The following is a 49,016-nucleotide window of genomic DNA, read 5'->3' as shown; positions in this document are numbered from 1 at the left end:
CCCCCCCCCGCTCCCCCCCCCGTCCGCATGTCCGGGCCCGGGCGGATGCCCTCTGTGGGGAACTCCGGCGGGTGGTGAGCGGTGAGCCTGTTCCGCGGGAGTGTTCGAACTGCCGTCAACCGGTGGGCGGTGGGGGTGCGGTTGATCGCCGAATGACCAACTCGCCGGGCAGAGAGGTGTCCTGGGGGCGCCGACCGTCGAGAAGGTCGAGGAGCGCGCTCATTCCGGCCGCACCGAGTCGGTGCGCGGGCAGGCGCACGGTGGTGAGTTCGGGCTCGATGACGGTGGCGATCAGCAGGTCGTCGAAGCCGGTCACGGAAATGTCCTCGGGGATGCGCAGGCCGCGGGCGCGGACGGCTTTGTAGGCGCCGGCGGCGAGGACGTCGTCGTCGCATACGAGTGCGGTGGGCGGGTGCGCGGCGTCGAGGAGCGCGTGGGCGGCTCGGGCCGCGTCGTGGACGGTGAACGCGGTTCGGGCGGTTGTGGTTCGGGTGCCGGGCATGCCGTGGAGTGCGGCGCGGTAGGCGTTTTCGCGGGCGGTGAAGGTCCACGTGTCGATGTCGGGGACGAGGCGGCCGAAGCGCCGGTGGCCGAGGCCGAGGAGGTGGGTGGTGAGGTCGTGCATGCCGGCGGCGACGTCGGCGTTGACGGTGGGGGGGCCGGCGCCTGGTTCGCTGTCGAGCATGACGAGGGGGAGGTCGGGGTTGGGGCTTGTGGTGGCGAGGAGTTCGGCGAGGGACTCGTAGGCCATGGAGGAGGCCAGCACGGCGTCGAGGGCGGTGTGTGCGGCGGCGAAGGGGCTGGCGAAGGGGGCGCGTTCGGTTCCGGCTTCGACGGGTGAGGGGAACACGACGACCGCGAAGTCCCGCAGTGCGGCTGCCTCGGAGGCTCCGGTGTGGACGGCGCCGAAGAACGGGTTGGTGAGGGCGGGGACCACGAGGAGGACCGTGCGTGTGGTCCCGAGGCGCAGGTGGCGGGCGGCCTGGTTGGGGCGGTAGCCCAGGGCGGCGCTGGCTTCGTTGACGGCGCGTACCGTGCGCTCGGAGACGCGGCCGGGCCATTTGCCGGCGTGTACCAGGGACACCGTCGATTGCGAGACACCGGCGAGTTTCGCGACGTCTTTGCTGGTGGGCCGGGTGGCGGTGCGTTCGTGTTTTGCGGCGGCGGGGTCCGCCGGCGGGCCGGTGGGGGGCACGGTGACGGCGTTCCCTTCGTGCGGGCCGCGGCGGGTGCCGCGGCCGGTCGGGTTCCTGCGGCCACTGTAGGCGCGTGGTCGCGGGCGTGAGTGTGCCGGATTCGGGTTGCCCCGGGCACGGACGAGGGGCCAGACTGGCGTCAGTCATACGTATGACTTCGCTGTTGACTGCAAGCACCGATTGACGCGTGTCGCGCGCGAGCACGCGCCCAGGGGAGAAGGCGGCTGTCGGCCCATGCGCATATACGCGGACCTCTTCAGGGCCCGGTACGCGGCCCGACTGCTCGGCGGCACCCTCCTCGGGCGCCTGCCTAACGGCATGGGGGCGTTGGCGATCCTGTTGCTCGCGCGGGCCGACGGAGCGGGCTACACGCTTGCCGGCGCGCTGTCCGCGCTGTCAGGTCTGGCGAGCGCGCTCGGGCAGCCCGTGCTGGGCCGCCTGATGGACCGGGGCGGACAGACGCGCGTGCTGCTCGGCGGGGCGCTGGTCTCGGCGGCCGGGTACACCGTGTTCGCCGTCGTGGGCGTATACCCCGTCGTGCTGGCGTTCGCGGCGGTGTTGGTCGCAGGATTCGCGACGCCACCGCTGGAGTCGGGCCTGCGGGCGCTGTGGCCGTCGGTGCTGCGGCCGGACCAGGTGCACGCGGCGTACGCCTTGGACGCGGCGGCGCAGGAGATCCTCTTCACCGCGGGCCCGCTGCTGGTGGTCGTCGTCGCGGCGGTGTCGTCGGAGGCGGTCGCGGTCGTGGTGACGGGACTGCTGGGCATCGCGGGGACGCTGGTCGTGGCGTCGAGTCGGCCGTCGCGCGCGTGGCGGGGCGAGGACCACGTGCGGCACTGGGCGGGGCCGTTGCGGTCGTCGGGGCTGCGGGTGCTGTTGTTGTCGCTGACGCTGACCGGGACGGCGCTCGGGGTCCTGAGCGTCGCATCGGTCGCCTATGCGGACGCCCGAGGGTCGGACGTGTGGGCGGGCGTGATCATGGCGGTGATGTCGGCGGGTGCCTTTGCAGGAGGGGTGGCCCACGGCGCGCGTCCTTGGGTGCGCCCGGCGCGGGACCGGCTGCCATGGCTCATGGGCTGTCTGACGGTGTGTTACCTGCCGTTGGTGTGGGCTCCCGGGCCCGCCGTGATGGTGGTGCTCGCGGCGGTGTCGGGTCTCTTCCTGGCGCCGGTCATCGCGTGCACGTTCGCGCTGGTCGACGAGCTCGCGCCGGCGGGCACGGTCACCGAGGCCTTCGCCTGGGTGGTCGCGGCGTTCGGGACCGGTGCGGCGGCCGGCACCGCGGTGGCCGGCCTGGTCGGCGAAGCGGGCGGTGTGCGTTGGGCGTTCGCCGTCGCGGGAGCGGGCGCGGCGCTCGGGACGCTGCTGTTGGTCGCCGGACGCCGCACGCTCGCGCCGAAGAAGATCGACATCGAGGGAACGAGCACGCTCGAGTTGTCCCGGAACGGCACGTCAGCGGCGTAATGTTGGTTCATGGACCGCCGAATCTTCGGGCTTGAGAACGAATACGGGGTCACCTGCACGTTCCGTGGGCAGCGCAGGCTGTCACCGGACGAGGTGGCGCGGTATTTGTTTCGCAGAGTCGTCTCGTGGGGCCGAAGCAGCAACGTCTTCCTACGCAATGGGGCCAGGCTGTATCTGGATGTGGGCAGCCACCCCGAATACGCAACGCCGGAGTGCGACTCCGTGCCCGAACTGGTCGTGCACGACAAAGCGGGTGAGCGCATCCTCGAAGGCCTGCTCGTGGACGCCGAGCGGCGCCTGCACGAGGAGGGCATCGCCGGTGACGTCTACTTGTTCAAGAACAACACCGACTCCGCGGGGAACTCGTACGGCTGCCACGAGAATTACCTGGTGGCCCGGCACGGCGAGTTCTCCCGTCTGGCCGACATCCTCATCCCGTTCCTGGTGACCCGTCAGATGCTGTGCGGCGCGGGCAAAGTCCTGCAGACGCCGCGCGGTGCGGTGTTCTGCGTGAGCCAACGCGCGGAACACATCTGGGAGGGCGTCAGCTCCGCGACGACGCGTTCGCGGCCGATAATCAACACCCGCGACGAACCGCACGCCGATGCCGAGCGCTACCGGCGACTGCACGTGATCGTCGGTGACTCCAACATGGCGGAGCCGACCACGCTGCTCAAGGTCGGGGCGACCGACCTGGTGCTGCGGATGATCGAGGCCGGCATGGTCATGCGGGACCTGACCCTGGAGAACCCGATCCGGGCGATCCGCGAGGTCAGCCACGACATGACCGGGCAGCGCAAGGTGCGTCTGGCCAACGGCCGGGAGGCCTCGGCGCTGGAGATCCAGCTCGAGTACCTGACCAAGGCCATGGACTTCGCGGACCGCCGGGGCATCCGTACCGGCACAGTGCAGCAGGTGCTGGACCTGTGGGAGCGGACGCTGACGGCGGTGCAGACCGGGAACCTCGACCTGGTCGGCCGGGAGATCGACTGGGTGATCAAGTACCAGTTGATCGAGCGGTACCGGGAGAAGCACAATCTGCCCATGGCCTCGCCGCGCGTGGCGCAGATCGATCTCGCGTACCACGACATCCACCGCCGGCGCGGGCTGTACTACCTGATGGAACGACGCGGCCAGATCGACCGCGTGGGCCAGGACGTGCGCATCTTCGAGGCCAAGTCGGTGCCTCCGCAGACCACGCGCGCCCGGCTGCGCGGCGAGTTCATCAAGAAGGCACAGGAGCAGCGCCGCGATTTCACGGTCGACTGGGTGCATCTGAAGCTCAACGACCAGGCGCAGCGGACGGTGTTGTGCAAGGACCCGTTCCGAGCGGTGGACGACCGTGTGGAGAAGCTCATCGCGAGCATGTAGGCCGCTTCTCGGTGGGGACCGGTGTCGTCCGGTCCCCGCCGTCGCGCGGGCCGGCTGCGGCGTTCGTCTTCACACGATTCCGACTCGGGATGCCCGTAGAGTGTCCGGGTCTTGTCGGCTCGTGTCAGAGGATTCCCGTGCGCCGTCTCGCTGCGCTGCTGATTGTTCCCGCCCTCACCCTCGGCGCCGCGGCGTGCGGCGACGACGAGGGCGGGGGAAGCGATCCGTCCCCCACGGCGTCGTCGAGCGCGCCACCTCGTTCCGCGGGGTTGAGCACGACGAGCGCCGCGACGGCCAACCCCGCCTTCGGGCAGGCGCCCGACCTCAAGATCCCGGACGGCCCGCCGCCGACCGGCCTGGGCGCCCAGGTGCTGACCGAGGGGACAGGCGCCGTGGTCAGCGCCCAGGATCTGGTCAACGCCAACTACGAGGGCGTGTCGTGGAGCACCAAAAAGGTGTTCGACAGCTCGTTCGAACGCGGTGAGCCTGCCGAGTTCTACCTCGAAAGCGTCATCAAGGGCTGGACGCAGGGGCTGGCCGGCAAGAAGGTCGGCAGCCGCGTGCTGCTGACGATCCCGGGCGACCTGGGTTACGGCGCGGCCGGCAAGGACCCGGACATCAAGTCCAACGAGACGCTGGTGTTCGTCGTCGACATCATCGGGACGCGGCCGGGCTACGCCACCGGCACGCCGGTGGCCCCCAACCCCGACCTGCCGACGGTGACCACCGACGGCAACAAGGTCGTCGGCCTGACGTTCCCCGCCGGCAAGGCCGCGCCGACGGCGCTTGTGTCGCAGCCGCTCATCGAGGGTGCCGGGGCGCCGGTCGGCGGTACCGACCAGGTCGAGGTCCAGCTCCTTCAGTGGCTGTGGGGTTCGCCGACGATGCTCGGCTCCACGTGGGGCGGCAGCGGACCGACCGCGCTGCCGCTCGGGCAGGCGGACGCGACCCCGGTCATGCAGTCGATCACCGAGGCGCTGACCGGCAAGAAGGTCGGCAGCCGCGTGATGGTCGTGATGCCGCCGGACCGCGGTTTCGGCGCGGCGGGCGACCCTTCGCAGAACATCCCGGCGAACTCGACGTTCGTGGTGGTCGTGGACATCGTCAAATCCGGCCCTGCGACGACATCTTGACGGCTCGTCCGGCGGGGCGTGCGACGACCGTCGGTGCGTGAGCTGAAAGAGTGTCCGTCGACAGTGGTCACGTATCAAGGAGCGGTTCCGCGATGAGCAGCAACGAGAAGCCCGAGATCGACTACCCCGGCGGTGAGCCGCCGACGGCGCTGGAGGTCACGGACATCTGGGAGGGCCAGGGCGAGGTGGCCCAGGCCGGCCACACCGTCCAGGCGGACTACGTCGGCGTCGCCTTCTCCACCGGCGAGGAGTTCGACGCGAGCTGGAACCGCGGTCAGCCGCTGGAGTTTCCGCTCGGTGCCGGGCGCGTCATCGCGGGCTGGGACCAGGGCATCCAGGGGATGAAGGTCGGCGGCCGGCGGAAGCTGGTCATCCCGCCGCACCTGGCGTACGGCGACGCGAGCCCGTCGCCCAAGATCAAGCCGGGCGAGACGCTGATCTTCGTCGTGGACCTGCGCGGAGTGCGCTGATCCGAACCCGGAGTCAAGGGTGGGGCGGTGTCCTTGCGGGGGCGCCGTCCCACCGGCGTTGTTGCGGGGGATCGCCGCCGGGCACCGCTGGTCACCTGCGCATGCTGCCGGTCACAGCCGGTCACAGCCGGTCGTCGGCCGGGAGACCGGCTGGGAGACCGGCCGGGAGAAGCGATGCCGCGTGGCGCCCCGCGGCGGCCGAGGCGAGGAAGTGCGCGTGGTCCGCGTCGAGGCCGCGGCCCATCGTGGACAGCTTCACCGGGACGGCGCGCAGCGCCTCGTCGAGGCCGTCGGTCGGGACGGTGACGACGTTGTGGCGGGTGCGCAGCGCAACGGCGTCGGAGGCGAGCCGGCTCGCGAGGGGTTCGCCGACGGCCGGCACGACGACGTCGGCCGGGGCCAGCGCGACGCGTCCATAGGCGGTGAGGCTGTGGTGCGAGATGCCCCGGTGGCGTTCGCGCGGGTCGGCGTCGGAGATTCGCAGGGCCGCCACGGGCCGGCCGCCGAGCGCCGCGACGGCGTTGACCGCCTCGCCCGCCGCGACGCCGGAGAAACCCCAGCGGGTGTCCGTGCCCAGGTTGCCCGGTCCCTGGGTGACCACCGCGATGTCGGCGTGCAGGACGTGCCGGGCCGCGAGCAGCCCGGTGTGCACGGTCACGGCCTCCAGGTCGCCGCCCATGGCCTGGCCGGTGGTGACGGTGCCGGTCAGCCAGTGGGCGTCGCGCAGCGCTGCGACCGTCATCGAGAACCAGGCGGGCAGCGCGCCGCCGTCGGTCATGACGTACGCGATCCGGGCGCCGGGGCGCGCGGCACGTACACCGGCGCACACCGCGGGCAGCGCCGAGTGGAGGTCGGCGACGACGACGGGCATCGCGTCCAGGTCGTCCGCGTCGCGCAGGAGGCCGTGGTGGGGGGACTCCTGCTCGTCGGCGCCCAGGACGACGGCCTGCAGCGGCGTGTAGCGGCCTTTGACCAGGTGGCCGGGGCCGGGGGGAGGGTCCTTGGGCAGGCGCTCGGGCAGGGCTACGACGAAGGCGTAGCCGCCGGTTCCCAGCCCCATGGACTGCGCGGTGGTGTTGAGGAGGACGACGTCGCCGACTTCCGGCCGCCCGACCAACTCGGGGTAAGCGAGCGCCCGGACGGGCTCCGCCGCGCCTTCTTGACGCACCGTCAATTCCACGGCGCCGCGCCACTCGCGCCGGATGCCGAGGACCTCACCGCGCCGCCACGTGATCACGGTCGGCGAGGCTAGTGGACAACCGAGTGCGGAGGCGAGTCCCACGACCGGATCATGAACAGCGGTCGGGCCCGGGTCCGTCGGGGCCCGACTCGGCGGCGGGCCGGTCAGCGGGCGTGTCGCCGGCCTTGTCACCGGGCGGACGCGGAGCGCGCGGACGCGGTACGGTCGGGGCGGAACGCGCGGCGGCTTCCCCCGGATGGGCCCGGGAGGCGTGCCCTGCCGCGCGACACGGGACAGTGAGCCAAGGGGCGGAACGGATGGCGATCCCCAAGCAGGAGCGGTTGGTGAGTCTGGTCATGTGCCTGCTCGCCGCGCGCCGGTACGTCACGAAGGAGGAGCTGCGGTCGTCGATCGAGTCGTACCGCCTGTGCACCTCCGACGAGGCCTTCGACCGGATGTTCGAGCGGGACAAGGACGACGTACGCGAGCTCGGGTTCACCATCGAGACCGGTGCGAACGACCCGCTCGTCGAGTCCGCCGACGGCTACCGGATCCGCCCCGAGCACAACGCGCTCCCGCCCGTCGACCTCGACCCCGAGGAAGCCGCGGCGCTGGCGCTCGCCGCGGGCGCGTGGCAGCAGTCGTCGCTGTCGGGGGCCGCGACGGGCGCCCTGTACAAGCTCAAGGCCGCCGGCGTCGAGATCGACACCGCACCGCTCACCTCCGTCGAACCCCGCGTCGCCGCACGCGAGCCCGCGTTCGGGCCGCTGTTGGAGGCGCTGCGCACTCGCCGTCCCGTGCAGTTCACCTACCGCGGGTCGGGCGCTTCCGAGGCACGCCAGCGCGTGGTCGAGCCGTGGGGCATGAGTTGCTGGCGGGGCCGCTGGTATCTGGTGGGCTGGGCGCGCGACCGCGGCGAGCAGCGCGTGTTCCGCCTGGAGCGGGTGCTCGACAAGCCGAAGCCGCGCATTCTGCGCGAAGAGCTGCGCGCCCCGGTCCCGGCGAGCGTCGACATCCGCGCGCAGGTGGCCCGGTTCGCGGGGGAGGGCGGGGAAGGCACCGCCCGCATCCGGCTGCGCTCCGGGGCCGGATTCCCGTTGCGGGCGCGGGCGTCCGCGGTCAAGCAGGTCGACGAGGCCTGGGACGAGCTGGAGTTGCCGTACGGGCACGGGCTGCACAGCTGGCTCGCGGAGTTCGGCACGGATGTGGTCGTGCTGGACCCGCCGGAGCTGCGGTCCGCGGTGGTACGCCAGTTGCGTGCCGCGGCAGGACTTCCGGTCGACACTGACGCGGACCCGAGCGAGACCCTGAGCGACGCGAGTGAGGTGCGCGCATGAGCAACGCCCTGGACGACACGCGTCGCCTGCTGTCGCTGGTCGCGTACCTGCGTGAGCGCCCCGGCGCGCGGCTGGAGGACGTCGCGCGCGCGTTCGGTCACGAAATCGACGCCATCGAGGCCGATTTGGGCACGCTGCACATGTGCGGCACCAGCTTCATGGCCGACGACCTCCTCGAACCCCATGTGGACGCCGATGGTCGGGTGTGGCTCGACAACGCCGACGCCCCGGTGCGTCCGGTGCGGTTGGCCCCGCACGAGGCGCTGACTCTCCTGGTCGCCCTGCGCGCGCTCGCGGGGCTGTCCGGGCTGCGCGACCGCGACCGCGAGGCGCTCGGCCGGGTCACCGCGAAGCTTGAGGACGCCGCGGGCGACGCCGCGCAGGCCGCCGCCCACGTCCGCGTCGAATTCGAGGCGGAGGACTCCTCGTTCGCGACGATGGACCGGGCGATCGCCGAGCAGCGAGCGCTGCGGCTGAGCTACTACGTGCCCCGGCGCGACGAGGTGACCGAGCGCATCGTGGACCCGGTGCGGCTGCTGCTGGTCGAGGGCCGCTCCTACCTGCTGGCCTGGTGCCGCACCGCCGAGGACCGCCGGCTGTTCCGGCTGGACCGGGTGGTGGCCGCGGAACTGCTCGACGACAAGTCTGCGGCGCCGACCGTCGCGCCCTTCGATCCCGCCGACGGCCTGGTGCAGCCGACTCCCGAGGACATCGAGGTGGTCCTCGAACTCGGCCCGGGTGGCCGGTGGGTGCGCGAGTACTACCCGTACGACGCTCTGGAGGAACTCCCCGACGGCGGGCTGCGGTTGACGTTGCGCACGCCGGATCCGTCGGTGGTGCGCAGGCTCGCGCTGCGGCTCGGTGAGCACGGCCGCGTCGTCGCGCCCGCCGAACTCGCCGACGACATCCGCCGGACCGCCGCAGCCGCGCTCGCGGCGTACGCGACCGCCTGACGCGCCGCGCACTTGCGCCACCCCCGCCCCGGCAGGGTCGACAAATCCGATGAGGCACGCCCCGAGGGGCGTTCAGGAGGAGTGAGGAGCGGCCTATGGCGATGTTCACGGCACGCTGCCCGGTGTGCGGACGGGTCGAGTTGACCGCCGAGCAGTTGCGGCTCGTGGTGCGCCCCGGCAAGTCGTTCTACGTTTTCCGTTGTCCCAATTGTCATGATTCGGTGCGCCGTCCGGCGGGCGAGAAGATCGTCGAGTTGCTGTCGGACGGCGGCGTCGCGTCGATGCAGGTGGCGAGCTGACGTGCGGCCAGGGGCGGCACAGTAGGGTCGGGCCATGTTCCTGTGGGTACTTCTCGCCCTCGCACTCCTCCTCTTCGTCGGCGGTGTCGCCGTTCTCGGGCGCCTGGCCTTCCGGTTGGCGGGTGACGTACGTCACCTCGGGCGTGCGGTCGGCGACGCGGCCGACCGCATCGGTCGTGCCGCGGCGGACCTCGATGACGCCCGTTCTCGCCGGTTCTGACCGGTTCGTTCTTGTGGCGCCCAGGTGTTCCGGTTGAACGTTCGGCGACGAATGGGTTCTCAAAGCGCCCGGCTTTCGCCACGATTGCGTTGCACCGGCTTAACACGGATCGGCGTACGATCGGACCCATCAACCCCCCGGTTATGAGGTAACGACTATGTTCGGCAGGCTAGGACCCACTGAGATCATCCTGATCCTGGTCATCGTTGTGCTCCTGTTCGGTGCCAAGAAGCTGCCGGACACCGCTCGGGCGCTCGGGCGCTCGATGCGGATCCTCAAGAGCGAGGCCAAGGCGATGAAGACCGACGACGCCGCCTCCGCCGGCACGGCGAAGTCCGAGGCGGGCAAGTCGGAGACCACCGAGGCGCCGCGCACGATCCAGGCCGCGCCCGGTGAGGTGTCGCAGGCGCGCCCGGTGGGCGAGCCCGACGCCAACCGCCGCTGACCTGCATCTGACGACCAGCCCCCCGGAGTCGGCCCGCCAAGGTGAGCGAACGCAAAGGGCTCTGGCGCAAGCCTGCCCGCCCACCCAAGAACGACGAGGGGCGTATGCCCCTCATGGACCACCTGCGCGAACTGCGCAACAGGCTGGTCAAATCGCTGCTGGCGATTTTGCTGATCACCGTGGTGGCGGCGTTCTACTACAAGGACGTCGCGGAGTTCCTGGTTGCCCCGGTCTGTGACCTGGACAACGTCAGCGGCGTCGGCAACAACCGCGAATGCGGCGAGGGTGTGCTCGTCCAGCAGGGCGTGCTCAACCCGTTCTCGATCATGCTGAAGGTGTCGCTCACCACCGGCCTGGTCCTGGCCGCGCCGATCTGGCTCTACCAGTTGTGGGGCTTCCTGGCGCCCGGCCTGCACAAACACGAGAAGCGGTACGCGATTTCGTTCGTCGCGCTGGGTACGCCGCTGTTCGCCGCCGGAGCCTGGTTCTCGTACACGATCCTGCCGCACGCCCTCGACGCGCTGCTCGGCTTCACGATCAGCGACGCGAACAACCAGATCCAGCTCGACGAATACCTCGACTTCGTCCTGCGCATGGTCATCGTCTTCGGCCTCGCGTGCGAACTGCCGTTGATCCTGATCCTCATGAACGTCGCCGGTTTGGTGACGGCGCGTCAGCTCGTGAGCTGGTGGCGCTGGGTGGTCATGGGCATCTTCGTCTTCGGCGCGGTGGCGACGCCGACCACCGACCCCCTGACGATGTGCCTGCTCGCGATGCCCATCACGGTCCTGTACCTGTTCGCGGTGCTGTTCTCGTGGATCAACGACAAGCGCCGCGGACGCAGCCGCAGAGCCGCCCTCGGCGGTGACGTGGACGACGACGAGGCCTCGTCCCTCGACCTCGGGCCGTCCCCGATCGAGCAGCCGGCCGCCACCGCTCCGTCGCCGCGCGACGGCAACGCGCACGAGTCCGCCATACACGCCGACGACATCACCTGAGCCGGGGCAGGCTTCGGGAACCGTCGTCGCGCATGCGCCAGTGGACTGCGGACAGGGCTTCCGCAGTCCCCGCGCACCGGGAAAACGTGATCACATCCGGCGACGCCGCCCGGTAACCTGCACGGTGAGATGCACCTCGACCCTTGCCGCGGCAGCCGCCGCGATCCCCGAGCCCCAAGCAGCGCGCGACCGAAGAGCGGGTGGTCCGAATGACGACACCGGACCGCGATCCCGACTCTGCGGAGCTGTCGCCCGCCGAGCGGTTCGCCGCCGCCCGCGCCCGCCGGATCGAGGCGAGCACGAGCCTGTACGCCTTCCGCGACCAGTACGAGTTCGGCCTCGACCCGTTCCAGGAAGAGGCCTGCCGCGCGCTGGAGGCCGGACGCGGCGTGCTCGTCGCGGCGCCGACCGGCTCCGGCAAGACCGTGGTCGGGGAGTTCGCCGTACACCTCGCCCTCGACCAGGGCCGCAAATGCTTCTACACCACGCCGATCAAGGCGCTGTCCAACCAGAAGTACACCGACCTGGTCAAACGCTACGGCCCGGACAAGGTCGGGCTGCTGACCGGCGACAACTCGGTCAACGGGGACGCACCGATCGTCGTGATGACGACCGAGGTGCTGCGCAACATGCTCTACGCGTCGTCGTACACCCTCGAAGGCCTCGGCTACGTCGTCATGGACGAGGTCCACTACCTCTCGGACCGCTTCCGCGGCGCGGTCTGGGAGGAAGTGATCATCCACCTCCCGCCGTCGGTCACGCTCGTGTCACTCTCCGCGACCGTCTCCAATGCCGAGGAGTTCGGCGACTGGCTCGGCACCGTCCGCGGGGACACCGAGGTCGTCGTCTCCGAGCACCGGCCGGTCCCGCTGTGGCAGCACGTCATGGCCGGGAACCGCGTGTACGACCTGTTCACCGACGAGAACCACCACGAGGTCAACCCCGACCTGGTCCGCCTGGCCCGGGAGACCAACGAGCGCAGCGGGCGAGCGTACGACCGCTACCGCAAGTCACGCGGGCGCGACGAAAACACGCGTGCCCGGCGGGTGTGGACCCCCAGCCGCGTCGACGTCATCGAGAAACTCGACTCGCAGGGCCTGCTGCCCGCGATCACGTTCATCTTCAGCCGCGCCGGATGCGCGGCAGCCGTACAGCAGTGCCTGCACGCCGGGCTGCGCCTGAACACCAACGCCGAGCGCGCCCAGGTCAGATCGCTCGTGGAGACCCGTACCGGGCACATCCCGGACGAAGACCTGCGCGTACTCGGCTACTTCGAGTGGCTGGAGGCCTTGCAGCGCGGCATCGCGGCCCACCACGCGGGCATGCTGCCGACCTTCAAGGAGGTCGTCGAGGAGCTGTTCGTGCGCGGCCTGGTCAAAGCCGTGTTCGCGACGGAGACACTGGCGCTCGGCATCAACATGCCGGCCCGCTCGGTCGTGCTGGAGAAGCTCGTCAAGTGGAACGGCGAGACCCACGCCGACCTCACCGCGGGGGAGTACACCCAGCTCACCGGTCGCGCCGGGCGGCGCGGCATCGACGTCGAGGGCCATGCGGTCGTGCTGTGGCACCAGGGCTTCGACCCCAAGCATCTGGCCGGGCTGGCGGGCACGCGGACCTACCCGCTGCGGTCGTCGTTCAAGCCGTCGTACAACATGGCCGTCAACCTCGTCGGCCAGGTCGGCCGGCACCGCTCACGCGAGCTGCTGGAGACGTCGTTCGCGCAGTTCCAGGCCGACCGCTCGGTGGTCGGCATCGCCCGGCAGGTGCACCGCAACGAGGAGGGCCTGGAGGGCTACCGCGAGGCGATGACGTGCCACCTGGGCGACTTCGAGGAGTACGGCGCGCTGCGCCGGGCCCTGAAGGACCGGGAGACGCGGATGGCCCGCGAGGGAGCCGCCCAGCGCAGGGCGGCCGCGGCGGCCTCGCTGGAGAAACTCAAGCCCGGCGACATCATCGTCGTGCCCACCGGGAAGTACGCCGGGCTCGCCGTCGTCCTCGACCCCGGACTCGACGAAGGCCACGACGGGCCGCGCCCGTTCGTGCTGACCGCCGACCGGCAGGCCCGGCGCCTCGCCTCGATCGATTTCCCGACTCCGGTGGGGGCGGTCGAGCGGATGCGGATCCCGCGCTCGTTCAACGCCCGCAGCGCGCAGTCGCGGCGCGACCTCGCGTCCGCGTTGCGTACGAAGGCCGGGCACATCGAGCCGTCCCGGCCCCGGCGCGGTCGATCGCCGGCCGCCGACGACCCCGAGATCGCGCGGCTGCGCGCTCAGATCCGGCAGCACCCGTGCCACGGTTGCGACGACCGTGAGGACCATGCACGGTGGGCCGAGCGCTATTACCGGCTGCAACGCGACACCGAGCAGCTTGAGCGGCGTATGAAGGGCCGTACGCACACCATCGCGCGGACCTTCGACCGGGTCTGCGCGATGCTGACCGATCTCGGATACCTCGCCGGCGACACGGTGACCGATGACGGACGCAGGCTCGCCCGTATTTATGCCGAACTCGACCTGCTGACCGCCGAGTGCCTCCGCGAAGGACTGTGGGAACACCTCACCCCCGCCGAACTCGCGGCTTGCGCCTCGGCGTTGGTCTTCGAGGCCCGCATGCCCGACGACGCCCTCGCCCCGAAACTGCCGGGCGGAGCGGCGAAGTCGGCGCTCGCCGACATGGTGCGGCTGTGGGGGCACCTTGAGGCCTTGGAGGAGCGCCACCATCTGGACTTCCTGCGCGAGCCCGACCTGGGCTTCGCCTGGACGGCCTACAGTTGGGCGTCGGGGCAGCGGCTGGACGCCGTGCTCGGGGAATCGGACATGCCGGCAGGCGACTTCGTCCGGTGGATGAAGCAACTCGTGGACGTGCTGGGGCAGATCGCGGACGCCGCGCCCGAGGGCGGGCAGGTGCGCACGACGGCCCGCAAGGCGGTTGACGCGGTGCGGCGCGGTGTGGTCGCCTACTCGTCGTTGGCGTGACAGGCGCTTTCCGGCCCATGCGCTTCGGCGTGTACCGGAGCTGACGGGGTCTCAAGGCCCTGGCCTGTCGCACCGTTTCGCTGGGGCCTTGGCGGTCCGCGCCGGGGAATCGACGACGCGGCCAGGGGCCTGTCCGGTGGATCCGGCCCGAGCCGGCGTGGTGCGGCTTGCCCGCTCGCGGTGTTGCGGGCGAAGGAGGGCCGCCAGGTCGGTGGGCGAGTGCGCCGAGTACGAGCCCCGGGCCCGCCCTTTTCGTGACCCACGCACCAACCGCGCGGGCGCCCGCGAGACGGGTTTCTTCAAATCCCCGCCGGATCAGGCCGCGTCGCACCGGGCCTGGACGGCCCCCTTCGTGCCGCGCGTCGCAAGGCACAGACCACGCAGTTCGGCCTGGGTTCGGCTCGGGAGAGCCGCCGGGCCCGGCGTGCGGCCCCGACGGGGATTCGAAGCTACCCCTAGCCCCGGCAGATCGTCACTCTCGGAACAGGGCGGTCGCCCGGTTTCCGGCAGTCGGGAATCGGGTCGGACGCCCGGGCGGGGTTTCCTGCGCGGCTCGGCAGCGTGATCTTGATCCGGTCGCAGCGCGGCATGCCGGAGTTGCCCGCCTGCCCGCCCGAACACTCCACGCGGGCCCTGCCGTTGTCGACGACGATGCGCGTCGGCTCGACGATCACCGTGGTCCGCGGCGTCGGTTTGGGCGCTCGCGGAGTCGGCGAAGCGGTAGGGGCGGGCGATCGCGGGCGGGATGGTTGCGGGGTCGCCGCCGGAGCGGGCGGTGACGGCTGTGGTCTCGTCGGCGGCGGCTTCGGTGGCGCCGCGGGTGCCGGCGGCGGAGGTGCGGGCGGCACCGGGGCCGCCGGGGGTTCGGCGGGCGGCGCGGCGGGAGGGGGCGGTGGCTCCGGCACCGGGGCGGGAGCCGCCGGGGGCGCGGCCGCGGCGGGCGGGGCCGGAGCCGCGGCCGGGCCCCCGTCGTCCCCGGACTGCTGGGCGACGAACGCCCAGGCAAGGGCCGCGAGCGCGGTGACCACCACGCCCGCGACCAGCGCCGCCTTGGCCGTCGTCCCGCCCCTGCCCGCCGCGTCGCCCGCTCCGGCTCCCGGGGCCGCCGTGCCGCCTGAACCCGCGCCCGTGCCGGCGGCGCCCGCAGCGCCGCCGGTGAGCACCCCGGCCACGGTAGTCGCCGCGCTCGCCGCACCGATGTACGTCAGGGCCACCGCACCGAGCAGGCCCTCGGCGACCACACGCATGTGCGTGCTGACACCGGCGAGTTCCAGGCACGCGGCCCGACACCGATCGCACGTCTCAAGATGGGTCCGCACGTTTTCCTCGGCGCGGTCGCCCAGCCGCTGCCGGACATATGCGCCGTAGTGCTTGGCGTACGGGCGGCATTCGTCCGCGAGCCCGTTCTCGACGTACACCTTCAGGTAGGCGTCGCGGAGCCCGTCGCGCGCGCGTTCCTTGAGCTTGGACAGCGCGTTCGGGCTGACGCCCAGCCGCGGCGCGACGCGTTCGCGGGGCTCGCGCTCGACCTCGGTGTACCAGAGCACCGCCTGCCAGCGCTCCGGGAGCTCCTTGAACGCCTGGGCGGCCATCCTCCGGTCGGCCGCGGCCACCGCGGGGTCCTCCGGCTCGCCGCCGGGGCCCGGTTCGTAGGCCGCGACATCCTCGGTGAGCAGGACCCGGCGGTCGTTGCGGGTCCAGTCCCCGGCCAGATGCCTCGCGGTGGTGAGGAGATACGGGCGGCAGGCCTCGCGCGGACCGTGGCCGGATCGCAGCGCCCGCAGGGTGCGGGTGAAGGTCTCGGCGACGAGGTCTTCGGCGTTCTCGGGCGTTCGGGTGCACAGGCGGGCGAGGCGGCGCACCGCGTCGACGTGGCGCGCGTACAGGACTTCGTAGGCGGCCTCGTCGCCGTCGCGCACCCGGTCGGCCAGATAGGCGTCGGACGGCCCGTCGCCGTGCCCGGCGGCCGGCTGGTGCTCGGGCACCGGACCGGCGTCCGTGTGCGGCCGGAGGGGGGCCGGCCCGGCACTGGGCGCTGGGGCGTCGGGCGCCCCGGCACCGGGCGCCTGGGTTCCGGGCGGCTGGTCCGCGCGCGGGTCGTCGGCGGCCGGCTCGGCGGCCTGCTCGGTTGCGGCCGACTCGGTTGCGGGCGGATCGTCCGCGCGGGGAGCGGGGAAGGGGCTGCGGCGGTGGTACGCGGTGCGCTGCCCGGGCAGGACGGCGCCCTGCGCCGGCTCGTCGGTTCGTTCCTGCCCGGGGATCCAGGCCGCGTCCTCGTTCCCTGCCGAGCCGCGTGGGGGTTCGGCGGGCTGGTCCGGCGGCTGCCCGTCCGGACCGGAGGCCGACGGGTCGTCCTCGGGTGGCACCCATGACTCCCTTGAGCGGTGGTCGTCGCCTCTGTGCTCAGCATGGTGGCGAGAGCCGCGGCGTCTGTCCAGTTCGCCAACAGGCGTACGCCGTCAAGGTGGTGCGCTCCGGCGTGGGAAGCGCCTGCGAGGCGCGTGGTTCCCCGCCGTGTGCTTGTTTGGGTGGAGGACCGGCAGCGGTGACTCAGCGTCGTGAACTGCCGCCCGAAGCGCGGTCCGGAGCCGGAGCGCATGCCGCGGGGCGCGTGGTCGGGACGGTGAGCGGACAGGGTGCGGGGCGCGTGGAGCGCCGGAGGGCGGATCGTGGAGCACGTGGGACCGGGCCGGGGGTTGACGCCGTACACGCTCAGCTCCCCTGGCGGGAGGCCGACTGCGGAGCGGGGTGTACCTGCGGGCACGGCAGGGCGGGGGAGCCGCCGGGCGTTCCCGGTCGTCCGCTGCGCGCGGGGGCGGTGCGGGTGTGGAGCCGGAGAGGACGGCCCGGTCGTTTCGGGGCGGTGGGGTCACACTCGGTATGCATGCCTGGGGAGACCAGGGTGTGCCGTGGAAGTGACGCGACAATCTGCGCCTTGGAATGTGACCTGCGTCACACGCCTGATACGCGCCGGGCGCACGTCCGGGTGACCCGTTCGGGTCGAGGCTTTGCCGTCCCGAGATCTGTCAGTCGTTGCCCGCGAGCACTGCGGACAGGCGCTGCACCGACCCGCCCAGGCCCCAACGCTCGGTCAGCGCGGCCAGTCGGCCGGGCTCCCGGGGCGCGCGGGGGAGTGCGCCGGACAGACCGTCCGGAACAGCCACATTGCGGACCACGTTCACGACACCCGGCGCCACGTCGAGGTAATCGGCGGCGGCGAGGATATTGCGCCGCCGCGACGGTGTCAGCGACGACGTGGGATCCTCGGCGGCGCGGCGCACCCCGGCCAGGTCCCCGAACTCGCCGATGAGCTGTGCGGCGGTCTTCTCGCCGATGCCCTTCACACCCGGCAGGCCGTCGCTCGTGTCGCCGCGCAGCGTGGCGAAGTCCGCGTACGAGGCGGCCGGCACGCCGTACCGCGCCAGCACCGCGGCCTCGTCGATCGTGTCGACCACGCCGACGCCCTTGACCGGGTAAAGCACGCGCACGCCGCGCTCGTCGTCGACCAGTTGGAACAGGTCACGGTCGCCGGTGACGATGTCGACAGGTGTGGTCGCCGCCGTCGTCAGCGTGCCGATCACGTCGTCAGCCTCGAAACCGGGGGAGCCCACCCGGGCGATCCCGAACGCCTCCAACACCTCCGCGATCACCGGAACCTGCGGTGCCAGTGTGTCCGGAACCTCCTCCTCGTCCGGGGTGTCGCCCGAGACGAACTCCGCGACGCGGTGGGCTTTGTAGGACGGGATCGCGTCCACCCGGAACTGCGGACGCCAGTCGTCGTCCCAGCACGCCACCAGCGAGTCGGGCCGATGGTCGGCCACCAGCCGTGCGATGAAGTCGAGGAGGCCGCGCACCGCGTTGACCGGGGTGCCGTCGGGCGCCTTCACCGACTCGGGCACGCCGAAATACGCACGGAAGTAGAGGGACGCGGTGTCGAGCAGCATCAGTTGTCCAGGCACGCGCCCTATCGTGCCCTACGGGACTGTCATCGCCGTGTGCTCAGGCGCCCTCTCCCACTGCGGACCCGAACATCTCTCGGCGTCGTGATGCGGAGGCCGAACAACGGCCAGTGGTCGGTGATCATGCCTGATTCTCACGGGGCCGACGATCGCGGGCGAGGCGTTTTGGCTGCCGCCGGGCGAGACGGCACGACGACGGAACCAGGCGAGGCTGCGGCCCGAACCGGGGTGCGGCGGTACGGGCTCCGACGCTCAGGTCGAGAACTCGTCCAGGACTTCCTGCAATGTGTCGCGGACGCCGAGGATGTCGATGAGGCCCGTCATGCGCAACGTGGCACGCACGTGCCGGTCGGGAGCGGCCAGGCGCAGGCCGCCGCCGCATGCGTGCATCGCCTTGAATGCGTCGATGAGGACGCCCAGCCCCACCGAGTCGCAGAAGGTGAGCGCCGTCGCGTCGACCACCACGCGGCGGCACCCGCCGTCGACCAGGTCGATCAGCGTGCGGTGGAGCAACGGGGCGTTGTGCAAATCGAGTTCGCCGTGAAGGTGCACGACCGCGCACCCGCGCCAGATCGTCACCCCCGTGACGGGGTGTTCCTGACCGAGCATGCCAAGCCGCGCGACCATGGCCTCGACCTTTCCTTGGTCGGGACGGGATTGGGAACCTCACGGCGCCGAGTGCATTCTGAGGCATCGCGGGACCCTGAGGACACCCTTTGTCGCGCGCATCTTGGCCGGGAGCGGGCGATCAGGGGTAGCTCGCTGGATTTTGCGGCTTTTCTTCCTCGATTGGTCGATGAATTTCCCGGCATAAACGCCTCCCTGACGGGTGATCAGGCAAACAATGTCACGCGCTGCACACCGTCCGCCACGCGGCGAGGCCGATCGCGCCTCGATGCGATTGCCGCCCGGTGTGCGGCAACTTGCGCGCCCCGAGCACCCCGCACGCCCCGGCGCGGGGGCGCGCACTTTGGCGACCGGCCTGCCCGGTACCACCCCGGTGCCATGTCGGCAAACGGTGGCCCGTGCGTACGCGCATCCGTGGTACCGCGCACAGCACAGCCTTGCCGCGTCCTTGACCGGGGAATGTTCCGATGATCCGTACCAGGCCCGGAAGGCGGACGTATGCATGTGCGAGCGCTCGACCTGATCGCCCGCGTCCTCGACGCCGGCAGCTTCACCGCGTGGCCCGAACCGCTGCCCGAATCGCTGCCGGGGCCGGACGCCGTCGACCCGGACTACGCCGAGGAGTTGCGCGCCGCACGCGAACGCACCGGCCTCGACGAGGCGCTGGTGACCGGGGAAGGCCGGATCCACGGGCGCCGAGTCGCCGTCGTCGCATGCGAGTTCACCTTCCTGGCCGGGTCGATCGGCGTCGCGGCGGCGGAGCGGCTGGTCCGCGCGATCGAACGCGCCACCGCCGAGCGCCTGCCGCTGGTCGCCTCCCCGACCTCCGGCGGCACGCGCATGCAGGAGGGGACCGTCGCCTTCCTCCAGATGGTGAAGATCTCGGCGGCGGTGGCCGCACACCGTACGGCCGGACTGCCCTACCTCGTCTACCTGCGGCACCCGACCACCGGGGGCGTGTTCGCCTCGTGGGGATCGCTCGGCCACGTCACCGCCGCCCAGCCAGGCGCGCTCATCGGCTTCCTCGGTCCGCGGGTGTTCCAGGCGCTCAACGGAGAACCGTTTCCGCCCGGCGTGCAGATCGCCGAAAACCTCTACGAGCACGGGCTCATCGACGCCGTCGTGCCGCCGGAACAGCTTCGCGACGTGGCGATCCGGGTGTTCGACGTGCTCGGCGGACACGACGAACACGGCGACGGCGATCCGGCCCCCGCCGAAGACACCGCCGAAGAAGCCGAGGTTTCCGACACTCCGGCGTGGGAGAGCGTGCGCCGCTCGCGCGACCCCGCGCGCCCCGGGCTGCGTACGCTCCTGCGCTCCGGCGCACGCGACGTCACGCCCTTGCGCGGCACCGGCGAAGGGGAGAGCGAACCGTCGCTCCGCCTCGCCCTCGCCAGATTCGGCGCACCCGGTTCGCCCGGCGCACCATGCGTCGTGCTCGGCCACGACCGCACCCGTCAGAGCGAGTACGGCCCCTTCGGTCCCGCGGGACTCCGCCAGGCCCGGCGCGGCATGCGGCTCGCCGCCGAGCTCGGCCTGCCGCTTGTCACCGTCGTCGACACCGCGGGCGCGGCACTCTCGCGCGAGGCCGAGGAAGGCGGCCTGGCCGGGGAGATCGCCCGGTGCCTCGCGGAACTCGTCGTCCTGCCCGCGCCCACGGTCTGCCTCCTGCTCGGCGAGGGCGCCGGCGGCGGGGCTCTCGCGCTGCTGCCGGCCGACCGCGTCCTGTGCGCCCGGCACGGCTGGCTTTCTCCGCTGCCGCCGGAAGGCGCCTCGGCGATTCTTTTCCGCACCACCGACAGGGCAGGCGAGATCGCCGAACGGCAGGGGATCCGGGCCACCGACCTGCGGGCGGACGGAATCGTCGACCGGATCATCCCCGAACTTCCGGACGCCGCAGCCGAACCCGAAGCCTTCGTGCAACGCGTCGCGGCCACGCTCGAACACGAGATTCGTGCCCTGCGTGCGATCGACCCGGGAGACCGCGTCCGTAAGCGACTCGCCCGCTACCGCAGCCTGGGCCTGCCGACCTGACGACGTCGGAAGTCCCGCGGCGGGAGCGTAAGTTCGCAACGAGCACGCCGAGCCGGAACCCGACAGGCGCAGGCGCGCCCGGAGTACGCCGATCACGACGTCCATGCGCCGCCATCGCCCGAACGAGTGACAGCGCACGGATTCCCCGAGCACGACCGCCGCCGTCCTTGACGTCAGTCACGCTCGGGCTTGGTGCCCGACCCGAGCCGCGGAGCGGCCGATGACACTGATCGCGGCGGTCGTCCGCCCGGCGGCCGTTCCCGGACGGAATGCCGCACGAGTCTGCGTGGTCACGCCCGTGCGGCATCTCCGGTTGCGCCGCGGGCGGCTCGCACGGCTTGCCCTACAGCGGCTCGCCGGGCGGCGGCGTCCCCGGGGGCAGCAGGGCGAGGTCGAGACCGCGGCCGAGGCGGCCCTTCAGGATGTCCGCGTCGGCGAGCCGTGCGGCGATACGCCGAGCCGCGGCGACGATGTCGGCCTGCGGGGCGTCCGCGGCCAAGGTGAGCCGTAGGTCGGTGTCGGTGCCTTCGTCCAGGTACGCGGCGGTCACCAGCGGCTCGTCCGCGACGACGGCACGCACGGCACCGCGCACCTGCGGGTCGGCGTACGGGGCGACAAGCTCCCGGCCTTCCGCGAGAGCGCGCAGCACAGGGCCGGTGACCTCGTACGTGACCGGCCCGGCGAGGTCGAGCAGAAGCGTGTCGGCGCCCTCGGAATACGTCGCGAGAGCGGCGCGCCGCGCGTCGACCGGCACCGGACGCGCGTCGGGACGCCAGCGCGCGAGGGCGTCGGTCGAGGTGAAGGCGGGCAGGGCCTTGCGCCCGCCGGGACCGGCGATGGTCGGGACGGCCATGTCACTGGACTTCTCGCGTTGCAGTTCGCCGGGCGCGGTGTCCTCCAACTCGCCCAGGATCGCGACCACCGGCACCAGCAGCCGCGCGGGCGCCAACGCGGCAAGGACCTCCCCGGGTGCCGCGCCGGAGGCGAGTGCGGCGGTGAGAGCGGCGTCGGCGCTGCCGTCGTCACCGGAGAAGCCGGGGTCGGGGATGCTCTTGCCGGAGAAGTCCACGAGTCGACCCTAGTGCCGCGGCCGGAACGGCTGTCCCGGGGTCGCGGCCGCGCGACGCCGTCGCGACCCTCCGCGCTCGGCCGCGGCCACGGCCGGCGTCGACACCGGCCCGCACACCGGAGCCGTCCAGTACGCACGGCCGGCAGCCGCGGACCTGCGCATCCGTACCCTGCCGGAACTGCGCGACATCGACACGCCCGACGCCCTCACGCACGTGGTAAGCCGGGCACCACGCACCCGAACCGTGCGCCTCGGGACCTCCCCGAACGCCGCACCGGGCCGGGGTCGGCACGACCCCGGCGAGTGCAGACCGTTCGTGGGCGCGTGTGCGACCGGCCGGCTGTGAGACCGGCGGCCCTGGGCGCCGGGCTCGCCGGATGGGTCGTGTGCGCGATGCGCATCCGCGACGGAGTCGAGTCACGTCGCTGTGAGACCGGCGGTCCGGGGCGCCGTGTCCGCCTGACGGGTCGTGCCGCGCGCGATGCGCACGCGCGACCGCCGTCAAGTCACGTTCCGGGCGCTTTCGAGACCACCGTCACAAGGCGCCGCGCATCGGCCGAGAAACGGCTCGGCCCTTCGAGCTGGTTGCAGTACCGCCGCCGCGGATGTGCGCGAGCGCCTCAACGGCGGCCCGACACGCGTCAGCCGTACACCGGACCGGTGAACTTTTCGCCGGGGCCCTTGCCCGGCTCGTCGGGGAACAGCGACGCCTCGCGGAAGGCCAGTTGCAGTGACCGGAGGCCGTCACGGAGCGGGCCGGCGTGTTGGGAGCCGAGCTCGGGCGCTCCGGCGGTCACCAGCCCGGCCAGGGCGGTGATCAGTTTGCGGGCCTCGTCGAGGTCCTTGTGCTGCTCGCCGTCCTCCGCCAGGCCCAGCTTCACCGCGGACGCGCTCATCAAGTGCACGGCGAGCGTGGTGATCACCTCCATCGCGGAGACGTCGGCGAGGTCGCGGGTCATCGTGTCGACGTCCAAGAACGCGTCGGAGGCGTCCTCGGCCGGGGCGGTGCGGTCGTCGGGCTGTGCGCTGTCGGTCATGCGTCAAGTCTCCGGCATGGCCGCGGCGCGCCCGACACGGCCCGGGTGTCGGCCCCTGGGGCGCGTGCGATGCGGAACGGGCGGTCGCCTACAGTGGTCGGCCGCAGCACACCGCCCGGTGTCCGGTCGAACCTGCCGGGTGGTAATGTGGTGTGTCGACCGAGCGGTCACTGATGTGTCCGCAACGCAAGCGGAGGCTCCGTCTCCCACCTGATCGGCCTCACGGTCGACGGGTCCCGGTCCGGCGCGGATGGCCTTCGGTTGTCCGTGGCGCGCTTCCCGTCCGGGAAGAAACGCGCCGTCCGCCGGTGTTATGGAGCCTCGCATGCGTCCCATGCGGGGCTTTTCGCATTGTCGGGCCGTAACGGTCCGGTTATGCGGCAGGAACCGCGTCGGTCGATGGCGAGAAGCACGTGGCCGCGGGACGGAACCGCCGACCACTTCAGGAATCGAGGAGGCCCCATCAGCGCCGAGCCCCGCATCAACGACCGGATTCGCGTCCCCGAGGTGCGACTTGTCGGTCCCAGCGGCGAGCAGGTCGGGATCGTTCCGCTTGCCAAGGCCCTGGAGCTGGCTCAGGAATACGACCTCGACCTGGTCGAGGTCGCGGCCAACGCCAGGCCGCCTGTGTGCAAGCTCATGGACTACGGCAAGTTCAAGTACGAATCCGCCATGAAGGCACGTGAAGCGCGCAAGAACCAGGCGCACACGGTCATCAAGGAGATGAAGCTCCGGCCGAAGATCGATCCGCACGACTACGAGACCAAGAAGGGTCACGTCGAGCGGTTCCTGAAGCAGGGCGACAAGGTCAAGATCACGATCATGTTCCGTGGTCGCGAGCAGTCCCGCCCCGAGCTGGGATTCCGCCTGTTGAAGCGCCTGTCCGAGGACGTCCAGGAGCTCGGCTTCGTGGAGTCGAGCCCCAAGCAGGACGGCCGCAACATGATCATGGTCCTCGGTCCGCACAAGAAGAAGACCGAGGCGATGGCCGAGGCGCGCGAGGCCCAGGCCGCCCGCAAGGGTGCGCGTCGCGGCGACGAGCCCGAAGCCGAGAGGACCGCTGCGGCCCCTGCGCCCGCCGCGGAGGAGCGCTGACCCCGCGCTCGTTCCGCGAGCAGTAGTTCCACACACATCTGTGCCTGCCTGGCGTGCGACGCCGGGCAGGCACGGCACGACGAGGAGACAGCGGCGACATGCCGAAGAACAAGACGCACAGTGGTGCCAGCAAGCGCTTCAAGATCACCGGCTCCGGCAAGGTGGTCCGCCAGCGCGCCGGTCGCCGCCACCTGCTTGAGCACAAGCCCTCGACGCTGACCCGTCGCCTCGCGGGCACGGTTGAGGCCTCCCCGGCCGACGCCAAGAAGATCAAGAAGCTGCTCGGCAAGTGAGCCATGTGCGCCTGCCCCCGCGAGCCTGACGGCCGCGCGGAGGCGGCGGGCGCCGGTCCCAGTCGTACCCCGGGTCGGGGTCACCACGCCCCGGTCTGAAGCCAAGGAGTTCATCAAGTGGCACGCGTCAAGCGGTCGGTCAACGCCCAGAAGAAGCGCCGCGTCATCCTCGAGCGCGCGAGCGGTTACCGCGGTCAGCGGTCCCGCCTGTACCGCAAGGCCAAGGAGCAGGTCACCCACTCCCTGGTCTACAACTACAACGACCGCAAGAAGCGCAAGGGCGACTTCCGCCAGCTCTGGATCCAGCGCATCAACGCCGCTGCCCGGCTGAACGGCATCACGTACAACCGCTTCATCCAGGGGCTCAAGGCCGCCAACGTCGAGGTCGACCGCAAGATGCTGGCCGAGCTCGCGGTCAACGACCCGACGGCCTTCGCCGCGCTGGTCGAGGTCGCGCAGAAGGCGCTCCCGGCCGACGTGAACGCGCCGAAGGAAGCCGCCTGAACTTCGCGGTGACCGGAAGGCCGCGCCGTGAGACTCGGCGCACCTTCTCCACTGCGGCACCACCTGGTCTTCGGGTGAATCGGTGGGCCTCCGTTCCCGTCGCCACGGTCTCCGGTCCGTGACGCCGTAAGCGGAGGCCCACCGGTCCGTTCCGGGCCGGACTCCGACCTCCGCCGAGTCACGACGAACGGTTGCATCCATGGCGAGCCCCGAGCTGACCTCGACGCGCTCACCCCGCGTGACGGCGGCCCGGCGGCTCGCCAAGCGCACGTTCCGGGCGGGCGAGCGCAGATTCCTCGCCGAAGGCCCCCAAGCCGTGCGCGAGGCCGTCGCGCTGACCGGCACAGCGATCGAGGTGTACGCGACCGCCGAGGCCGCCGAGCGCTACCCCGACATCGTCGACGCGGCCCGGGGCGCCGACGTCCCCGTACTGCGCGCCGCCGCGGAGGTCGTCGCGGCGATGAGCCAGACCGTCACCCCGCAGGGGATGGTCGCGCTGTGCCGGTTCGTGGATGTCCCACTCGGTGCGTTGACCGAGTCTTCCGCGCCGGACCTGGTCGCGGTGCTCGCGCACGTGCGCGACCCGGGCAACGCCGGAACCGTGCTGCGCGCCGCCGACGCCGCCGGGGCGGAGGCCGTCGTGCTCACGGACGCGTCGGTCGACCTCTACAACCCCAAGACCGTGCGCGCGTCGGTCGGCAGCCTGTTCCACCTTCCCGTCGTCGTGGGCGCGGGAGTCGAGGAGACGGTCGCGCATCTGCGCGCGGCCGGGCTGCGGATCCTCGCGGCCGACGGCACCGGCGCGGCCGACCTCGACGAGGAACTCGACGCCGGCGGCCTCGACGGCCCGACCGCGTGGGTGTTCGGCAACGAGGCCTGGGGGCTGCCGGAGGAAACCCGCGCACTCGCCGACGCCGTCGTGCGCGTGCCGATCCACGGGCGTGCCGAGAGCTTGAACCTGGCGACGGCGGCTGCCGTGTGTCTATATGCGTCCGCGCGGGCCCAGCGCGGAAGTTCGGGATGCCGGGTGAAGCGGGGAGATTGAGGCCGGTGCATCGGTGGGGAGCCTCGGCCGCGCACGACAGGGGCGCGTGCCGGAACGTTTCGGTGTCGCTTCGGGGCGTGGGGGCGCATACGGGCCTCGGGGGGTTCGCCGAGCGCCGTCGCGCGCGGGGCGTGCGCCGGTTTTCGCCACCATCGCGCCAGGGGATCTGCTCGCGTGACCGTCGAGTAGTGCGGGCAGTTGGAGTAGTGTGACCGGCCCGGAGCATCTGCTTCATAGGGGTGTGCCGTTCCGCAGGGGGCCACGGAATGGTGCAATCCCTCGGCCGTGCGAGGTCGGGAGGGGGCCGATGGACGTGGACGCGGAATTGTTCGCACCGGACGGGCTGTGCGGGCTCGGCGCGGACGCGCTGCCGGACGGCCTGGTCATTGCCGACGCCACCGGCGCGGTGTGCTCTTTCAACGCCGCCGCGGTGCGCATCACCGGGATCAAGGCGGAGGACGCGCTCGGCAAACACCTCTCGGACGCCCTCCCCCTGGAGGACATCGAAGGCCGGCGCTGGTGGGTGTGCACGGATCCCTACGGCGGCCTGGGCACCCGGACCCGCCAGCCGGAGCGCAATCTCGTCCTCAACGGACGCGAGGTCCTGGTGACCGCCTCGTACATCCGCCGGTCCGGCGCGAATTCGCCGGTCACCCATGTGGTCGTGGCCCTGCGCTGCACCGCCGCGCGGCGGCGCGACGAGCGCAACCACGCGGAGCTCATCGCCACCGTCGCCCACGAACTGCGCTCCCCGCTCACCAGCGTCAAGGGCTTCACCGCGACCCTGCTGCGCAAGTGGGAGCGGTTCACCGACGAGCAGAAGCGCCTCATGCTGGAGACCGTCGACGCCGACGCCGACCGGGTCACCCGGCTGATCACCGAACTCCTCGACATCTCCCGCATCGACTCCGGCCGCCTGCAACTGCACCGCGAGATCGTCGACCTCGCCGAGGCCGTCGACCGGCACGTGCGCGCGCAGACCGCGGCCGGGCAACCCGCGGACAGGTTCCGGGTGTTGACCGAGCAACCGCTGCCGCCGATCTGGATGGACCGCGACAAACTCGACCAGATTCTCGGCAACCTCCTGGAAAACGCCGTGCGCCACGGTGCCGGAGCCGTCACCATCAAGGTGTCCCGGACGCGTCTTGAGGCGCCCCGGCGGAGGCGCTCCGGGGACGAGATCCACACCCGCGGCCTGTCCGACGACGCCGCGGGCGGCAATGCGGACGGCGACGAGGCGATGGAGATCACGGTGAGCGACGAAGGCCCGGGAATCCCGGACGAGTTGCTGAACCGTGTCTTCACGCGCTTTTGGCGCGGCAATCGCAGGCGCGGCGGCACCGGGCTCGGGCTCTACATCGTCAAAGGCCTGGTCGAGGCCCACGGCGGCACGATCGACGCCGGCCGCGCCGAAGGCGGCGGGGCGATGTTCCGATTTCGCCTGCCCGCGGGGATGCCGGACGCACTGACCTGAGCACAGGGTCGCAGCGCCGCCCCGCGGGCCGTCCCGAGCCCCCTTCGGGCCACCCCCTGCCCCCCGTACCGCAGTACGGGCGGGTTCCGGGTCACCGGCCCGATTCACCTAGACTCGACCCGTCGCCCCGTGCCCCCAGGCCCAACCTGCGTGCCGGAGCACGATGCGGAGTCGGTGGCCGCCAAACACAGGGGCCGCCCGGCCTGCCCGGGCACCCGCGGGCGAGAATCCCTACAGGAGCACTGGAATCAGATGTCGGCACCGAACAAGTCGTACGACCCGGTCGAGGTGGAGTCGCTGAAACCGGAGGAGGTCGACAAGGCGCGGGATGCCGCCCTTGCCGCGTTCGCCGCCGCCGGCGACTTGGACGCCCTCCACGAGGCCAAGATCGCCCACACCGGGGACCGTTCGCCGCTCGCCCTCGCCAACCGCGAGATCGGCGCGCTGCCACCGCACGCCAAGGCCGAGGCCGGCAAGCGCGTCGGCCAGGCGCGCGGGCGGGTCAACCAGGCCCTCGCGTCCCGCCGCGCCGAGCTTGAGGCCGAGCGGGACGCGCGTGTGCTCGTCGAGGAGACCGTCGACGTCACGCTGCCGTGGGACCGCGCCCGGCACGGGGCACGGCACCCGCTCACGACGCTGCCCGAGAGGGTCGCGGACGTCTTCGTCGCGATGGGCTACGAGGTCGCCGAGGGGCCTGAGGTCGAAGCCGAGTGGTACAACTTCGACGCGCTGAACATCGCCCCGGACCACCCGGCCCGGACCATGCAGGACACTTTCTTCGTCCAGGCCGCCGACGGCACCCCCGACTCCGGGGTCGTGCTGCGCACCCACACGTCGCCGGTGCAGGTACGCACAATGCTCACCCGCACACCGCCGATCTACGTCATCTGTCCCGGCCGCGTGTACCGCACCGACGAGCTCGACGCCACGCACACGCCGGTGTTCGGCCAGGTCGAGGGGCTTGCGGTGGACAAGGGGCTGACCATGGCCCACCTGCGCGGCACGCTGGACCACTTCGCGTCGTCGATGTTCGGCGAGGGGATCGTGACGCGCATGCGGCCGTCGTACTTCCCCTTCACCGAGCCGTCGGCCGAGGTCGACCTCCAGTGCTTCGTGTGCCGGGGTGCGTCCGTCGGCGACCCCGACAACCCGTGCCGGACCTGCCGTTCCGAGGGCTGGATCGAGTGGGGAGGCTGCGGCATGGTCAACCCGCGCGTGCTCGTCGCGTGCGGCATCGACCCCGAGGTGTACAGCGGTTTCGCCTTCGGCATGGGACTGGAACGCACGCTGATGTTCCGTCACAACGTCGAGGACATGCGGGACATGGTCGAGGGTGACGTGCGCTTCACCCTTCCGTTCGGGATGGAGATCTGATGCGGGTCCCGCTTTCCTGGCTGCGGGAGTACGTCGACCTCCCGGCCGGCGTGTCCGGCCGCGACGTCGCGGAGAAACTCGTCGGCCTCGGCCTTGAGGTCGAGACCGTCGACCAGCTCGGCAGCGATCTCAAAGGTCCGCTCGTCGTGGGCCATGTGCTCGAGATCGAGGAGCTGACCGGCTTCAAGAAGCCCATCCGCTTCTGCAAGGTCGACGTCGGCGACGCCAACGGCACCGGCGAGCCGCAGCAGATCGTGTGCGGCGCGACGAACTTCGACGTCGACGACAAGGTCGTCGTGATCCTGCCCGGCGGCGTGCTCCCCGGCGGCTTCGAGATCGCCGCGCGCAAGACGTACGGCAAGACCTCCGAGGGCATGATCTGCTCGGCCCGCGAACTGGGCATGGGCGACGACCACAGCGGCATCATCGTGCTGCCGGTCCAGGCCGAGCCGGGCACCGATGCCATCGAGCTCCTGGGCCTGGTCGACGAGGTGCTCGACATCGCGGTCACGCCCGACCGCGGCTACTGCCTGTCGATGCGCGGGGTCGCCCGCGAGGCCGCCATCGCGTACGGCATCCCACTGCGCGACCCGGCGCTCCTCGACGTGCCGGGTGTGAACACCTACGGCTACCCGGTCGTCGTCGACGACACCGACGGCTGCCGGCGGTTCGTCGCGCGCACGGTGATCGGCGTCGACCCGACCGCGCCGTCGCCGCTGTGGCTGCAACGCCGCGTCCAGATGGCCGGCATGCGCCCGATCTCGCTCGCCGTCGACATCACCAACTACGTGATGCTCGAACTCGGCCAGCCGCTGCACGCCTACGACCGCTCACGGCTCCAGGGGCCGATCACCGTGCGGCGTGCCCGCGACGGCGAGAAGCTGACGACGCTGGACGGGGTCGAGCGGGTCCTCGACCCCGAGGACCTGCTGATCACCGACGACAGCGGCCCGATCGGGCTCGCCGGCGTCATGGGCGGTGCCACGACCGAGATCGGCCTGGCCACCGGCGACATCGTCATCGAGGCGGCCAACTTCGACCCGGTGTCGATCGCCCGCACCGCACGCCGCCACAAGCTCGGCTCCGAGGCGTCGCGGCGCTTCGAGCGCGGCGTCGACCCCGAGGCCGCCCGCGCCGCGGCCCAGCGCGCCGTCGACCTGCTGGTGCTGCTCGGTGGCGAAGGCGCGGTCGCGGAGGCCGGTGTCACCGAAATCGACGCGCCGCGCGAGCCGGTGCGCATCGGCATGGCGGTCGACCATCCCGGCAACGTCGCGGGCGTCGCGTACTCCGCCGAGACGGTCGCGCAGCGCCTTCAGGACGTCGGCTGCACGGTCGAGGGCATCGACGCGCTCACCGTCACCCCGCCGACCTGGCGGCCCGACCTGACCGACCCCAACGACCTCGCCGAAGAGGTCATCCGGCTGGAGGGCTACGACGCCGTGCCCTCCACACTGCCCCAGGCACCCGCGGGGCGCGGCCTCACCGCGACGCAGCGGCTGCGCCGCCGCATCGGCCGGGCGCTCGCCGGTGACGGCTACAGCGAGGTGCTCAACTACCCGTTCGTCGGCGACGCGGTCTTCGAGTCCTTCGGGCTCGACGCCGCCGACCCGCGCCGCATCACGGTCAAGCTCGTCAACCCGATTTCCGACGAAGAGCCCGCGCTGCGCACGACACTGTTGCCCGGGCTGCTGGCCGCACTGCGCCGCAATGTGGGCCGCGGCAACAGCGATGTCGCGCTGTTCGAAGCCGGGTTGGTCTTCCATCCCAAGACCGAACGGCCGATCGCACCGCGCCTGCCCGTGGACCGGCGGCCGACCGGCGCCGAGCTCGAAGAACTCGCCGCCGCGCTGCCGGACCAGCCGTACCACGTCGCCGTCGTACTGACGGGCGAACGCGAGCCGTCCGGCTGGTGGGGGAACGGGCGCGCGGCCGGATGGGCCGATGCGGTCGAGGCTGCCCGCGTGGTCGGTGCGGCCGTAGGCGTGGACGTGACCGTACGTCAGGCGCAGTACGCCCCCTGGCATCCCGGCCGCTGCGCCGAAATCCTGGTCGGTGACACCGTGGTGGGCCACGCGGGCGAGCTCCACCCGCGGGTGGTCAAGGCGCTGCAACTCCCCGAGCGCACCTGCGCGATGGAGCTCGACGTGGCGCTGCTGACCGCGGAGCTGGCGGAACTCGGCGGCGAGCGCCTGGCGTTGGCGGGCCACATCTCGTCGTTCCCGGTCGCCACCCAGGATGTCGCGCTGATCGTCGACGCGTCGGTGCCGGCCGCCGACGTCGAGGGGGCCCTGCGCGATGGGGCGGGGGAACTCCTCGAATCGCTGCGGCTGTTCGACGTGTTCACCGGCGAGCAGATCGGTGCGGGCAAGAAGTCGCTCGCGTACGCGCTGCGCTTCCGCGCGGCCGACCGCACACTGACCGCCGAGGAGTCGACCGCCGCCCGCGACGCGGCGGTTGCCTTGGCTGCGGAGCGCACGGGCGCGGTGTTGCGCGGAGCGTGAGGCCGTCGGACCGAAGCTGAGGGGCCGCCCGATCGGGCGGCCCCTCAGTCGTCTCTTCGGTCGTCTCTTCGGTTGGTCTCGTCAGTCGTTTCGGCCGATACGGGTACTGCCTCGGCCGGGTGGTTCAGCGCTGCGGGTCGTCCGGCCCGTAGGGCCGAAGGTGCATCGTGCGCGCGTCGATCGCCGCGATCTCCTCGGCCCGGGCGGCGAGCGCGTCCAGGTCGTCCTTGCCCGCGTGCAGGAAGCGGCCGGAGAGCGCGTCCAGGCGGCCTTCCGCGACGGCGACGACGGCGTTCAGAAAGAAATCAACGTCGTACCAGTCGGTCTTGTCCGCGAACATCGCCATGCCCGCCGTCATGTCGGTGGGGACCGCGCCGGGGGAGATGTCGAAAACGTGGACCCCGCGTTCGGCCAGTGGCCGCGCGATGGTGTCGGTCAGCCGCAGCAGCGCGGACTTGGACGTCGTGTACGCCGAGTAGTGCGGGTCCGCGGAGACCGCGAAGCCGCTGCTGAGGTTGACGATCCGCCCTCGCCCGCGGGAGACCATGCCCGGCAGCACCGTCCGGTCGACGTTGACCGGCCCGCGCAGGTTGGTTTCGACGACATCCCACCATTGCGCGGCGTCGGCCTCCCAGAAAGGCACTTCCGCCGCGTCGATGAGGCCCGCGTTGTTGACCACCAGATCCAGCGGCCCGAGTTCGTCTTCCACGCGGCCGACGGCCCGGCGAACAGCCTCGGGATCGGTGACGTCGGCGACGACCGCGACCGTGCGGGTCCCGCGTTCGGTCAGGGCGGTGTGGACGGCTTCCAGGCTCGTCGCGCCGCGGCCGAGGAGGGCGACGGCCGCGCCCTCGCGGCCGAGCCGTTCGGCCACCGCCCGGCCGATTCCGCGCGCGGCACCGGTGACCAGTGCGGTGGTCCCGGCCAGCGTGGCGCTGCTCATGGGCCCGGAGGTGTCGGCGGAGTCGGCCTGAGCGTGTACACCGATTCCAAGTAGCCCTCCGGCAACTTCCGCGTACCGCAGATCTCTTCCATCGCGTCCTCCGGGTTGTTCGAGACGCGGAACGACGTGCGCTCCCACGAACCCGTCAGGTTCTTCCAGAACCGCGACCACGACATCGGCTCGCTGACCGAGTCGTGCAACTCCTTGAGCGCGCCCCTGTTTTCGTCCCCGCAGGTGAGCGCGTAACGAGCCTTGGCGACGCGCTCGGGATCGATGCCGGCGGGCAGCACCGCCTGCGGCGGCGCGTAGATGGCGATCAGCCAGGCGATGTCGAGGGACTTCTCGTGCCCCGGCCGACCGCGGCCTTCGAGCTTGAGGTGCGCGGCCAGAGGGGACGCGAGGCCCAGGAGGTCGATCGAGCGGCCGTTCAGCGGCATCGCGGCCCCGCTCATGCCGAGGTTCAGCCACGAAGCGGCGTAGGGCGCGGGGTCGTCCGGTTTGAGGGGGGTGACCCTGAACTGCTCGAACCATGGGTAGAGCATGACGTGTTCGTAATTCTTCATCATCTCCGCCACGGCCGGCGGGAACCGCGGGTAGTTCCGCAGGTACGCCTCGGCGGTGGTCGGGTTCGGGATCCCCATCGCCTGCGTGTAGAACCCGCGTTCGTCGGCGACGATCCCGCCGGGGCTGAGACCGGTGTAGGGGACGCGCATGAAGACCGCGCACGCCACGGCCCACATCGCCACGACGGCGGTGACCGGCAGGACGAGCCGCCCGCTGGGCACGAGCATGATCGGCAGCATCATGATGAACAGGGCCGGGAGCAGCATGCGGCCGTGCATGAAGTCGCCGCCGACGCGGACCACGTACAACGCCATGATCGTGGAGACGATCAGCGGCATCGTGAACAGGGCGGTGCGTCCGGAGTCGCTGCGGGCGGTCCCGTGCCAGCCGTCGGCGCGGACGCGGAGCCAGACGGCGACGGTGACCATCGCGATGAGGGCAACGATCGGCATCCACAGGAAGTACGGGGCGATGAAGTCCTGGGCGTAGTCGCCGCCCCGGTGCCAGTCGCTGCCGGATGCTTCCTTCGCTATCGCCGGGAGCGGCAGCAGGACGCCGTAGTAGCCGGCCCGGAAGATCTCGTACGCCACGGGGATCGCCGCCGCAGTGCAGAGCAGCCCCACGACGGCGCGCCACCGCGGGCGTCGGACGAACCAGAGCGTGACGGCGAATCCCACGCTCGCGATGGCGAGGTCCGGGCGGACCATCGGCCCGAGCCCGATCAACACCGCCAGCGGGTACGCCACGCGCGCGGTCGGCTGGTTGTACGCGTGCACCAGGAGCCACCAGCACCCCGCCGTCCACAGCGTGGTGAGGCCCGTCTCCAGGCCCGAGGTCGCGAAGTCCCACACGGGCGGCAGAGCGAGCAGGACCAGCACGCCCGCGGGAAGCATCAGACGGCCCGCGGCGAACGGCCGGTACAGGCGCCGGGCGGCGTCGAGCGCGATCGCGTATCCGGCGGTGGTGCACAGCAGGCCGAGGAAGACCGCGGTGCGGGCGATGTCCGCGCCGGTGATGCCGCCGACGAGGACCAGGAGCCACTGCCAGACCGTGCTCGTGGACGCCTCGGCGCGCTCGCCGACGTTGTAGACGGGGCCGTGGCCCGCGAGGATCTGCCGGACCGTCCGGGTGAAGATCAGGCCGTCGTCGCTGATCCAGCGGTTCCGGTAGCCGAGAGCGAGGATGGCCGCCGAGGGCAGCGCCACCATGAGGGCATTCCACCAGCGGGTCAGCTTCGCGCCCTGCGGTGAGTCGTCCTGCGCGGGTCCGATGCCGGTGCGCCGGGAAAGCACACTGACGAGGCTCATGTTTCGGGGACTCCAGACGGGCCGGGGCGTCGGATGAAGGCGGCGGGCGCGGTTGCCCCGGCACGGGGGCGATCGCGCTCGATGATCACGTGCGGTGCGCAGGTTACCGACACCATAGCGGGCGGCCGGAGCGAGGGGAGGCGAGCGGGCGGAGCGCTTGCGCCCCGCCCGGCCACCCCGTGGTCAACTCCGCTTCACCGGGGGTCAACTCCCCGTCCCGCAGAACTTCTTCTCCGCAGCGATCGGGTCTGCGGGGATGCGCAGGCTCGTGCGGTCGAAGGCGCCGGTCAGGTTCTTCCAGAAGCGGTCGAAGCTCATCGGCTCGGTGACCGATTCGATCAACTCCTTGACGTCGCCGCACGTGAGGGTGTGACGGGCCGCGTTGATCTGCTCGATGGTCGCGAAGTGCGGGGGGATCGCGGCGTAGCCCGAGGGGTCGACGTACAGCGCGATGTTCCACGCGGGCGGCAGCAGTTTCTGGTGTCCCGCGGCGTCGAAGTTGGTCTGCTCGATGTGCGAGCCGATCGCGCTCGACAGCCCCCACAGGTCGGCGACGATGCCGTCCAGCGGCACCACCGCGCCGCCGACGCCGAGACGGCCGATGACCAGCCCGACGGGAAAGTCCAGGTCCGCGCGCAGCGGCATCGAGAAGTTGGTCGGCAGCTTGTACGCGCCGGCGTATGTGGGGTCGAGGTAGAGGACGCGGCGGCCGTCCGCCTCGGCGTGCACGAGCAGGTGGTACGTGCTTTTGATGGTCCCGATGTGCGGCTGCTCGGCGACCGGATTGTCGGTCTTCGTCTCGGCAGTGTAGAAGCCGCGCTCGTTCCAGACCTGGTGGACCTGGTTGTCCTGGCTCCAGTTCGGCGATTCGGTGGTGATCGCTCCCGAGCGCCACGACGTGCCGCACACGACGGCCCAGACCGCCACCCCCGCGACCAGCGGCGTGCTCAGTTTGGTGAACGGCGTGAGCATCAGCGGCAGGAGCAGCATCAGCAGGACGGGCAGCCACATGCGGCCGTGCATGAAGTCGCCGCCGACCTTGATGATGTAGCAGGTCTGGGCGAACGCGATGACGACGGGCGTGCCCAACAGGATCAGCGTGCGCCGGTCGGTCTTGATCCCGCGAAGGGTCACGACGGCGACGACGACCATCAGCAGCAGCGGGATCCACAGCTTGTACGGCCGGTCGAAGTCGGTGAGGTAATCCCATCCGCGCCCGTACAGCGACTCGCCCGCCTCCTTGGTCAGCGCGGGCATCGGGAAGATCAGACCGTAGTAACCCATGCGGAAGATCTCGTAGGCCGCGGGCAGGAACCCGGCGGCGGCCAGCATCGCGATGCACCGCGTCCACCGGGCGCGTACCAGCAGGGCCAGCGAGACGAGCAGCAGCAGCATCGCCAGGCCCAGGTCGGGCCGCACGAGCGGGCCGAGGCCGAAGACGAACGACGTGGCCAGAACGCGGCGCAGGCTGATCTCGTCGGCCGGCCGCTGCCACGCGCTGACCAGCAGTGCCCATGAGGTGCCGATCCAGAAGATGATGAGCCCGGTCTCCATGCCCGCGCTCAGGAAGTCCCACATGACCGGCACCGCGACGAACACCAGCGCGCCGGCCGGCAGCAGGTAGCGCTGCGTGCTGACGCGGCGGTACAGCCGCCGCGTGGCGTCGAGTGCGATCCCGAAACCAATAACCGACAGCGACAGTCCCAGGAAGACCGCCGTCTCGGCGGGGCCCCAGGGGCTGAACGGGTCGGCGAAGACCAGGACCCACTGCCACAGCGTGCTGGTCGAGGTCTCCGTGCGCTCGCCGACGTTGTAGACCGGGCCGTTCCCCGCGAGGATCTGCTTGACCGCGCGCGTGAAGATGAGGCCGTCGTCGGTCATCCACCGCTTCTGCCAGCCCATGATGATCAGGATCAACGTGGGGATCGCCATGGCGACGAGATCGGTGGGGCGCAGAGCGCGCAGGCGGCTTTTGAGCCGTCCGCCGAAGGTTCCTGGTGCCTGACTCGGGGATTCCGGATCCGTGCTGTCGGTCCGGTGGTCCGATCCGAGGGGAGTGGTCACTTGGTCTCGTTACGTCTCTGGGCGCGCATGCTGCCGCGCGCTGGCCGGAACGCGGCTGGGCCGATGGGCGGGCCGAACGGCCGCGTAGCTGACGGGAAAGGCCCAGATTCTAACGTAGGAGGCCGGCGTGACGGGCGGGGTGGTGGGGGGTGGGGATGCCACGAAATACCTGCTCATCGTCGCAAAACTCGCTGTCCGGACGCCGGTGTTCCGCTCCGGTCCCGTCGCTGCCGCAGGGGGCGCGGCGCCCCGGCCCCGGCCGGGCAGGGCCCTGTCGAGAAGGCGGCGTGCACGGGATATCTTGATATCGAGCAATGTTGCAGACGTGGAGCGGAGCACCCGGTGACTGACTCGACCATCATCTACACGCACACCGACGAGGCCCCGGCCCTGGCGACGTATTCGTTCCTGCCGGTGATCCAGGCGTACGCCTCGACGGCGGGCGTCACGGTGGAGACCCGTGACATCTCCCTCGCGGGGCGAATCATCGCGGTCTTCCCCGAGTTCCTCACCGAGGAGCAGCGCCAGGCGGACGCGCTCGCCGAGCTGGGCGACCTGGCCAAGACGCCCGAGGCCAACATCATCAAGCTGCCGAACATCTCGGCGTCGATTCCGCAGCTCAAGGCCGCCATCGCGGAGCTTCGCACCCAGGGCTACGCGCTCCCCGATTACCCCGACGACCCCAAGACCGACGAAGAGCGCGACATCCGCGCGCGCTACGACAGGGTCAAGGGCAGCGCGGTCAACCCTGTTCTGCGTGAAGGCAACTCCGACCGCCGCGCTCCGGCCTCGGTGAAGAACTACGCCAAGGCGCATCCGCACCGCATGGGCGCCTGGAGCGCCGACTCCAAGACCAACGTCGTGCACATGACCGCGGACGACTTCTGCTCGACCGAGAAGTCCGCCGTCATCGCCGACGCCGGATCGCTGCGCATCGAGCTCGTGGGCGAGAACGGCACGACGACGGTGCTGCGCGAGTCCGTACCGGTCCTCGCCGACGAGGTGGTGGACGCCTCCGTGATGCGTGTCGCGGCGCTGCGCGAGTTCCTGGCGGCACAGGTCGCGCGGGCGAAGGCCGAGGGCGTGCTGTTCTCGGTGCACCTCAAGGCCACCATGATGAAGGTGTCCGACCCGATCATTTTCGGCCACGTCGTGCGGGCCTTCTTCCCGCAGACGTTCGCCAAGTACGGCGACACCCTCGCGGCGGCCGGTCTCACCCCCAACGACGGCCTCGGCGCCATCCTGGGCGGCCTCGACTCCCTGCCGGAAGGCGCCGAGATCAAGGCCTCGTTCGACGCCGAGCTGGCGGCCGGCCCCGAGCTCGCGATGGTCGACTCCGACCGCGGCATCACCAACCTGCATGTTCCGAGCGACGTCATCGTGGACGCGTCGATGCCGGCGATGATCCGTACCTCCGGCCACATGTGGGGCCCGGACGGCGAGGAGGCCGACACCCTCGCCGTGCTCCCGGACAGCAGCTACGCCGGGATCTACCAGGTCGTGGTCGACGACTGCCGGGCGAACGGCGCGTACGACCCGGCGACGATGGGCTCGGTTCCGAACGTCGGCCTCATGGCGCAGAAGGCCGAGGAGTACGGCAGCCACGACAAGACCTTCGAGATCGCCGAGCCCGGCACCGTACGCGTGGTCGACGCGGCCGGCAACGCCGTGCTGGAGCAGCCGGTCGCCGCGGGCGACATCTTCCGCATGTGCCAGACCAAGGACCTGCCCATCCAGGACTGGGTGAAGCTGGCGGTCACCCGCGCCCGTGCCACCGGCGACCCGGCGGTCTTCTGGCTCGACGAGGGCCGCGCGCACGACGCCCGGCTGATCGAGAAGGTCAAGACCTACCTCGCCGAGCACGACACCGAGGGCCTGCAGATCGAGATCATGTCGCCGGTCAAGGCGATCGCGTTCTCGCTGGAGCGCATCCGGCGCGGCGAGGACACCATCTCGGTGACCGGCAACGTGCTCCGCGACTACCTGACCGACCTGTTCCCGATCCTGGAGCTGGGCACCAGCGCCAAGATGCTGTCGGTGGTCCCGCTCATGAACGGCGGCGGCCTGTTCGAGACGGGGGCCGGCGGCTCGGCCCCGAAGCACGTGCAGCAGCTCGTCAAGGAGAACTACCTGCGTTGGGACAGCCTCGGCGAGTTCCTCGCGCTGGCGGTGAGCTTCGAGCACCTCGCGCAGACCACCGGCAACGCGCGGGCCCAGGTGCTGGCCGACACCCTCGACCGGGCGACCGGCACGTTCCTCAACGAGAACAAGTCGCCGGCCCGCCGGGTCGGCGGCATCGACAACCGCGGCAGCCACTTCTACCTCGCGCTGTACTGGGCGCAGGAGCTGGCCCGGCAGAGCGACGACGTGCAGCTCGCGGAGGCTTTCGCGGCGCTGGCGAAGACGCTTGCCGAGCAGGAGCAGACCATCACCGACGAACTGCTCGCGGTCCAGGGTTCGCCCGCCGACATCGGCGGTTACTACCGGCCGGACGCCGCGAAGGCCGCCGCGGTGATGCGGCCTTCGGCGACCTTCAACGCGGCGATCGACTCGCTGGGCTGACGGCACCGGGACGTCGGCGGCGGCCGGGTTTCCGCCGCTGCCGGACGAACCGACCGATGATCGCGGAAACCGCCCCTTCCGGCTGAGTGCCGGAAGGGGCGGTTCTGTGCCCGGGCCTTCGTTTCCGGGCCTCGACGACGAAGGTCCCGACCCGGGCGTTTCGCCCCCGCATGCCGACAAGTTCGCCTGCGCCCCGGGCGTGCTGCTTGCTGCGCCGGCTTGGGGCTTGGGGCTTGGGGGGATTGGGGGGTTGGGGCTTGCCGTGCGCGGCGCCGACCGGCCGGTGGGCCGAGACCGCGAGCGGTGGGCCGGGCGACAGCACGCCAATTCAGCCTCCCGCCGGCCGGCACCCTGGCGAGCAATGCGACAATCGGTGCATATACCAGCAGTCGTCGCCTCTTGCTTCGAACCCTGTCCCGTCGGGGCGGGGGGTGGGAGCCCGTGTTTCATGCGCCCCGGTCTCTCGACTTCCACGGCCTTTGCCTCGGCCCGGCTGTGATCCTCGGTTCGTCCGGTTCCCGAGCCTTTGGCGGCCGGTGACCTCGGGGTTTGCATAAAACTTCCGAGGTCCGTATATTCATGCCATCCGGGAGGAGGCACCCATGCGGGTCACAGCGGCACTGGCGGGAGCCAGCGGTTATGCGGGCGGAGAGATCTTGCGTCTGCTGCTCGCGCATCCACACATCGACATCGGCACGCTCACCGCGGGGTCAAACGCCGGGCAGCGCCTCGGCGCGCTCCAACCGCACCTGGTGCCGTTGGGTGATCGCGTGCTGGCGGAGACCACGGCTGCGACGCTTGCCGGGCACGATGTCGTCTTCCTGGCTCTGCCACACGGGCAGTCCGCGCAGATAGCGGCCGAATTGGGCGACGAAGTCCTCGTGGTCGACTGCGGCGCTGACTTCCGGCTCACCGATGCGGCCGAGTGGGAGCACTTCTACGGTTCGCCGCACGCAGGCACCTGGCCGTACGGACTTCCGGAACTTCCGGGGGCGCGCGACCGGCTGCACGGCGCCAAGCGCATCGCCGTGCCCGGCTGCTATCCGACGGTCTCGCTGCTCAGTTGCTTCCCGGCGTTCGCCGCCGGGCTGGTCGAGCCGGAGATCGTGATCGTCGCGGCGTCCGGCACCTCCGGCGCGGGCAAGACGCCCAAGACGCATCTGCTGGGCAGTGAGGTCATGGGCTCGGCAAGTGCCTACGGCGTCGGCGGCGTGCACCGGCACACGCCCGAGATCGCGCAGGGGCTCACCGCGGTCGCCGGTGCACCGGTCACCGTGTCCTTCACCCCGACGCTGGTGCCCATGCCGCGGGGCATCCTGGCGACCTGTTCCGCCCGGGTCAAGCCGGGCGTCACCGCGACACAGGTCCGCGAGGCGTACGAAAAGGCCTATGCGGCCGAGCCGTTCGTGCACCTGCTGCCCGAAGGCCAGTGGCCCGCGACCGCCATGGTGTACGGCGCCAACACCGCTTTGATCCAGGTCACCGTCGACGAGCGGGCCGGTCGCCTGGTCGCGGTCGGTGCGATCGACAACCTCGCGAAGGGCACTGCCGGCGGGGCCGTGCAGAGCATGAACATCGCCCTCGGGCTCGCCGAGGACCTGGGGCTCAGCAAGACGGGGGTGGCACCGTGAGCGTGACCGCAGCCAAGGGATTCCGCGCCGCGGGAGTCGCCGCGGGGCTCAAGACGACTGGTGCGCCCGATGTCGCGCTCGTCGTCAACGACGGCCCGTCGTTGGCCGCGGCAGGTGTGTTCACCTCGAACCGCGTCCAGGCTGCTCCGGTGTTGTGGTCGCGGCAGGTGCTCACCGGTGGGCTGGTCCAGGCCGTCGTCCTCAACTCGGGAGGCGCCAACGCGTGCACCGGTCCGGAGGGGTTCCAGAACACGCACAAGACCGCCGAGCACGTGGCGACCGCCCTGGGGCTGAACGCCGGTGAGGTGGCGGTCTGTTCGACGGGCCTGATCGGTTTGCAACTGCCGATGGACAAGCTGCTGCCCGGCGTCGACAAGGCCGTGGCGGAACTGTCGTCGGACGGCGGTGAGGCCGCCGCGAAGGCCATCATGACCACGGACACGGTGCACAAGACCGCCACGGCGTCCGGTGCCGGATGGACCGTCGGCGGCATGGCCAAGGGCGCCGGAATGCTCGCCCCCGGTCTGGCCACCATGCTCGTCGTGCTGACCACCGACGCCGACGTCCCGGCCGAGGAGTTGGACACCGCGCTGCGCGCGGCCACCCGCACGACGTTCGACCGGATCGACTCCGACGGGTGCATGTCGACCAACGACACCGTGCTCCTGCTCGCCTCCGGTGCCTCCGGAGTCACGCCCGACCAGGCGGAGTTCGCCGAGGCCGTCCGGACGGTGTGCGCCGACCTCGCCCGCCGGCTGATCGGCGACGCGGAGGGCGCGAGCAAGGACATCGCGATCGACATCGAGGCCGCGGCCACCGAGGAGGAGGCGCTTGAGGTCGCCCGCTCGATCGCCCGCAACAACCTGCTCAAGTGTGCGATCCACGGCGAGGACCCCAACTGGGGCCGGGTGCTGTCCGCCATCGGCACCACGTCCGCCACGTTCGACGCCGACCGGCTGGACGTCGCGATCAACGGCGTGTGGGTGTGCCGGGGCGGTGCCGTCGGGGAGGACCGCGACCTGGTCGACATGAGCGGCCGCGAAGTGCGCATCACCGCACGCCTCAACGCCGGAGACCAAGCGGTCACCGTGTGGACCAACGACCTGACCGCGGACTACGTCCACGAGAACTCGGCGTACTCGTCATGAATGCCGACGCCACCACCAACTCCGGGGGGAACACGGTGAAGACCGAGTCCGTCGGCAAGGCCATCCGGGCTGCGCGGCACAATGTCGCGCTCGGCAAGGCGCACACCCTCATCGAGGCACTGCCGTGGCTCGAGCACTACTACGGCAAGACCGTCGTCATCAAATTCGGCGGCAACGCGATGGTCGACGACGCCCTCAAGCGGGCCTTCGCGCAGGACGTCGTCTTCCTGCGGTTCGCCGGGCTCAAGCCGGTCATCGTCCACGGCGGCGGCCCCCAGATCAGTGCCCACCTGAACAAACTCGGGCTGGAGTCCACGTTCGCGGGCGGGCTGCGGGTGACCACGCCGGAGGCGATGGACGTCGTGCGCATGGTCCTCGCCGGCCAGGTGCAGCGGGAGATCGTCGGGCTCATCAACGAGCACGGCCCGTTCGCCGTCGGTATGACCGGCGAGGACGCCCACACCATGACGGCGGAGAAGCGGCACGCCGTCGTCGACGGTGAGCAGGTCGACATCGGCATGGTCGGCGACGTCGTCGAGGTGAACCCGGGAGCGATTACGGCGCTGCTGGAGGACGGACGGATCCCGGTGGTCTCTTCCGTCGCCCGCGGCGCCGACGGCCACGTCTACAACGTCAACGCCGACACCGCCGCCGCGGCGCTGGCCGCAGCGATCAAGGCCGAGCGCCTGGTCGTGCTGACCGATGTCGAAGGGCTGTACGCCGACTGGCCCAACAGCGACGAGGTCATCAGCCTGCTCGACGCCGACGAGCTCGCGGCCATGCTGCCGAGCTTGTCGAGCGGCATGGTGCCCAAGATGGAAGGGTGCCTGCGTGCGGTCCAGGCCGGCGTGAAGGCGGCCCACGTCCTCGACGGCCGGGTCGCGCACTCGCTGCTGCTTGAGGTGTTCACCGATGAAGGCATCGGGACGATGGTCGTCCCGGCGCAGGGCAAGGGGGCGGGCGCATGACCGGCACCGACACGACCGATCTCGGCATCAAGACCGAGCCGGGCAACGCCGACTACCGGCGGCGTTGGGGCGGCGCGCTGATGCCTTCGCTCGGGCAGCCCGAGCTCGCCCTGGTGTCCGGCAAGGGCGCACACGTGACGGACGCCGACGGTCGGGAGTACATCGACTTCCTGTCCGGCGTCGCGGTCAACGCCCTCGGCCACGCCCACCCCGCGATCGTGGACGCGGTCACCACGCAGATCTCGACGGTCGGCCACGTGTCGAACCTCTTCATCTCGACCCGCGCCGTCGACCTCGCGGAGCGGATCCTCGGGCTGACCGGCCGGGACGGCCGGGTCTTCTTCTGCAATTCGGGAGCCGAGGCCAACGAGGCGGCGTTCAAGGTCGCCCGCAAGACCGGGCGACCGCACGTCGTCACCGCCGAAGGCTCCTTCCACGGCCGCACGATGGGTGCCCTCGCCTTGACTGGGCAGCCCGGCAAACGTGACGGCTTCGAGCCGCTGCCCGGCGGCGTCACCTACGTTCCGTTCGGCGACATCGACGCGCTGGACGCCGCCGTCACCGACCAGACCGCGGCAGTTCTGCTGGAACCCATCCAGGGCGAGTACGGCGTGCGTCCGCTGCCGCCGGGATACCTCAAGCGGGCACGCGAGATCACCGCCGAGCGCGGCGCGCTGCTGATGCTCGACGAGGTGCAGACCGGGACCGGACGGACCGGGTACTGGTTCTCCCACCAGGACCCGTACTTCGAGGGTGTGCTCCCCGACGTCATGACGCTTGCCAAGGGCCTCGGCGGCGGACTGCCGCTGGGGGCGTGTGTGGCATTCGGAGCGACCGCCGAGCTCCTGGCACCGGGCCAGCACGCGTCCACTTTCGGTGGCAATCCGGTGTGCTGTGCCGCGGGCCTCGCGGTGCTCGACACGATCGAGGCCGATGCGCTGCTGGAGCGCACTCGTTCGCTCGGCGCGCGTATCGCCGCCGCGGTCGAACGACTCGGACATCCGCTCATCGGACACGTCCGCGGAGCCGGGCTTCTGCTCGGTATCGTGCTGACCATGCCGGCGGGTACGCCGGTTGCCGACGCCGCGCGCGATGCGGGCTTCCTCGTCAACGCGGTCGCGCCCGACGTCATCAGGCTCGCCCCGCCGCTCGTCGTCACCGACGAGGACGTCGACGCCCTGATCGAGGCGCTGCCGAAGATCCTTGACGCGGCATCCGCCGTACCGGCACAAGGAGGCAACCCATGACCCCCGGGGAAGTCCTCGCCCCCGCGAGGCCACGCGTCGCCCGGCCCGGGCCGCGGCGAGGCCGCTCGCGACGAGCCCGAAGGTAGGCGAGGCCGTCATGCGCAGCAACGAGCAGGACACCATGCCCACCCCGGCGCCCGACGGCGTGTACGCGGTGCCCAGCACCCGGACCGCCCGGCACCGGCGGATCGTGGACATCCTGACCCGGCACCGGATCAGGTCCCAGGGACAACTTGCCCGACTGCTCGCCGACGACGGTCTCGCCGTCACCCAGGCCACGCTCTCCCGAGACCTGGACGAGCTGGGCGCGGTGAAGATCCGCGACGGTGAAGGCGCGCTGATCTACGCCGTGCCTGCGGAGGGCGGCGACCGCACTCCGCGCCCCCCGCTCGACGACACGGTCAGTGAGAGCCGGCTCGCCCGCCTGGCCGCGGAGCTGCTGGTCTCCGCGGAGGCGTCCGGCAACCTCGTGGTGGTGCGGACGCCGCCCGGGGCCGCGCAGTTCCTCGCCTCCGCGATGGACCACGCGGAGACCCGCGAGGTGCTCGGGACCATCGCCGGAGACGACACGATCCTCCTGGTGTGCCGGGATCCGGAGGGCGGGGCCGCGCTGGTCGCCCACCTGATCTCCCTCGCCGAGGGCCGGGCCGTGCCCGCGTCCGAGGCGACCCGGGCCGCCGCCACCGAGGTCCCCGCGTCCGAGTGACACCCCCTCCGGGCCGCCCGCCCGGACCCCAAGACCGCGACACCTGAACCGCCGCACCCGCCCCGGAACTGCGGCAGAAACGAATGGAGAAGGCTCGTGACCGAGCGCGTCGTACTCGCATATTCCGGAGGCCTGGACACCTCGGTCTGCATCGGCTGGATCGCCGAGGAGACCGGCGCCGAGGTCATCGCGGTGGCCGTCGACGTCGGCCAGGGAGGCGAAGACCTCGACGTCATCCGCAAGCGGGCACTCGCCTGCGGTGCCGTCGAAGCCGAGGTCGCCGACGCCCGCGACGAGTTCGCGGACGAGTACTGCCTCCCCGCCATCAAGGCCAACGCCCGCTACATGGACCAGTACCCGCTGGTCTCCTCGCTGTCCCGGCCGGTCATCGTCAAGCACCTGGTGGCCGCCGCCAAGAAGCACGGCGCCACGACCGTCGCGCACGGCTGCACCGGCAAGGGCAACGACCAGGTCCGCTTCGAGGTGGGCATCGCGTCGCTGGCCCCCGAGCTGAAGTGCATCGCACCGGTCCGCGACTACGCCATGACCCGGGACAAGGCGATCGCCTTCGCCGAGGAGAAGGACCTCCCGATCGCGACGACGAAGAAGTCGCCGTACTCGATCGACCAGAACGTCTTCGGCCGTGCCGTCGAGACCGGGTTCCTTGAGGACATCTGGAACGCCCCGATCGAGGACGTCTACGAGTACACCCAGGACCCGGCCGTACAGCGCGACGCCGACGAGGTGATCATCACCTTCAAGGCGGGTGTTCCGGTGGCCATCGACGGCCGCCCGGTCACCGTGCTCCAGGCGATCGAGGAGCTCAACCGCCGCGCCGGCGCGCAGGGCGTCGGCCGGATCGACATGGTCGAGGACCGCCTCGTGGGCATCAAGAGCCGGGAGGTGTACGAGGCACCCGGCGCCATCGCTCTCATCACCGCGCACGCCGAGCTGGAGAACGTCACCGTCGAGCGCGAGCTCGCCCGGTACAAGCGGCAGGTCGAGCAGCGCTGGGCTGAACTCGTCTACGACGGCCTGTGGTTCTCGCCGCTCAAGCGGGCGCTCGACGGCTTTGTCAACGAGGCCAACGAGCACGTGTCCGGCGACATCCGGATGACGCTGCACGGCGGCCGCGCCGTCGTGACCGGGCGGCGCAGCGAGAGCTCGCTGTACGACTTCAACCTGGCCACCTACGACACGGGCGACACCTTCGACCAGTCGCAGGCCAAGGGCTTCATCGAGATCTTCGGTCTGTCCAGCAAGATCGCGGCCGGCCGGGACCTCGGCCAGTAGGTTGGCGACGCCGCGCCGGGGCGGGGCCGGCTTCGGTCCCTCCCGCGCGGCTTGTCCGGACCGGTACCAGGGAGAAGGCAACACACGTGACGAACGAGCAGGAGACCACCCGCCTGTGGGGCGGCCGGTTCTCCGACGGCCCGAGCGAGGCGCTGGCCAAGCTGTCGGCGTCGGTCCACTTCGACTGGCGGCTCGCGCCGTACGACATCGCGGGTTCGCGTGCGCACGCCCGCGTGCTGCACAAGGCCGGGCTGCTGACGGACGACGAACTGGCCCGGATGCTGGAGGGCCTCGACCGGTTGGAGGCCGACGTCGCCGCCGGCCGGTTCACCGCCACGATCGAGGACGAGGACGTGCACACCGCCCTCGAACGCGGCCTGCTCGAACGGCTCGGGCCGGATCTCGGTGGCAAGCTGCGAGCCGGGCGTTCGCGCAACGACCAGATCGCCACCCTCGGCCGGATGTACCTGCGCGACCACGGCCGCGTGATCGGTGCGCTGCTGGCGGATCTGCAAGAGGCCCTGGTCGAGCAGGCCGAGGCGAACCTCGATGTCGCGATGCCGGGGCGTACCCACCTCCAGCACGCCCAGCCGGTCCTGCTGGCCCACCATCTGCTCGCACACGTCCAGGCGTTCGCGCGCGACGCCGAGCGGTTGCGGGACTGGGACCGGCGCACCGATGTGTCGGCCTACGGGGCGGGGGCGCTGGCGGGGTCCTCGTTGGGGCTCGATCCGGAAGCGGTCGCTCGGGAGCTGGGCTTCTCGGCGTCCGCCGCGAACTCCATCGACGGCACCGCGAGCCGTGACTTCGCCGCTGAGTTTGCGTTTGTCACCGCGATGCTCGGGGTGAATCTGTCCCGGCTCGCCGAAGAGATCATCATCTGGAACACGAAGGAGTTCTCCTTCGTCGACCTGCACGACGCGTACTCGACCGGCTCGTCGATCATGCCGCAGAAGAAGAATCCGGACATCGCCGAGTTGGCGCGCGGAAAGTCCGGGCGGTTGATCGGCAACCTCACGGGCTTGATGGCCACGCTCAAGGCTCTGCCGCTCGCGTACAACCGCGACCTCCAGGAGGACAAGGAGCCGGTCTTCGACAGCATCGACACGCTCGAAGTGCTGCTGCCGGCCTTCACCGGCATGGTCGCGACGCTGCGGTTCCACCGCGAACGCCTGGAGGAGTTGGCTCCGGCCGGTTTCTCGCTCGCGACCGACATCGCGGAGTGGCTGGTCAAGCAGGGCACCCCGTTCCGGGTCGCACACGAGGTGGCCGGTGCCTGTGTGAAGTACTGCGAGCCGCGAGGGCTGGAGCTGTGGGACCTCACCGATCAGCAACTGGCCGAGATCTCCCCCGAGTTGCGTCCCGAGGTCCGTGGAGTTCTGACCGTGCTCGGGTCGATCCGCTCGCGTGACGGGCGTGGCGGCACCGCGCCCGCGCGTGTGGTCGAACAACTCGCCGGGCTCCGCGACGACCTCAAGGTCCAGCGGGCGTGGGCGCAGGAGAACTGACGCGCTTTCGCGCGGTGACGTGACAACGGTCCGGCCCGGGGCGCAAGCCGGGGCCGGGCCTGTCGCTTCGTGCCGTGGTCGGCGGAAGCACGGGAGATGCCGAATTCGATGAGCCGCGGGCCGGCGAGGGCGAGAAGTACGTTGGACGGTCCGAGGCCGCGGTGGATCAGACTCGCGCCGTGGACGGCCTGGAGTGCTTCGGCAAGTTCGGATGCCAGTGCGCGCATGCTCGGCTCGGGGAGGGGCCGTACGTCGCGACGGTGGTGGCAAGTGCGGAGCCCACGACGTAGTCCGTTGCCAGCCACGGGATTTCGGCGTCCGGATCGGCGTCGACGACCGATGCCGTGTAGGGGCCGGAGCCCGGTGCGCGGCGGCGACTTCGCGTCGGAAACGCTCCTGGAAGCCGCTCTCGTCCGCGAGTTCGGTGCGGACGACCTTGATGACCGCTGTGCGCCCGCCGGCTGGGCGCCAGATAGACCTGTCCCATCCCGACGGCCCCCGACCGTGCCAAGATCCGGTACTCGGCGATCTGTGACGGGTCGTCAGGTTGCAGTGGCTGCACGCGTGGTTCCCTTCGTCGGGAGCGCCTTCTCGGGGCGACGGCTCCGGCTGACGGCCGGTGGATGACGGCCCGGGGGTCGCGGCTCGGAGGCGCGCGGGAGTAGGCCCGGCGGCAACGTCACCGGCGTCGTCGTTCCACCGCGGCGGTCACGGCGTGGGCGGGCCGGCGCCGGACGGCATCCGAGGGCAGCCGGGGCAGGATCTTCCCTCGGTTTCCGCGTGTCCACGTTTCCCCGGTGTCACCGGCGCGCGTGCGGATTTGCAGTGACGTAAAGCTTCCGGCCCCGGATGTGAATTCGCCGTTACCCCTGGCCACGGCCGGTGTTCGAGGCCGTGAACACGTACTACGGTCGTTCGTGCGGCATCGCCATTCGCCGCATCCCCCTTCGCGATGGCGACGGTTGGAGGCGTGAAATGGGCAGCACCGCAGACGAATTCGGTTCCTTCACCGGGGACGCGGTACAGGACGGCCGCACCGCGTCCGGTGCCGCGACGCACCGGGACAAGCCGCCCGATCCGTTCGCGCTCGTCGGCAGCATCGTCGATCGACTCAACGTCCTGTTGAACGCGGCACCCGTGCGTGCGGCGGGCAGGTCGGGTGTCGAGTCGCCGCCGTCGGCTGCGGAAAGCGGGTGTGCCGTGCGATCCCACCCGGGTAGAAGAACCGGAAAAGCCGTGTGGAACAGTGACGGAACACAGGGCGGCGGGCGAGTGGCGAACGTCGCCCGAGCACAGTTCAGCACCTCGCACGGCGATCAGGGCGATCAGGGCCCGTGCCGTCGGGGGGCGCCGGGCCCGGCACCTCCTGACCGCGCGCGCCCACGGGTACACAGGGAGTACCGGATGGGGCAGAACGTACGGATCGATACGGCGGACGTAGCCGACGCCGAGCAAATCCTGAAATTGCAGTACCTCTGCTACCAGGGCGAAGCGGCCCTCTACAACGACTACGGCATCGAGCCGCTGACTCAGACTCTCGCGAGTCTGCGCTCGGAGTTCGACACCCACACCGTGCTGGTCGCCCGCCTCGGAGGCGAGGTCGTCGGTTCGGTCCGCGGCGTCGTCGAGGGCGGCGTGGCCCGCATCGGCCGGCTCATCGTGCACCCGCGTCTCCAGGGCCACGGCCTCGGGACGCGGTTGCTGGGCAGCCTGGAGAAGCGCTTCGCCCATGCGGACTCGTTCGAACTGTTCACCTCGCACCGCAGCGACGAGAACCTGCGCCTGTACGCGCGGCTCGGCTACGCGGCCGACCGCATCGAGCGCATCGGCCCGCGCATGAGCCTGGTGTACCTCACCAAGTCGGCGGCGCTGGCGGCCTGACGGTCGTCCCCCGGGCCGGGCTCCCTCAGCCCTCGCTCCGGACGCCTCCGGCCCACGCGGTTCCCCGGTGCCCGGCCGGTCCGTCCCCGCTGCGGACCCCCAGGCGACGGCGTGTGCGCGGCCACCCTCAGCCGCGCACAC

38 protein-coding genes are annotated in these 49,016 nt (G+C 71.2%); 28 read left to right on the top strand and 10 right to left on the bottom strand.

The genetic code is table 11. The features are described from left to right. Positions 1-115: 115 nt before the first annotated feature. Positions 116-1,195 carry a LacI family DNA-binding transcriptional regulator gene (locus ACRX5W_RS12875; protein WP_436788201.1) on the bottom strand — a complete coding sequence of 360 codons (1,080 nt, stop codon included), beginning with the start codon at positions 1,193-1,195 and terminating at the stop codon, positions 116-118. 235 nt (positions 1,196-1,430) lie between these two features. On the opposite strand from ACRX5W_RS12875, the gene ACRX5W_RS12870 reads away from it, so the two are divergent. From ACRX5W_RS12870 to ACRX5W_RS12855, 4 genes are all read left to right on the top strand, one after another. Continuing rightward, positions 1,431-2,660 (top strand): MFS transporter, encoded by a 1,230-nt coding sequence (locus ACRX5W_RS12870; RefSeq protein ID WP_436788200.1) that lies wholly within the window; start codon positions 1,431-1,433, stop codon positions 2,658-2,660. 9 nt (positions 2,661-2,669) lie between these two features. Then, on the top strand, positions 2,670-4,031 hold the full coding sequence (gene pafA / locus ACRX5W_RS12865; protein WP_436788199.1) for a Pup--protein ligase: 1,362 nt from the start codon (positions 2,670-2,672) through the stop codon (positions 4,029-4,031). Between the two features lie 137 nt (positions 4,032-4,168). Then, positions 4,169-5,164 (top strand): FKBP-type peptidyl-prolyl cis-trans isomerase, encoded by a 996-nt coding sequence (locus tag ACRX5W_RS12860; RefSeq protein WP_436788198.1) that lies wholly within the window; start codon positions 4,169-4,171, stop codon positions 5,162-5,164. Between the two features lie 92 nt (positions 5,165-5,256). Next, positions 5,257-5,634, top strand: coding sequence for an FKBP-type peptidyl-prolyl cis-trans isomerase (locus tag ACRX5W_RS12855; protein ID WP_436788197.1), 378 nt, complete (start codon positions 5,257-5,259; stop codon positions 5,632-5,634). A 121-nt stretch (positions 5,635-5,755) separates the two neighbouring features. On the opposite strand, the gene ACRX5W_RS12850 is transcribed toward ACRX5W_RS12855, so the two are convergent. Beyond that, a complete protein-coding gene (locus tag ACRX5W_RS12850; RefSeq protein ID WP_436788196.1) occupies positions 5,756-6,871 on the bottom strand; it encodes a DUF3866 family protein in 1,116 nt (371 codons plus the stop codon). A gap of 260 nt (positions 6,872-7,131) precedes the next feature. Between ACRX5W_RS12850 and ACRX5W_RS12845 the strand changes: the two genes are divergently transcribed. The 7 genes from ACRX5W_RS12845 to ACRX5W_RS12815 all read left to right on the top strand — a co-directional run bounded on the left by ACRX5W_RS12845 (position 7,132) and on the right by ACRX5W_RS12815 (position 14,041). Next, positions 7,132-8,151, top strand: a complete 1,020-nt coding sequence (locus ACRX5W_RS12845; protein WP_436788195.1) for a helix-turn-helix transcriptional regulator — start codon at positions 7,132-7,134, stop codon at positions 8,149-8,151. After that, positions 8,148-9,104, top strand: a complete 957-nt coding sequence (locus ACRX5W_RS12840; RefSeq protein WP_436788194.1) for a helix-turn-helix transcriptional regulator — start codon at positions 8,148-8,150, stop codon at positions 9,102-9,104. Before ACRX5W_RS12845 ends, ACRX5W_RS12840 begins: the two co-directional genes overlap by 4 nt. A 95-nt stretch (positions 9,105-9,199) precedes the next feature. Further along, positions 9,200-9,403: a hypothetical protein gene (locus ACRX5W_RS12835; RefSeq protein WP_436788193.1), complete on the top strand. Its 204-nt coding sequence runs from the start codon at positions 9,200-9,202 to the stop codon at positions 9,401-9,403. A gap of 34 nt (positions 9,404-9,437) precedes the next feature. Beyond that, entirely contained in the window at positions 9,438-9,623 is a 186-nt protein-coding gene (locus ACRX5W_RS12830; protein WP_436788192.1) for a hypothetical protein, read from the top strand. A gap of 157 nt (positions 9,624-9,780) precedes the next feature. After that, positions 9,781-10,068, top strand: coding sequence for a Sec-independent protein translocase subunit TatA (gene tatA, locus ACRX5W_RS12825; protein ID WP_436788191.1), 288 nt, complete (start codon positions 9,781-9,783; stop codon positions 10,066-10,068). Positions 10,069-10,109: 41 nt separating this feature from the next. Further along, entirely contained in the window at positions 10,110-11,066 is a 957-nt protein-coding gene (tatC, locus tag ACRX5W_RS12820) for a twin-arginine translocase subunit TatC (protein WP_436788190.1), read from the top strand. A 209-nt stretch (positions 11,067-11,275) separates the two neighbouring features. Next, on the top strand, positions 11,276-14,041 hold the full coding sequence (locus ACRX5W_RS12815; RefSeq protein ID WP_436788189.1) for a DEAD/DEAH box helicase: 2,766 nt from the start codon (positions 11,276-11,278) through the stop codon (positions 14,039-14,041). Between the two features lie 455 nt (positions 14,042-14,496). Here ACRX5W_RS12815 and ACRX5W_RS12810 read toward each other — a convergent pair whose 3' ends face one another. The 3 genes from ACRX5W_RS12810 to ACRX5W_RS12800 all read right to left on the bottom strand — a co-directional run bounded on the left by ACRX5W_RS12810 (position 14,497) and on the right by ACRX5W_RS12800 (position 18,627). Then, the gene (locus ACRX5W_RS12810) at positions 14,497-16,407 is read right to left on the bottom strand and encodes a sigma-70 family RNA polymerase sigma factor (protein ID WP_436788188.1); all 1,911 of its coding nucleotides are present in this window, start codon (positions 16,405-16,407) and stop codon (positions 14,497-14,499) included. Between the two features lie 660 nt (positions 16,408-17,067). Further along, a complete protein-coding gene (locus ACRX5W_RS12805; RefSeq protein ID WP_436788335.1) occupies positions 17,068-17,985 on the bottom strand; it encodes a 5'-3' exonuclease in 918 nt (305 codons plus the stop codon). Positions 17,986-18,252: 267 nt separating this feature from the next. Further along, entirely contained in the window at positions 18,253-18,627 is a 375-nt protein-coding gene (locus ACRX5W_RS12800) for an STAS domain-containing protein (protein ID WP_436788187.1), read from the bottom strand. A gap of 498 nt (positions 18,628-19,125) precedes the next feature. On the opposite strand from ACRX5W_RS12800, the gene ACRX5W_RS12795 reads away from it, so the two are divergent. Next, positions 19,126-20,661, top strand: coding sequence for a carboxyl transferase domain-containing protein (locus ACRX5W_RS12795; protein ID WP_436788186.1), 1,536 nt, complete (start codon positions 19,126-19,128; stop codon positions 20,659-20,661). A 343-nt stretch (positions 20,662-21,004) separates the two neighbouring features. Here the strand turns inward: ACRX5W_RS12795 and ACRX5W_RS12790 are convergent, their stop codons facing one another. Next, positions 21,005-21,730: an SseB family protein gene (locus ACRX5W_RS12790; protein ID WP_436788185.1), complete on the bottom strand. Its 726-nt coding sequence runs from the start codon at positions 21,728-21,730 to the stop codon at positions 21,005-21,007. A 641-nt stretch (positions 21,731-22,371) separates the two neighbouring features. Continuing rightward, positions 22,372-22,689 (bottom strand): DUF1844 domain-containing protein, encoded by a 318-nt coding sequence (locus ACRX5W_RS12785; protein WP_436788334.1) that lies wholly within the window; start codon positions 22,687-22,689, stop codon positions 22,372-22,374. A 477-nt stretch (positions 22,690-23,166) separates the two neighbouring features. Between ACRX5W_RS12785 and infC the strand changes: the two genes are divergently transcribed. The 7 genes from infC to pheT all read left to right on the top strand — a co-directional run bounded on the left by infC (position 23,167) and on the right by pheT (position 31,053). Then, complete coding sequence (infC, locus tag ACRX5W_RS12780; protein ID WP_436788184.1) at positions 23,167-23,862, top strand: translation initiation factor IF-3; 696 nt, start codon at positions 23,167-23,169, stop codon at positions 23,860-23,862. A 98-nt stretch (positions 23,863-23,960) separates the two neighbouring features. Then, on the top strand, positions 23,961-24,155 hold the full coding sequence (rpmI, locus tag ACRX5W_RS12775) for a 50S ribosomal protein L35 (RefSeq protein WP_231774871.1): 195 nt from the start codon (positions 23,961-23,963) through the stop codon (positions 24,153-24,155). A gap of 117 nt (positions 24,156-24,272) precedes the next feature. Then, positions 24,273-24,659 (top strand): 50S ribosomal protein L20, encoded by a 387-nt coding sequence (gene rplT / locus ACRX5W_RS12770; protein WP_436788183.1) that lies wholly within the window; start codon positions 24,273-24,275, stop codon positions 24,657-24,659. A gap of 199 nt (positions 24,660-24,858) precedes the next feature. Then, positions 24,859-25,704 carry a TrmH family RNA methyltransferase gene (locus tag ACRX5W_RS12765; protein WP_436788182.1) on the top strand — a complete coding sequence of 282 codons (846 nt, stop codon included), beginning with the start codon at positions 24,859-24,861 and terminating at the stop codon, positions 25,702-25,704. Between the two features lie 307 nt (positions 25,705-26,011). Next, entirely contained in the window at positions 26,012-27,178 is a 1,167-nt protein-coding gene (locus ACRX5W_RS12760; RefSeq protein WP_436788181.1) for an ATP-binding protein, read from the top strand. A gap of 252 nt (positions 27,179-27,430) precedes the next feature. Further along, positions 27,431-28,552 (top strand): phenylalanine--tRNA ligase subunit alpha, encoded by a 1,122-nt coding sequence (pheS, locus tag ACRX5W_RS12755; protein WP_436788180.1) that lies wholly within the window; start codon positions 27,431-27,433, stop codon positions 28,550-28,552. Beyond that, positions 28,552-31,053 (top strand): phenylalanine--tRNA ligase subunit beta, encoded by a 2,502-nt coding sequence (gene pheT, locus ACRX5W_RS12750; protein ID WP_436788179.1) that lies wholly within the window; start codon positions 28,552-28,554, stop codon positions 31,051-31,053. Before pheS ends, pheT begins: the two co-directional genes overlap by 1 nt. 124 nt (positions 31,054-31,177) lie before the next feature. On the opposite strand, the gene ACRX5W_RS12745 is transcribed toward pheT, so the two are convergent. From ACRX5W_RS12745 to ACRX5W_RS12735, 3 genes are all read right to left on the bottom strand, one after another. Beyond that, positions 31,178-31,996 carry an SDR family NAD(P)-dependent oxidoreductase gene (locus ACRX5W_RS12745; RefSeq protein WP_436788178.1) on the bottom strand — a complete coding sequence of 273 codons (819 nt, stop codon included), beginning with the start codon at positions 31,994-31,996 and terminating at the stop codon, positions 31,178-31,180. Further along, complete coding sequence (locus ACRX5W_RS12740) at positions 31,993-33,867, bottom strand: hypothetical protein (protein ID WP_436788177.1); 1,875 nt, start codon at positions 33,865-33,867, stop codon at positions 31,993-31,995. The genes ACRX5W_RS12745 and ACRX5W_RS12740 overlap by 4 nt, the downstream gene beginning before the upstream one ends. 204 nt (positions 33,868-34,071) lie before the next feature. After that, entirely contained in the window at positions 34,072-35,931 is a 1,860-nt protein-coding gene (locus ACRX5W_RS12735; RefSeq protein ID WP_436788176.1) for a hypothetical protein, read from the bottom strand. 342 nt (positions 35,932-36,273) lie between these two features. Between ACRX5W_RS12735 and ACRX5W_RS12730 the strand changes: the two genes are divergently transcribed. From ACRX5W_RS12730 to ACRX5W_RS12690, 9 genes are all read left to right on the top strand, one after another. Beyond that, on the top strand, positions 36,274-38,493 hold the full coding sequence (locus tag ACRX5W_RS12730; protein WP_436788175.1) for an NADP-dependent isocitrate dehydrogenase: 2,220 nt from the start codon (positions 36,274-36,276) through the stop codon (positions 38,491-38,493). 602 nt (positions 38,494-39,095) lie between these two features. Then, positions 39,096-40,124, top strand: a complete 1,029-nt coding sequence (argC, locus tag ACRX5W_RS12725; RefSeq protein ID WP_436788174.1) for an N-acetyl-gamma-glutamyl-phosphate reductase — start codon at positions 39,096-39,098, stop codon at positions 40,122-40,124. Continuing rightward, positions 40,121-41,272, top strand: coding sequence for a bifunctional glutamate N-acetyltransferase/amino-acid acetyltransferase ArgJ (argJ, locus tag ACRX5W_RS12720; RefSeq protein ID WP_436788173.1), 1,152 nt, complete (start codon positions 40,121-40,123; stop codon positions 41,270-41,272). The genes argC and argJ overlap by 4 nt, the downstream gene beginning before the upstream one ends. 62 nt (positions 41,273-41,334) lie before the next feature. Next, positions 41,335-42,240, top strand: a complete 906-nt coding sequence (gene argB / locus ACRX5W_RS12715) for an acetylglutamate kinase (protein ID WP_436788333.1) — start codon at positions 41,335-41,337, stop codon at positions 42,238-42,240. After that, on the top strand, positions 42,237-43,487 hold the full coding sequence (locus ACRX5W_RS12710; protein ID WP_436788172.1) for an acetylornithine transaminase: 1,251 nt from the start codon (positions 42,237-42,239) through the stop codon (positions 43,485-43,487). The genes argB and ACRX5W_RS12710 overlap by 4 nt, the downstream gene beginning before the upstream one ends. Positions 43,488-43,584: 97 nt before the next feature. Then, on the top strand, positions 43,585-44,193 hold the full coding sequence (locus tag ACRX5W_RS12705) for an arginine repressor (RefSeq protein ID WP_436788171.1): 609 nt from the start codon (positions 43,585-43,587) through the stop codon (positions 44,191-44,193). A gap of 96 nt (positions 44,194-44,289) precedes the next feature. Continuing rightward, a complete protein-coding gene (locus ACRX5W_RS12700) occupies positions 44,290-45,486 on the top strand; it encodes an argininosuccinate synthase (protein WP_436788170.1) in 1,197 nt (398 codons plus the stop codon). Positions 45,487-45,572: 86 nt separating this feature from the next. After that, positions 45,573-46,994, top strand: coding sequence for an argininosuccinate lyase (gene argH / locus ACRX5W_RS12695; protein ID WP_436788169.1), 1,422 nt, complete (start codon positions 45,573-45,575; stop codon positions 46,992-46,994). A 1,404-nt stretch (positions 46,995-48,398) separates the two neighbouring features. Beyond that, positions 48,399-48,875 carry a GNAT family N-acetyltransferase gene (locus ACRX5W_RS12690; protein ID WP_436788168.1) on the top strand — a complete coding sequence of 159 codons (477 nt, stop codon included), beginning with the start codon at positions 48,399-48,401 and terminating at the stop codon, positions 48,873-48,875. The last annotated feature ends 141 nt before the right edge of the window (positions 48,876-49,016 follow it).

The sequence above is a fragment of the Yinghuangia sp. YIM S10712 genome (genome assembly GCF_051388935.1).
Lineage (GTDB): Bacteria > Actinomycetota > Actinomycetes > Streptomycetales > Streptomycetaceae > Yinghuangia.
The sequence above is the reverse complement of the archived record's forward strand: the minus strand, read 5'-3'. Positions and strand labels throughout refer to the sequence as shown.

What these genes read in the sequence shown, in the direction of transcription:
- ACRX5W_RS12870 (WP_436788200.1), top strand. Translation starts at nt 1,431, where the DNA reads ATGCGCATATACGCGGACCTCTTCAGGGCCCGGTACGCGGCCCGACTG.
- pafA (WP_436788199.1), top strand. Translation starts at nt 2,670, where the DNA reads ATGGACCGCCGAATCTTCGGGCTTGAGAACGAATACGGGGTCACCTGC.
- ACRX5W_RS12855 (WP_436788197.1), top strand. Translation starts at nt 5,257, where the DNA reads ATGAGCAGCAACGAGAAGCCCGAGATCGACTACCCCGGCGGTGAGCCG.
- ACRX5W_RS12845 (WP_436788195.1), top strand. Translation starts at nt 7,132, where the DNA reads ATGGCGATCCCCAAGCAGGAGCGGTTGGTGAGTCTGGTCATGTGCCTG.
- ACRX5W_RS12840 (WP_436788194.1), top strand. Translation starts at nt 8,148, where the DNA reads ATGAGCAACGCCCTGGACGACACGCGTCGCCTGCTGTCGCTGGTCGCG.
- ACRX5W_RS12835 (WP_436788193.1), top strand. Translation starts at nt 9,200, where the DNA reads ATGGCGATGTTCACGGCACGCTGCCCGGTGTGCGGACGGGTCGAGTTG.
- ACRX5W_RS12830 (WP_436788192.1), top strand. Translation starts at nt 9,438, where the DNA reads ATGTTCCTGTGGGTACTTCTCGCCCTCGCACTCCTCCTCTTCGTCGGC.
- tatA (WP_436788191.1), top strand. Translation starts at nt 9,781, where the DNA reads ATGTTCGGCAGGCTAGGACCCACTGAGATCATCCTGATCCTGGTCATC.
- ACRX5W_RS12815 (WP_436788189.1), top strand. Translation starts at nt 11,276, where the DNA reads ATGACGACACCGGACCGCGATCCCGACTCTGCGGAGCTGTCGCCCGCC.
- ACRX5W_RS12805 (WP_436788335.1), bottom strand. Translation starts at nt 17,985, where the DNA reads ATGCTGCTCGACACCGCGTCCCTCTACTTCCGTGCGTATTTCGGCGTG.
- ACRX5W_RS12800 (WP_436788187.1), bottom strand. Translation starts at nt 18,627, where the DNA reads ATGGTCGCGCGGCTTGGCATGCTCGGTCAGGAACACCCCGTCACGGGG.
- ACRX5W_RS12795 (WP_436788186.1), top strand. Translation starts at nt 19,126, where the DNA reads ATGCATGTGCGAGCGCTCGACCTGATCGCCCGCGTCCTCGACGCCGGC.
- ACRX5W_RS12785 (WP_436788334.1), bottom strand. Translation starts at nt 22,689, where the DNA reads ATGACCCGCGACCTCGCCGACGTCTCCGCGATGGAGGTGATCACCACG.
- infC (WP_436788184.1), top strand. Translation starts at nt 23,167, where the DNA reads ATGGCGAGAAGCACGTGGCCGCGGGACGGAACCGCCGACCACTTCAGG.
- rpmI (WP_231774871.1), top strand. Translation starts at nt 23,961, where the DNA reads ATGCCGAAGAACAAGACGCACAGTGGTGCCAGCAAGCGCTTCAAGATC.
- ACRX5W_RS12765 (WP_436788182.1), top strand. Translation starts at nt 24,859, where the DNA reads ATGGCGAGCCCCGAGCTGACCTCGACGCGCTCACCCCGCGTGACGGCG.
- ACRX5W_RS12760 (WP_436788181.1), top strand. Translation starts at nt 26,012, where the DNA reads ATGGACGTGGACGCGGAATTGTTCGCACCGGACGGGCTGTGCGGGCTC.
- pheS (WP_436788180.1), top strand. Translation starts at nt 27,431, where the DNA reads ATGTCGGCACCGAACAAGTCGTACGACCCGGTCGAGGTGGAGTCGCTG.
- pheT (WP_436788179.1), top strand. Translation starts at nt 28,552, where the DNA reads ATGCGGGTCCCGCTTTCCTGGCTGCGGGAGTACGTCGACCTCCCGGCC.
- ACRX5W_RS12745 (WP_436788178.1), bottom strand. Translation starts at nt 31,996, where the DNA reads ATGAGCAGCGCCACGCTGGCCGGGACCACCGCACTGGTCACCGGTGCC.
- ACRX5W_RS12740 (WP_436788177.1), bottom strand. Translation starts at nt 33,867, where the DNA reads ATGAGCCTCGTCAGTGTGCTTTCCCGGCGCACCGGCATCGGACCCGCG.
- argC (WP_436788174.1), top strand. Translation starts at nt 39,096, where the DNA reads ATGCGGGTCACAGCGGCACTGGCGGGAGCCAGCGGTTATGCGGGCGGA.
- ACRX5W_RS12710 (WP_436788172.1), top strand. Translation starts at nt 42,237, where the DNA reads ATGACCGGCACCGACACGACCGATCTCGGCATCAAGACCGAGCCGGGC.
- ACRX5W_RS12705 (WP_436788171.1), top strand. Translation starts at nt 43,585, where the DNA reads ATGCGCAGCAACGAGCAGGACACCATGCCCACCCCGGCGCCCGACGGC.
- ACRX5W_RS12690 (WP_436788168.1), top strand. Translation starts at nt 48,399, where the DNA reads ATGGGGCAGAACGTACGGATCGATACGGCGGACGTAGCCGACGCCGAG.